The organism is Legionella sheltonii (assembly GCF_026191355.1).
Classification (GTDB): domain Bacteria; phylum Pseudomonadota; class Gammaproteobacteria; order Legionellales; family Legionellaceae; genus Legionella; species Legionella sheltonii.
This window is the reverse complement of record NZ_JAPHOQ010000002.1, coordinates 346,029-403,573: the sequence shown is the minus strand read 5'-3', so window position 1 is coordinate 403,573 and position 57,545 is coordinate 346,029. Positions and strand designations below refer to the sequence as shown.

Sequence of the window (57,545 nt, the reverse complement as noted above, 5' to 3'; positions counted from 1 at the left end):
TTATTACAATCTAGAATTTTATTTAAATGAAAGTGCTTCACTTTGCAGATGCAACATGAGTTGGCATCGAGTTGCATCCTATGTAGACCTCATTAAGTATCTTTAAAAAACAATGAAGAAAGTGTACTCACACGATTTTTATAGACGAGTTTTGAAAGATCATAAGGAGATACCTCAATGAAGACTATTAAGCGAAGCGAAAAACGCTGTTGATAATATTGAATCAGCCATATTACGGATTAATACGGCTGAATTAAAACTCAATCAAAGTGTATTTCCAAATCACATTGGTTGTGGCGCAGAACTCTTTTCCTCAATTTGTGCCAGAATACCATGAAGCACTTCATCTTGTTCTATGATTGAAACATAATCAGGGTATTTATACCTTAACCCGTCAACATCACTTTTATTATTTAGAACATCGAGTAATAGTTTTGCAGCTAAAATTTGCTTATTGCAGTATTTCAGGTTTGATTTCATTTCCTCTTGTTCATTATTATACAATTGCTGCACAAAGAAACTGAATTTCGTAAGCATGCTGGTAGGTTCTGCCGAGAGGGCATCAAGTGCTTGCACCATGGCTTCCGACTTTTGACGTTTTTCCTGAATGTATTGTTTTAATTCCTGAATCAGGAAAAACCGGCTCGTAAAGTAGATGCATTGAGGGTGATCAGCCCAGATTCCAATTCCTTGATTGTAATAATCATGTTCCAAACCCATTAATTCAGCCCAGCTGTCACGTTCTTCCTGGGATGTAAAAGCAATAGCCAGCTCATGTCCGTCATTGGCTAGATAAACACCCTGATCGCCAATACCTTTGGAGTTTTTTATGACGATTTGATGATTTTCGGGATCAAACTTCGCCATGTAGTGGAAAGACTGCAGGCTCGATTGATAAAATTTATCAAGCAGTGTTGGATCATTGGGACAAGAAATACTGATGCTTGGTGTATTGTTCCATCTTCCTGTGCAAATCAATTGTGGGGCAATACTGGCAGTATAGATATTCTTAACAGATTCATTTACTTTGTTGATGTAAGTGCTAACCTGTTCTGGTTTTTTATCAACAGAGTCTGCAAAAATTCTATGGATTAGATCCGCAGGTAATTTGGATAAATTAGATTCTGACTGCAAGGAACCTTGTATTAACATCATTGCCAGATTGCTAGGATCAGAGTTCCAGTCTAATTCCAAGGGGAAATGATAATCCAGTCCGAAATCCTTGGGAATATGACCTGCAGATGCCATCACATTGTATATTTCCATGGTAAGGGTCATAGCCAACTCTCCATGTTTTCCATCACATAGATCTATCCATTGAGGTGTACGAGCGGGCAATCTTGATGCATACCGATCTAAAAATTTATAGATGTATCGTTCAAAAGATTGCTCAAATATATTAGGTAAAATATGATCTTGATCTTCTCCAGGGATGCGATAAAACCAGGTGCCATTTTCTTTGAAAAGACAAATTTCATGTCGCTCCAAATTTTTACTTGTTTTGTCAAGACAAACAATTAAATGACGCTCTAATCCCAATACATCGAGTACCATTCGGTTTATCTGGGCGGATTGAATTTGCCATCCTTGGGGTAATTCAAATGCGTTTTCATAAATTGAACGTTCTTTTTTCGGTGCACTGTTCACGGTTGATGATGGAAGCTGAACCTCAACTATATAAGTTGCAAGGTACGTATCCAAAGATACAGAACTGACTTCCTGACCACAGGTACCGGTACGTTCCATTTTTTTAGTAAATAAAACTTCCCTGGTTTTGGAATGTTCATTAATCTCTTTTTCAATAGCCTCATAAGGATTTTTATTAAATTCATCGATAGAAACATAAATATCAATAGGAGTGTCATTATACTGTACCATGTATTTGTAAACATCATTAGTTACCACGCGAATGGTGATCCAAACACTACTCATTCCTTCGACAGTAGAGGATGGTTTTATCGATTCATGTTTCATTATTGCCATGGTCAATACTCCTTAGAAAAAATTAAAATTACTGCTTCACGAGCAGCGGAATTTGTTTTAACAGGAGATAAAGCAAGACTTGATGGATTAAAACGAGTCGTTTTATCACTGAATTAAAATCTTAAGGAGTAAACAAACCTGAATTTATTTATTCCTGACCTTTATCTCAGCGACAAACCCGTTTATTCATTAAAACTAGAATAATCAGTTCTCCAGCAATCCTTAGGGGAGAAGATAAGTCGTTGTATTCCAAGTTTCGATTCAGGTTGAATCCAGAAGCTAACTCGAAATTGATTTAATTGTATCAAATATAATCCTTTTGAGCAATATTAAATTAAAAAAGGGCCTGTCTCCTTTATGTTAATGTCTTTTAGTTGATGTTTGTTGTGTTTAAAAAAATGGGTCAAATGACCCAACACTTACCGATAATTACTTAAGCTTTTCAACAACAAGGCAATTCTTTATCAATGTTTAACTAATCGTACAACATGAATGTGAAGTGATTCTTGCATCCTCTACATCAACTATATCGTCTCCCTCAACTAACATGTTTAATTCATTCTGTAACTCGTTTGGAAGATTCTCTGTAGGCAATCTATTGGCTTTCACAGCAAATAAAGATTGACTCAATAAAGAAGAGGAATAACTTGTGTTAAAACTCAAAAATTGGTTTTGGTTCCATTTATGAAATGTATTCCCAGTAGGTAAAGCAGGAGGAATAAAATCTTTATTAAGCTGCATGCAATATTCGAAAAATAGATTTAAAGTGTGGGGGAAGCAGGGGGTAATGTACAAGCACCCCTTAGCAGCTCGCTCAATGACGGGGATTGCTAATTTCAAAGCGTCCTCATCGGATAATTCCTTGAAATTTTTTAAAGCCCTGTTGTACCCCATAAACCAATAATTGCTTTCACGAACGTAATTATTATAAAGATTCTCCCCTATGTTTTCCGGAGCAATAGAGCCATATTTGGAAATTTGCAGAACTATTGCCATATTCAGGGTTCCTATCATGATTTGCTCTAAGCTGAGGCCTGTATATTTTCCAGGTTCTCTCAATAAAAAAATGGCTACACTTAAAACTTGATGATTAACTTGTTCACTGTAGTCACTTGTTTTTATATCACGTTGAAGTGCTTCAATGAATTTGGGGTAATATGCGTTTTCTAATTCATATAAGGTAATTAACGGCATTTTTTAAGTCTATTGAATAAAAATAGGGAAATAATCATATTGTTTTAAAAGCAGATGGTCAATTAATTGTTCTTTTTGATTTTTTGGTGACTAACGCGATTATCACGCTGAAAGCACCAGTTAGCCACCGTAGGTGGCCAGATGGTTTGTGTTGCACGAATTCCCTGTTCAGCAAGTGAGGTAAATAGAAACTAGAAAGATGATGTAGATAAAGACAGCCTGAATTTTAATCCTTGATTGGATAAATTAATATTTTTTATAAGTTGCCATTCGTGCCTTAAATTTCCGGGAATAACCTGATTTTGTATTAAAAATACACCAACAGATCGATTTGTGTTTAATTGGCTATAATTAAATACACAATCTTCATTGGAACGATTATTATGAGGCGATTAAGTTTTCTTACCGGGAATTACAGTTCGGGTGCTCACCATCATAAACAGGGCTTTTCCTCAACAGTATTAAATTTTATTAAAACTAAAAACAGTTCTGTTTTAGATGATTTTAGAAAAATCTATAAAATAAATTCTGAAACAAGTACATTCCAGAGTTTTGCTCTCCATTTGGAAAAAAATAATAAAGGGCGTTTCTCGCTTTTTAGAGGTATGAGTATTGCTGAGGTAACTGATATTTTAAGAAAAGAAAAGTTTGTATGTCCGCACTCAGGCAAAAAAGAACATCACTATAACATCCCCGAACACGTAATTCGTAATAACTCTTCTATTTTTGCTTCATTTACTCCTTCATTAGTAACGGGGGGGACTTATGCGAGCAGCAGTACCGTAGTCCCTAGCACAGGGGCGATAACTGAAACCAATTTGCCTCCTTTCTTTATTAATCCTAAAGAACTGGTAGCAACTCATGAAGAACTGTACAGACGATATAGCAAACGTTTTGAACTTGAAGAAAAGGAGCACGCAGGAGAATTTCAAGGCTTGACTAACGTCATGGATACTGCAGCAACAAATTCGGAAATTACGATGATTCGAAATTTTGGTAAAACCTATGTCGGTTTACAAATGCAAGATGTGAGAGCGGTTCATGTATTAACCGTTCCTGGTGAAGTATTGTGTAAATGGACCTCGATAAATAATCCTTTATATGAAGTAACGATTGAAAATCCTGGATACAAACAAAGAGTATGTTCGATTAAAGTCGGTTTTGCTGAGCATGATACTTATCTTAAAGAAGAATATGAACAAGTGAACAAAAGAAATCAACTCATGGGGCTTACTCCCGAAGGATCTCGAGTCATTACGATGCATGAGGCAAAATACTTAGCAAAATCGGGTTTGTTGGAAATGCTAAACAGCATGTATGAAATTGATGGCGAAACACACGTATTTTCTCATGTTCCAAGTGACATTCGAATTAATGATGTGGAGTCTCTTTGTAAACATATAACGGAAACAATTGAATCGTTACCCAATGTGAAGAAAAAAGGTCCTAAAATAGAAGAAATTACTGATGAACAATCGAAAGAAGGACCTACTCTTAAGTAAATTTAAGTCTTTAGGAGCCTAGCCGTCCTAAATGGTTCACCACTGTAGTCTGAAGTGTGCCCGGCAATAAAATATTCCCATTATTAGGGTCAAAGGTTGGTGCTGTATTCTGAGTAATAGTAATCTGGGTTGAATAATATCTACTATCCACTATAACGGGATAGAGTGGTGTTTCATACACAGTCCCTAAGCCATTTGAATTGGCAATTGGGGTAAGAGTAATGCTCGTTATCGGCGCTTGGCAAGTTTGCCCTGTGCCAGCCCGTATGGATGTTGCTGCCTGATAGGCAAGTGTCGTCGTATAACAGGGTAATGCGCCACCATTTAAGAACGCGACATTCACCGCTGTTTCAGTAGCGCCGCCTGAACCACCAACACTATTGGCCAGCAAATTTGCAATATCAATTTGTTGGATTGGGGCATTTGCCGCCTGCAAATTTGTCGAAAAAATCTGCATTAGCAAACTTAAAGCGGATATCAATACTTTTTTCATAATCCGTCTCCGATAATGCCTGGTGATGGGACTTTTTGGGGAATACCAAAGCAATTATTAAGATTAAATGAATTTGTTTGATCCAAATTAGTAAAATTAATGGTACTACTAGAAGGGCTATTAAATGTTCCATTAATAACCACCAAATTCCGTCCTACCTGTAATTGATCCTGCATAACATAATTGCCATTCAGGCTGTATGAGGTAATCGTGCTTGTTGAGTCAGCCAGAGAACTACCCAATAAAATGTATTGAAAAGGATTTTGAGTATCAATATAACAAACTACATTATAGTTCACTCCGGGTATCAGCCCGTTGAGGGAGAGGGTCAAACTTGTTGCGGGAGCAACATTGCCTCCACCACTCAATGTAACAATAGAACTAATTGGCGCAGCTATTAGTGTTGCAGTGAGCATAGTACCTAAAGTAATCAAAAAAAACCGTCTATCCATGGAACTCCCTCCTTAAAAGCAATTACCTAAACTTCGCAAGTAATAGGTACTAATTAACACAATTACTTACATACTGGCAATTCATTTGTTTCAGTTATAATCCAGTTTTTAAATGACACTTGATATATCAATCTTCCCGTAGGCTGTACTTACTTTAAACATGACTCCAGGTGTTATGGATTAGAGCCCCACATATGCATGTTTCGTTCCTTGGATGTGATTGACACCCGATGGAACCTGCAATTAAACTTGATTTTCGTTAGAAATAGAGCCACAAGAAAGATTATGAGTATAAAACACGGTGAGATTTCCGTAAAAAAAATTTCTGCTGCAGCAGATGTTCAAATTTGCCTTACTATCCGATATCAAGTATTTGTCGAAGGGCAGAAAATCCCCGTTAATGAAGAAGTCGACGGACTGGATTCTAGTAGCGATCATTATCTTTTGCTTTTCAATCAGTTGCCTGTGGGCACTGCACGTGTGCGTTACATAGACGATTTTGCTAAAATTGAGCGCGTGGCTATTTTGGAGACCCACCAAAAAAAAGGACTGGGTCATCTGCTGATGAACTTTATAATAGAGGACCTGCGCCAAAATCATCAGGTTAAGAAAGCAAAGCTTGGAGCTCAAGTCTATGCCATTCCATTTTATGAAAAATTGGGCTTTGTGGTTTGTAGTAATGAATACCAAGATGCTGGCATTCCTCACAAAGACATGCAACTTGGTTTTAAATAAAAGCGATTAAAACTTTTTCAAATCGATTAAGGGCTCTTTGGATTAGGGTTATTGAACATAGAAAAATGATTACCATTTAAAGAAATGGATCACTAAAAATATGTTTAGAAGGAACGCCTGTTAGAAAGATACTGGTTTTAAGCTTATTGGTTGTTTCTTTAGGACCGCAAACATATACTCTAGTATTATGAGCATTATTAATGTGTGTTAAGGCTCTGCCCTCAATCAATCCCTCAGGATAACGTCCTTGGCTTTGTACGACACAAGGGTCATAAATGAAAGAATTAAATGCTATTGATAAAGTTTCCAACTCATCTTGGTAATAAATGTCCTCATCAGTAAGACCCCCATGGACTAAAGTGATGCGTCCTTGATGGTTTTGACTGAGCGCGCTTTTGGTAATGGCAATAAGCGGTGCTAGTCCTGTTCCAGTTCCTGCCAATAACATATCGAATACTAAATGGTCGGGATTATGGTAAAAACAACGGCCAAAAGGTCCTCTAAGTTTAACTTCTGTATGCTTTGTTGCCTTATTCACAAGCCATTGTCCCATTTCTCCACCTGGATAGATTTTAATCTGTAACTCAATAAATCCTTCTTGTATGGGGATGTTGGCGATTGAATAGCTACGCATAGTGCCTTCGGGATTAATCAAATTAAGATATTGTCCGGGTATCCAATAGTTTAAATCATCCACCCCAAGTTTAACCTGCATCACATTGTAGTTAAGTGGTTTAAGTTCAATTAATCGCGCAGTTACCTCGCATTCAGCATTCTCAGGCGCAACGATCTGAAGTGCGGTTTCTGGCTGAGCCAGACAGGCGAGAAAATAACCTTGCGATTTAAGCGTTTCCGGTAATCCTTCTTGCCAAGATGGATGTACCACACCGTCTTTAGCTTTAATCAGGCAGGACTGGCAAATACCCGCCTGACATGAGTTAGGATAATCCACACCATGTCGCAGAAGACATTGTAATACATTTTCCTTAGGTTCTAAGGTATAAGATTGATTGTTAAAGTCTATAATACTCATGGGCGCCCCAATACTTCATTGCGAACACTATTGGCAATGGCTGCCACTTGTTCAATATCTTTTTCTGCTGCGCCTAATTCCTTGAGGGTTGCACCCAAATGTTCAATAACAATATCCACGTGTGTATCATTTAATCCACGTTTGATTAAATGTGCATGTCCTTCGCGCATGCTTTTCCCGCTGTAGTGATTGGGGCCTCCAAACACCATGGTTAAAAATCCTTTTTGTTTTAAGATTTGTTGTTCCATATCAATGTCATCAAAAAAATGACTCACACGCTCATCCCGTAACATTTTACGATAGAAAATATCAACAGCAGTATTTACTGCGTTTTGGCCTCCCAAACGCTCAAATAACGACTCAGTCATGGTATACTCCTTAAAGATGTATTGCAAATACATCTTATAAAAAGAAATAATCAGAGTCAACTAACAATTAGGAATTAATGATGCAACTGACGCAATTTACGGATTACTCATTACGAGCCTTAATTTATATCGCTCTTAGAAAAGATTCGTGCACGATTAAAGACATTACAGAGGCCTATGGCATTTCGAACAATCATCTGATTAAAATCATTCACAATTTAGCCAAACTTGGATTGATTAAAACCATTCGCGGTAAGAATGGTGGCATTTTACTGGCTGCCCAGCCTGAGGCGATTAATTTAGGTCAACTCGTTTTTCAATTAGAGCCCCATTTTGATTTGGTCCCTTGTTTTAATAAAGAAAAAGCCAACTGTTGTATCGCTCCTGCATGTAAATTAAAGGGAATCTTGCATGAAGCACAAGCTGCGTTCATGAAGATTTTAGAACGTTATACTTTGGCTGATGTTTTGCACAACCCCAGTGAACTGTCTGCTTTCTTGAATATTAAATAAATTATTATATGATTTTTTGTGCGAGCAAAAGAGCAAACAAACCGCATAATGGCCTTCCCAGTTCATCTTGTTTATGCAAATGACCTACCGATTCTTTGTATTCAAGTATTGACCAGCCACTGTCTTGATATACATGATAGAGTGCCTCTTTTTGCGGCAAAAAGGTGAAAAACTCTGGCATTGAATAAAGTTCTGAGTGAACAGGGAATACTAAAAAATGATACCCTTTCTTCTTCGTGGTTTTTTGGAGTTCGTTGAGTAATTCAGGGATGCGCTGGGTATTTAAAAATTGCAGAGTGACTGTGGAGAGTACTAAATCATAATGTTCTGGTTCAAGATTCATCGGTAGATTTAAATCATGGAGTCGCGTATTGACTCCGGACAATGCTTCTTTATGGGCGATATCCTTAAGGCTTTCCAAAGCTGAGGGACTATAATCAATCCCAGTGACCCTATGTCCCAGATTTGCTAAGTACAATAAATTTCTTCCTGAGCCACAGCCTACATCAAGAATTGATGCGGCGTGCAAATGACGTAAATAAGTTTGATAGACATACACTAAATCACTGTGTGCTGCTGCTAAACTGTATTTTTTATTGAAATATCGTTGGGGCATACAATAAAACTCAAGATTTGCCTTAAAAGGTTCGCTGACAGGGATAATTTTATGCCATGCAGCAGGGGGGATGAGTAACTGGGGATGTTCTTTATTGATTCGAGTGCGTGAAAGTTCTTGTCCCTGGCCGTTTAAGAATAAAAAATCAATTGCCCCTTCGTGTAGGGTGAGCTGACCCCAGGTTCCTTCCTTAGTGCTGTGTTTTTCTAAGAAAAATTTCAACTTTCCATGGCTATCAATTTCGATTTGTTTGTAACACATTAAGTCGCTGTATTCTGCTCTCATGATGCACCTCATATTTTTTCTTTTCCAGAAGTCTCTTATGGGTTGCTACTCTTAGTATCTGTAAGCTCTGAATTTAGCTTGGTCAAAAGAGTACGCTCGTTGGCCAATTTATCCGCTAACTGATGGTTTACATCTCGATGCGCTTCTTCATCGAAACGTACGGCTAATAGCACATCACGTAATCGCGCATCAGCAGCTAATTTCCAGTACTTTTTAGCAATATCAGGAGCGGGGCAATTTTCAATGCGACCTTCATCTAATTCTTGCAAATAATGGGTATAGCTCACAACAGCCTCTTCTTCAAGATAACCCACGAAGCGATGGGCTGTTTTTGAAGAAACAATATACATCAACAAATATAAAACGACGAAAATAGCTTGTGCTATGAAAATAATAACTCGTTCAAACCAATTAGGTTTGGCTATATACATAAACGTAATCAAATGCATTCGCTCATTTTCTGCTTCATCCAACAACGTTTTAATCCACCCTTCATCATTTTTGATTTTTCTTAAGCAGCGCAAATGCAGCAATGCAGCGCCAACCATGCCCGGTACCGCGGCAACTGTTTCAAGGACTATTGCTCGATTGCCATATCGTTTTTGAAAAAAAGTATCAGCAAAAAATCGGAAAAATTTCACAAGTCCAAAGGCAACTTTATCACTGAAGGTTTTCGCAGGTTTATGAGTTGCTGGCATGATGGGCTCCTTTGATTAGGTTGTTCATGATGATTATAATAAAGATGTATTTAAAATACAACTTTATAAGAAAGCTCCCTTTGTTTCAAGACTTATGCACTTCGCTTGACTGAGACATCTTTGATGTGCTGCTTTAAAATTTCAATGAGTTACCCGCGTTGACGTGATTTTTTTCACTGAGAGCAAATGACTTTACTGGAAAAATTGGTTAATCCATAGCTTCAAGATCAGTGATATAATTTCACGATGATTTTTTATTTATCTTGGACATTTTGAATGAGTAACGTTAGGACAAATAAGGCTCGCTTTTGTTTTAAACCAGTGGATAAATCACAACATGGGCTTGTTCTAAATTGGATTCATCAACCACATATTAATCAATGGCTTCATGGAGAGGGGTTAAACAATACCATCAAAGATATTGATCAATTCTTAAATCATGGTGAACCCTGGGCTACTCATTGGATAGCCTATGATAAAGAAATTCCCTTTGCTTATTTAATTACGTCTGAAGTGGAGCAATCGGAAGAATATCCTGATGGTGCAATGACACTCGATTTATTCATTTGCAGATTGGATTATATCGGTAAGGGATTGTCAGTGCAGATGATTCATGAATTTATTTTGAGCCAGCTTTCTGATGCGAAAATAGTCCTTATTGATCCGGAAATCTCTAATGAGCGAGCGGTGCATGTCTATAAAAAAGCTGGTTTTGAAATCATTGGGGAATTTATAGCATCATGGCATCCAGTACCACACTATAAAATGCAGTTGAGTATTGAAGTGCTAAAGAACAAATTAAACATTTAGATCAATTATGCTACACTAAATATACAGTACTGGCGTTATCGTTAATAGGGCGGTTGTAGTTCTGAACGATACAGAAATGCTTCTGGAAATCTAAATATTATGGAGAGCATAATGAAAAAAAAGGGATTTTTTATATCTATACTTTTGTCCACCTTAATTGCAACATCCTCATTTGCTCATTCTGCAGAAAGCGCGATGGATAGTAAATTAAATACAGTTATTACTCCTAAAATTTTTGAAATGGCAAAAAAGAATGAAAACTGGAAGTTAGCACTTGTAACAGGTAAGGATGCTCAAGTTGTTTTTATGAATATCACACCTAAAACAAACCCCAAAAATGAGATTGGGATGGAAACCCATAAATTTGATCAGGTCATCTTTGTTGTAGAAGGTCGGGCTAAATCTGTGCTCAATGGCAAAAATTCAACAGTTACAGCAGGGGATATGATCTTTATCCCTCAAGGGATACCTCATAATTTTATTAATCTTAATGCAAACAAACCATTCAAAATCATTAGCGTTTATTCCGCTACCGATATTCCTGAACATGCAACCTATAAATACAAATCAGATATGCCAGGAGAATAACTTACTGGCATATTAAGCAAGACATTTTCATAGAGGAGCTTTGCAGTATATGCAACATAGAGAATATCATCGAATTGAACGAATTGGTTGGCTACGGGCTGCCGTATTAGGTGCCAACGACGGTATTATATCTACTGCAAGCTTATTGATTGGCGTTGCTGCTGCTCACACGCCATATCATGGAATTCTTATAGCGGGGTTTGCAGGATTAATTGCTGGTGCGATGTCAATGGCTGCAGGTGAGTATATATCTGTAAGCTCTCAGGCAGATACAGAAAAATCTGCTTTAAAGCGCGAAAGGAAAGAGCTTGAGACGAGTTTAGCAAGTGAAATAGAAGAGCTCACTGCTATATACATTAATCGAGGACTAGAACCTGATCTTGCAAAAGAAGTTGTAAAACAATTGATGGTTAAGGATGCTTTAGGCACCCATGCTCGCGATGAGCTTGGTATTACCGAAGTTACGAGTGCACGTCCTCTTCAAGCAGCATTGTTTTCCGCCTGCAGTTTTACTGTTGGTTCATTATTACCCTTATTAATGATTTTTATTGCTCCCCAAGCTCATCTTATTCTAATCATATCCGTGATGGCAGTTCTTTTTTTAGCATTACTCGGGGCAGTGGCTGCAAAGGTTGGCGAAGCGTCCATAGTATCAGGAGCAGTGCGTGTGGTGGTTTGGGGGACGCTCGCGATGATTGTGAGTGCTGGTATTGGTTCCCTATTGGGCATCGCAGTGTAGGATTAATGACAGTGACAAATTGTCATGACCCATGGATGTAGCTTCTAGCAGCGCCTTTTCAAATTCATTATTAGGGCATACGTTCTTTTGTGGTATAAGCAATTTTAAAAAAATTGAGGAACTGCATTCCCAGCTCCTCATTAGATTTGCACTGTTACTTGATGTGTGACTTGCTCCCTAAGTCATTTACATGGTTTACAAAATAGAACAATTATTCGCTTTATATCGGTCAAATTCTGATGACTCATATTCTTCTAATCGGGAGCCGTTAAAGAAATACAGGTGTTTGCCGGTTGGATCAGCTTCTGTTTTAGTCAAATTAAGGTTTAATTTATCGATAGCTTCATTTTCAGAGTCTGAGAAAGATGATCTGATTTCCAATAAATATTGATTAGCTTTTCCAAAATCGAAATGACTCATTTTACTGTCTAGGTAACCATATCGTAATCCTGTGATGCGACTCGCTACTGATTGGGTTTCCTGTTGAATGCGAACCAGATTTTTCTTAGTATCGTCTACGACTACGATATCTCTTGGCAAAGAAGCACGTTTTAAATATTCTCTCAAAACAATTCCTTTATTCATACCATCACAATAAATGATACCATTCTGATACATTGCAACCTGATGTTCTGATGCGAATAAAGTGTAAGATTTCTCTGATTCGCCATGTTTTGAAAAGTTAATTTTTATTTCGCGCATTTGTTTTTCTGTTGTATCAATAATGCTAGGACCTCGTGAGGTTAACGCTATGACTGGGATGTGAAATTTTTGCAGTAAGTGAATAATTGCAATTGTATCCGATTCAACAGCCCCAACTTTAATATTTTTATGGATGGCGTTACGTAGCGTCAATGCCAGTTCAAATGCTTCATGGTCATTTGGAAATACTTTTTGTATATGTTCTATTAATTTTTCGAACCATTGGTCGCTGCCTAAATCTTTCGAGCGTATTGGTCTTATGATCGTATTATCAAGATCAAAAACAAATAAAATCTTTTCTCTAAAGCAATATTTTAGAACATCTTGAATGTTAGGACATTCATAGATGTCTTTATTGAAACTCCAGTTTAGGCGGCTTAATTTTGTAGTATCTTGAGATAGAACTTCTTGATTGCAATTTCTTTTTAAATGCACCTGATAAGCATATTCCGCTGCTTTTTTATAAGTAGATGATAAAATCGATGCATCGAGTGGCAAATTTATATCAATGCCCTGTGCAGCAATAATATTTTGAATGCTCGGATCATGTAAAATCTCTACCATTTCCGCAAAACTATGAAATCCTCTTTTCCAGGTGAATGCAATAAATGCTTTGATGAGATTATCGACATCGGATTGAAGTAGCGTTTTGGGGTCTGATTGATGCTTAATTAAATACCGTTCTAATACAATAATAAAAATAATAGTATGACCTGACAAGGAATTGACAAAAGGAACATGAGGATGCGATTTTGAATAACCATGTTCCACATTTTCATTAATAAGCGCTAAATCCGCAAGTCGATTCGCTGTGGCAGGAATCACTTCATCGAGAGGATTATACGCTAAGGACTTCATAATTCCCGGATTACTACTATATACTTTTTCTGCTTTGGTATCGAATCGGTTTTTTCCTCGATCTTTAACTTTATATAACGTAGAATGGTTCTTAATTGATTTATCTTTTTCAGCTATTTCTGCCACATGTTCGCATTTTTCCATACGATCAACGACGAGTTCAGCGTCATCAAGTGATTGTACCATTTTAGGTATATCAATTGTTGGATCAATCTCATTAATTAGTGCAGAGAGTTTTGTTATGGTTTCAAATTCCACTTCATTAAGGCTGTTCCATAACTCTAAAGCGAATCTGGTTTCGAAATAGCGTCTACTATCAAGAGCAAGTGGATTATCGGTCAATGTTGAAACTTGGGATTGGATCAAAGAGCGTTCATCATCAGATATTTCTTTGTGATCTCGGCAAATTTGTAATATCAATTGTATTGCGTCGGTCTTTTGATTTTTTAAGTACATCACTTGAATAGCATGCAATTCATTTTTTATTATATCGCCGATCTTTTCCTCTAAGAACATCGTGCTCAATAGGATAAAATCAGACCAATCCAATTTTGACGACAGCATGGAATGTAGTGCTTTTAATTTTTTAGATTGGACAGATGAGATATGGATATTTTTGTCATGACGATTAAAAAACATGGTAAAGGGCTCCTCAAAACATAAGAATACTTATGAAGTAGTTTTATAAAAAAAATATTGAGGAGCCTTCAGCAAAATCTTTCGAAAACGATGTAACTCAGGAAGACTCAGAGATTAGCTACATCAGCCGATTTCTTGCGCCAAATTTTATCAATAGCCCTTAAATTAGTCAAGTGTTATTTAATTTGCGCAGAACGAAAAATGCTTTGGAGGTAAATGAGTACCATTTTTATAAGTGGAATGGATTTATTTGTGCTAGCCTTTATAGTAATCACTAAAAAATGAAGCGGAATTACTTAATAATAGTTTTTTTTCTTCCTATTGGTTTGGAGGCAGGGATTATGGAGTATAAAAGACCAATTCTAGATGATTTCGAACAGATTGTGACGCTACAAAATAAAAATCTGGTTGATGCTTTAACCCCATCAGAAAAAAGCGATGGTTATCTTTCCGGTAGTTTTTCCATTGAACAATTAAAATCCATGGATGATGATATTTGTGTCTTTATTTGCAAAGATAAAAATAGGGTTTGTGCTTATATTTGTGTCAGCTCGGTTGAATACAATAAACATATACCCTTAGTCGCTTCAATGCTGGATTGTTTCCCTGATATTTCTTATCGAGGAAAGCCTTTATCCACTTATGATATTGCAATTTCTGGCCCAGTTTGCATTGATAAGGACTATAGAGGGCAAGGTGTTTTTTTTAAGCTTTATGAAAAGCTTTCTGAATTTTTAATGAAGGAACGTCCAGAGTTAGATTTATATGCCGTGTTGATCTCTACCCAGAATTTACGCTCTATAAATGCTCATAAAAAAGTGGGGATGGAACAAGTTGGAACGTTTTCTTTTGATAATAATGAGTTCTTAATCTTGGTAGCCCCTATCAAATAAAATTGTGTGAACAGGTTTAATCGTTTTTTGAAGAACAAGTTGATGCCAAAAGCTCGTTCATTGGTTAGAGCCCCATAAATAGCTTGATTGTAAATCGTATCTTTATGCGGTAAATCTTTTCTTTTTGTGGGAATGTATTTACGTAAAAAAATCGTAAAACCCTGTAGCTAATACACAGATAAATTAAATTTTTACATACAATTGTTCCATTATTGATAAATTTGAATTGGGTATTCCTCATGAAAAAAGACGAGCATCAGCACGCCTCTGGCCCAAAAGGCGAACCCCAAACCTCTTCCACAGGATTCGCTTTGCAACAATTAAATAAAGAAGCAGAAAAGAAAGAGGCTGCTGCTGAATCAGCAAAGATACGTTGTCGGATTTGTTTTAAAGAAACTGCTCCAACCCCTCGTTGTTTCGGACATGGCGGCGGTGGCGGTGGTGCCGGTGACGGAGGTGGTTCTGATAATACATCAGAAAAAAAAGCCGGCTATGGTGATGATAAATCTTTGATTAAGGCTGACTTAGTTGATAATACTGAAGAATTAATAGGTGAGTTCAGTTTCATGGAAGATAGTGAAGAGCTTGATCCAGAGTCCCACTCAGATGAAAAAAGTTTTGATCCGGGCGTCATTGCAGAGTTAGTTGCTAAAGGGTTATTGGTTATTGATAATGACCGAAAATCGATGACTCTGACCATTAATTTACAGTGTAATCCTAACTCATTATCTGAAGAACAAAGAGAAGAGTTAAAAAAATTCATGAAGGCTATTCTAAAAGAATTCAATGCATTTAAAGAAAAACATCATTTATCTGATGATTGCCTTAACATGACTCAAGATGAAGAAGGAAATATAGTTTCACTTTGCATGAATTTGCCTACATTAAAGTTATATGATGAATTTATCCAGCAGTTGGCTAATAATTTACTGCCCACACCAAGCCCGAAATTCCAAACGAAGGGTGTGCACAAGGAAACTAAAAATTTTGCTCCAACCCCTTTGTCGATGGAGCCAAAACCAACTGATAAAAATAAGCATCTTATGCACGATGTAGCCAATCAAGACAAAGATATTTCTGATACGGACGTTGAACCTGAAGAGAAGCAAGGAATCTTTGAGTTATCTCCTTTGCTAATGAAGATGAAACCATGGTAAAAATGAATGTCAGTAAACAATGTAACTTTTTTATTTGTATTCATTAAAAACACTTGTTTAGAAAATGTAAATTACTATGAGCCTCAGGCACCGATGCATCGGTGCCTTGCTAAAACACCATACTCCTTCTCATTTTCGGGGGCTAATCAAGATTGCACAACCTAATTCTTAAAAAAATTATGGGGTATAAACACCATTACTTGTTTGAGCATGCTGAAAGCTAGAAGGGGCTGTTTCTTCAATTTGTTGCTCAAAAAAACCACTTTGTCTGCGTTGTTTTATTGAGGTTAAAGTGAAGGTTTCTAGCTTTTTTTGTTCCAGCAAAAGATGAACAACCTGTTCGAGGCGCGAAACCATTTTATGAATATCAGTAAACTGGGTATATCCATAATGTGCTGTAACGCGAATATTGTTCGGAGGGCGGACGTCGATTTCGAACGTTCCCAAGTCACTTGCCTTTTTTAATAAAGCTTCTATTTGTTTAACATCACTAATTTCCTTAACACGAAAAACCAGCATGGCCCCTCGTTTTTTAGGATCGTCAGGGGTAATCCACTCAATTTTATCGCCTAAATGTTGTTGTATTAGAGCTTGCATATAACGAGTAAGACATTCAGATTTGGCATTTAATTTATGCCAACCTACCTGACTCATTGTTTTGATATAGGTTTTTACTGGTGCAAGGGCAACAGGGGAGGGATTGCTGCATCTGAAAGCCCATGCTCCTTTTTGCATCATGATCCTAGAGTCGTAACCATCAATTAAGTCAAAAACTTTCTCGGAAGCTGCTGCTTTCCATCCTTGAATGGGTGGATATTTTTCCAAGTCTGTATTCTTGTTAACATAAATGCCAAAGCCACTGCCTGCTGAACCACAAATATGCTTATAACCACAACCCACCGCGTAAGTGACGGGTAATTCGCGTAGATTTAAAGTTCTATTTCCTATTGTATGAGCTAAATCCAAGCCAACAATAATAGGGTATTGCTCTATCGTATCCTTTAGTTCGGTTAAAATATGTGTGATATCAAGACGTTGTCCCGTACTAAATACTATGTCCGATAAGTGTAGGATTTGGATTTGCGCGGCATGGTTTTTGACAAAATGAATAACGGCCTCTTCACTATAGAGTCCTTGTTCATCAGGAAGGATTTTTAGGGTAAGGGATGTGGGACTGGGAACCTGTTTCGGATCACGAAACACACCAAAATTCTTAGCCGTTTGTATCCCTCTTTTTAAGACCGATTCAATGACTGCTTGATCGGAAAAAAATTCTTTTCCCAAATGACAGATCCCGGTTTTTCCTGATTGCCAATCAAACAATGTGGGTCGGTAAAATGTATCCACCAATCGTCCTAGATTAGAAGATAAGCCTTCCTGAGTATAGAGAAATTCGCAAGGCTCAGAAAAGCCTAAAATTTCCTGCATTGCATTGATTGCTTCCTCATCAATATCACAATCAAACCAATTACCGCCATGTTTGTGAGTTTCGGGAAAGTGTCCTTCATGTAACTGAGTTGCTTGCAACTTATTAATGCGCTCTATTTCTTTCACAGCCGGTTTGAATACAGGTCCTAAAGAATGGCCCGCAAAAGGTCTCAAACCCTCAAACTCAAATAATTCATGTACACTGTTTAAAGGGTCAATAGAATCTAAATAAGTAGCATACTCTAGGGAAAAGCCACCCGGTTTTTCTGAAATTAAGCGGATAAATTCATCCGGGTTAGATACCATAGCCTCAATTAGTTCTTTCATCATTCCCTCGAAAATCAATGTATAAATTTCTATATTAAGCTTTTCCTTGATGTGATTCTATGATTCGTGTAAAAGACTTTTTCAAGAAAAAATAAAGGTAAACTTGGTTGCTTAAGGACGTTCATAACATTCTTTTATTAAACCAGGAAGATCATAAAATTCGGCTCACAAATACAATAAATAGTACCGAATAATCAAATGGTTAATTAATAAAATGGACTAAAAAAGGCCATTATGTTACAATGTAACACATTGTTTGTTTTTGTATACAGTATTGAGTGAAATAAACCATGGCTAATCCTATTCATTACCTTAATCCCACTTTACCTGAAAATATTCCTGTTGTTCTGGCACTTATGAATTCAGTACATGGAGCCAATCCAGGCTTATTAGAAGCTTATAATGTCTATTCTTTACCTACATCAGCTGGAGAAGAATCACGTTATGTGCTCACGCTACCTGTTCTTCAATTTATTGCCGATCCATTAGTGCGCTCTGATGCACCACCAAGACGTTTAGATGTTTTTGAACCGAGTTCTGACGATAAGGGATGTTTCGGCAATGTTTTCCCGGTGATCAAGTCCATCATTCCCCAAGGAGATGGCGGTGTTTTTGATGAGTCAGGCTCTTATGTAATAAAACAGATGCGTGCTCATCAAAATGGATTGAGTGATAAACCCAACAAACCTAATATGTATGTTCGCGTAGCAAATAGAGAACAATATTTAGGAAGCCAGCATCCAACTTTAGGAATACACTATAGCTTATTCAAAACGGAACAATTTTCTTATTTGCATATGAATCGAGCTCCTGGACGCACTCTTGATTTTTATATCGATCAACTTTCTGGTGAGGAGTTTCTAAGTCTTGCTTGTACTTTAATCCAAGAAGTTCCGAAACAAATTCATCGAATAGTTTCTTCGGGCAAACACGAAGGCCGAACGATGATTCATTGTGATCTAAAACCAGACAACATTATGGCTCAACTCAAGAAAAATGAAGAGAATGGGCATAGTGAATGGACAATTACGGTAATTGACCTGGGTTTAGCCAAAACAATAAAAAACGATGAGCCATACTCTACCTTACGGAACCATGGTAATCGAATGGCATGGGATACAGACATGTTTCTTGCGAGTTTGCATGGAACGCTTAAGAGCTATGATATTCAAAGTGATTTATATGCACTATTTGTTTGCATCAGTGAGCTAGCAGGCGCGCTAAGTCGAGATGGAACTGAAATAACTGAGGAATCAACTGAAGAATCGATTGAAAAGTTGACTGCAGAGGAGCATAAAAAGAGGGCGCTGGAAAGAGGTCTTGAAATGACTCAAGACCCTGATTTTATAGGCATCTTTGGTAATATGGGCTTTGATCCCAAAATTGCTGCGAAATTAACAGATACACTCAGAAGCACGCTCCATCCTGATAAAAAGCAAAGAATGAAACCGGAACAAGCCTTAGCCGTTTTTCAAGAGGCTTTAAACACTGTTCGAGAAAATGCAGAAGAAACTCTCTTTGTTACACCAGCCAAAAAGAGAAAAACGGACCAAGTAACTGCTGAAGACTTAAAACAATGTATAGAGCTACCACTTGAAGAGATAGCTAAGGAAAAGGAACTAGCAGTAGAGGAATATAATAGACAGCCAAGAAAAATAACTCTAAAAAAATGGCTGAATCAGTTTAATGAATTACGTTCTGCCGCAAGCCCCGAAGAATTCGAACGATTCAAAACGATGCTGCCTATGGTTAGAAAAGATATTAAAAGTTCATTTATTGTCAATCTGTTGCGTTTTAATTTGTTTGAAGAGTACGATGTTGATGCCTGTATTCGTCTCATCTTACGTCATGAAGAGCTCACTGCTCCTTTAAATAAGGATTACCCAACCTTACCTGTCCTTTGGCAAAACCGCTTCCAAATGCTGGCTCGAGTAATTCCACTACAATTGACGCAGAGACAGGCTTTTGCATGTATACAAACAGGACTTTTCAAACAAAATATTACTGCGTTACTCGCATTGGAAAGCAAGGAGTCTGATCCTGAAATAATCAAAGTAATGCGTCAGGAATTAGAAAAGCAATTGCGGTTGGAGCCTAAAGTTTGGTGCCTACAATTACCCCAATTTGTGGAACTTTTTAATCATCAATATGAATGTGTCACTCAGTTAAATGAATTGGCGAATCAATTGATTCCACATTGCGCTTGGAAAAAGGATTTTCAACAGCAGTTTATCAATTGGGCTAATGATATCTTTAATAACGCCATACATGGAAAATTTCCTGAAATTCAGGGGTATTTTTCCCATTACCACTCCATGATTGCGCTACTCAATCGGTGTGCGCAGGAAGGGGAAACTTTAACTGGTCTATTTAATGCGCTTCCTGAGTTATCACAGTCAATTTTAGGTGTGGAGGCAATTGATATGGCAATTCGACAACTTAAATTGAGTGATACCCAAACTGTTATTAATCTGACTCAAAAATTAGTATTACTTTTTTTAATACATGATGTGTTTTATCAATTAATAGATCAGGATAAAAAAGAATACGATTCGATTATGCAGACGAATAGTGCCCAATTTATCGCAATTATCTTCCAACTTAATCAACAAGATCCGCCAAAAGGGGAGTTGGTAATACAATTAGGAAATATTTCCAATTCTTTAAAGGCGCTTAATCAATTGCGACTTTTCATGGATAAGTGTTCTCCATACCCGAACATTCAGAAAGCCATCGAAATTTTATTAAAACATAATTTTAAAATCGAAGCACTGGCCAACATTGTGAACGATAATTATATGAAAGTCAGTGACGCGAAACGACTTGATAGAGGTTTAGATATCATTCTGTCAGAAGAAGCAAATCAATCATTGCAAGAATCCTCAGCACAAAATGAGAAGCTTTTTGTCGAAATCACTAGGTATTTTGCTATGCCTGGGAGATACTTTCCACCTGAGCCCAAAATTCATACTCAACAGAATTTTACTCAAATGTTATTCCAGCCAAGGCCTCAAGAGGCAAAGAACTCCGATGAAATTAGTGCTCTTGAAATAACTCCTCCACAATTATCTCATTAGTCAATGTTGGGTCAGATAAGGGGTAAATTTCCCTCGACCCCCTCTCTCAAGGGAGCTGTTGAAAAATTTTATGTCATTCCTGCGCAGGAATGACATACATATAGTTTGGCAATGATCTTCTTCCTCTTCTTCTTCGCTCTTTATTCAACAGAGTCCCCAATTCTAAGGGATCAACGTCAATAATAGTGGGCAATAATCAAATGGTTAGTCAATAAAATGGACTAAAAGAGACCATTATGTTATAATATAACACATTGTTTGTTTTTATATACAGTATTGAGTGAAATAAACCATGGCTAATCCTATTCATTACCTTAATCCCACTTTACCTGAAAATATTCCTGTTGTTGTAGCACTTATGAATTCAGTACATGGAGCCAATCCAGGGTTATTAGAAGCTTATAACGTCTATTCTTTACCCACATCAGCTGGAGAAAAATCACGCTTTGTGCTCACGCTACCTGTTCTTCAATTCGTTGCCGACCCATTAGTCTCTAATGCACCATCAAGACGTTTAGATGTTTTTGAACCGAGTTCTGAAGATCAAGGCAGTTTTGGCAATGTTTTCCCGGTGATCAAGTCCATCATTCCTCAAGGAGACGGAGGTGTTTTTGATGAATCAGGCTCTTATGTAATAAAACAGATGCATGCGGATCAAAACGAGTTGAGTGATAAACCCAATAAACCGAACTGGTATGTTCGTGTAGCGAATAGAGAACAATATCTAGGAAGTCAGCATCCAACTTTAGGAATACACTATAGCTTAGTCAAAACGGAACAATATTCTTACCTGCATATGAATCGTGCTCCTGGACGTACTCTTGATTTTTATATGGATCAACTCTCTGGCGAGGAGTTTTTAAGTCTTGCTTGTACTTTAATCGAAGAGGTTCCAAAACAAATTCATCGAACAGTGACTGCCGGAAAACACAAGGGTCGAACGATAATTCATTGTGATCTAAAAACAGAAAACATTATGGCTCAACTCAATAAAGATGAAGAGAATGGGCATAGTGAATGGACAATCACGGTCATTGACATGGGCTTAGCCAAAACAATAAAAAACGATGAGCCATACTCTACCTTACAAAGTTATGGCAATCGAATGGCATGGGATACTGATATGTGGCTTGCTAATCGAGATGGAAAGCCTATGAACTATGACATTCAAAGTGACTTATATGCATTATTTGTCTGTATCACCGAGTTAGCAGGTGCCCCCAAGCGAGATAGTATCAATGCACTTGAAGAAACAAAAAATCCTGATTTTTCAGGTATCTTCAGCGAGATGGATTTTGATCCAAGGCTAGAGGAACAATTAACGGAGGCACTTAGAAGTGCACTTCATCCTAATAAAACACAAAGAATGAGGCCGGAACAAGTCTTAACGGTTTTTCAAGAGGCTTTAAGCGCAGTTCGAGAAGATACAGATGAAACGGTTCTTGCAACCCCAGCTAAAAAGAAAAAGACGGAACAGATAACTGCGGAAGACCTAAAAGAATGGATAGAGCAACCGCTTGATGATCTCGTTAAGCAAAAGGAACAAGCAACAGAAGTAGAAAATAGACAATCAAGAAAAGCAACGTTGAAGATATGGCTGAATCAGTTTAATGAATTACGTTCTGCCGCAAGCGCCGAAGAATATGAACGATTCAAAACAATGCTTCCTACACTTGTAAAAAATATTAAAAGTTCATTTATTTTCGATTTGTTACGTTTTAATTTATATGAAGAATACGATGCTGATGCCTGCATTCGTCTGATCTTACGTCATGAACAGCTCACTGCTCCTTTTAGAAAGCATTATCCTTCCTTGCCTGCTCTTTGGCAAAGACGCTTTCAAATGCTGGCTCAGGTAACTCCGCTACAATTGACGCAGAGTCAGGCTTTAGCATGTACACAAATAGGACTTTTCAAACAAAATATTACTGCATTACTGGCATTGGAAAGCAAAGAATCTGATCCTGCTCTCCTTAAGGTAATGCGTCAGGAATTAGACAAACAATTGAAGTTGGATCCTAAAGCATGGTGCTCTCAATTGTCTCAATTTGTGCAATTGTTTAATGGTCAATATTTCTGTATTACTCAGTTCAATGCGTTGGCTAAACAATTGGCTCCCCATTACTCTTGGCACAATGCGCTTCAACAGCAGTTTATCAATTGGACTGATGAGATCTTAAGTCATGCCATAGAAGGGAAATTCCCTGAAAATCAGCAGGAGTATTTTGCTCATTATTGTACGATGATTGAATTACTCAATCGATACGTGAAGGATATGAAGACTTTAGCTGTTCTATTTAACGCGCTTCCTGCATTATCACAGTCCCGTTTAGGTAAAGAGGCAATTGATACCACAATTCGACAACTGCAGTTGAGTGATCCTCAAACAGTTAGTAATTTGACTCAAAAATTAGCATTACTTTTTTTAATACATGACGTACTTTGTCAATTAATGGATCCAGATAAAAAGCAATATCCTGCGATTCTTCAGGCAAATAAAAATAATTTTAATACACTGATTTTGCACCTTGCAAATCAACAGGATTTGCAACTAGAGGAGTTGAAAAGACAATTAGGTAATGTATCAGATTCTTTGAAAGCGCTTAATCAATTGCGTCTTTTTATGGATAAATGTTCTGCACATCCGAATATTCAAAAAGCCATCGAAATTTTATTGAAAAATAATTTCAAAATTGAGGCGCTTGCCAACATGGTGAACGATAATTATATCGATATTATTCCCGCGAAACGGCTCGATAGAGGTTTAAATATCGTTTTATCTGAAGAGGAAAATCAATCATTAAATGAGAAGATTTTTACGGAAATAACTCGGTATTTTGCTAATCCTGGGAATTATTTACCTCCTGATCCTAAAATGTATACTCAGGCAAACTCAAGTCAATTGTTATTCCAGCCTATTCCAGCAGAGAGAGAGGATGCAGATAAAATCACGGTCCCTGAAATCACTCTTTAATCTAATCCATCATTTTAGGTGGCGTAATAAGATTGGTCCAAGACTTAGAGCTGTAGAGCAAACGTGGTTATTCCTGCGTAAGCAGGAATCCATCGATTTCTTTGAATCATTTTAATGAATTAAAACCGATAGGGTTGGAATACAAGGTTAATAGTTTGCAGGTAATTAAATTGTCAGTAAAGTCAAACTATTTACAAGAATGGAGAATAATTGTATTTTCCGTTGGATTCTTTCGATACTCGAATTGAATTGTCTTATACGTTTATGGAAAAGTTGACCACAAAGCGTATCCCTTTATTTATATTCAAGAGGTTTTAATATGAAATTGTTTCGAATGATGTTACTGGGCTTTTTATTTTCCGCCTCCTTAATCACTCAAGTTTCTGCTGCTCCAGTAGATGATCCTGCTTTGGCTGCTCCGGTTGAAGATTATGATTTTCAGCAAGAGCGAATGAAACTGACTCCTGATTCTGTGATAGTTATTTCAACATTTGATAGCGAAGATCATGTTACTGCCTATACCTATGCTGGAGTACGTTTATGGAATGCTCCATTTCATGCAAAGATATTATCATGGCAAATTGCAGGTGATTACGTTTTTATTTTTTCTAAAGATCGTAAAGGAACTAAAACTTATATTACTTGTCTGAACAGACATACTGGCGCTCTTATTTGGCAAAAACCTTAAGTTTGTCGAGGTCTTTTGCGGTCAATGGCTGTTGATCACCCCTCTATGTCCCAAGAGATCTCGGAGTGCTGTAAATAGCCACTGTCTTGAACGCTTAGTTCAAGAAAGTGGCTATGTCATTTCTGCTGAACTGATTTGACTCCAAAAATGTAAAAATAATATACAATTAAGGGAGGGCACACAGGAAAGGATACGCTTATGATTGGTTTAGGAGGTAGTTTTAGACTTTTAGGTAGAGTGTTCCGAGTATTTTATCAAAATATTAAGGCTTCCTATCAAATTACCAAAATGCCAACCCCCATAGTTGCAATATTGGGTTCATCTAAAGCAAAACAAGAAGGCAGTTATGCGCAGAATGCACGATTACTCTCGAGAAAATTGGTTGAACAAAAGATATCAATCCTAACTGGAGCTGGAACTGGAATTATGGAAGCTGCCAATCGAGGTGCATCTGAAGCGAACAGTTTGGAGAAGCGATCTTTTGGTATTGCTGTAGGAGCATTCAAAGTACAAAATAACCCGTTTTTAGCCGGCACTATCAATGTGGATTATTATTTAATTCGCAAAATTCTTTTACTCAATTATGCTTCCGGATTTATTTTTTTTCCAGGAAGTTTCGGTACCCTCGATGAACTTTTTGAAATCATCACCATGCTAAGACACAAGCAAGTGGAGTTATACAGGATAAACAAAAACAAATTACCGAAAACAGTACCCATTATTTTGCTAGGAAAAGAATTTTGGCAGCCATTGTTGGATTGGGTCATTAATTTTCCCTTAAAAAATAATTTACTTTATCATGATGATATGAAAATGATTCATATTACGGATGATCTCGAGGAAGTAGTACAAATCATTAAAGAATGTTGTTGTAGCGTGGAAATGAAACACCAAAAAATTCACACTGTTATTCATTAAGCTACGAATTCTGATTGGCCTCTCAGGTTACATCCCTAACTGCTATGGTTTCCCATCCCAAGAGTATTTTTTTAAATCAACCTTACCATTGGTAATGACAATTTCTTCTTGTTCTAACAGTTCTTGCTGCTGAAAATAGAGGGGATTATTAGCAGGAAATGAAAGGCTTCCTCCAGATTTCAGCACGCGTTGCCAGGGAAGGCTATGACTTTTAGTACAGGAATGAAGAAGCCATCCAACACCACGTGCTCCTTGTGGGTGACCTGCTAGTCTAGCAATATCTCCATAGGTCACAACCTTACCTCGCGGTATTGACTTAATTAACTTAAGCACTTCCTTAGAAAACTCCGTTTGTGTGTTCATTCTGTAAAAAGTAAGTTTGGCTGTTTTTCTATTATAGGACTTTTACTTAATGTCTCAATTTTCTTAAAATAACTAATAGGATTAATTAGTAGTGAAACGATGCAGAACTCTCAAACCTTTATCTTAATTCACGGTGCCTGGCATGCTTCTTGGTGCTGGAAACGTATTGCAGAAGAGCTTTCCCTGAAAGGGCATAAAGTGTTTACACCTGATTTGCCTGGGCATGGCAGTTTAAAAAATCAAATAAGCAGTTCAATAGGCCTCGCTGATTATGTGAATCGTGTTGTTCAATTAATTCAACATCAACAAGAGCAGGTTATACTTGTTGGCCATAGTATGGCGGGTTTAGTTATTTCAGAGGTTGCCGAAGTTATTCCAAATGCTATTCGCGAACTCATTTTTGTCGCAGGTTATGTCCCACAAAACCAGAAATCGCTGTTTTCACTAGCGCAAGAATCCGAATCAAATAACCTTACCCCTTTTTTAATTATTGATGAAACATTACAAGAAATTCGCCTGCAGTTTTCACCCGCTTTAATCAATGTTCTTTTTAACTGTTGTAGTGAAGAGGACACGCAAAAAGCATTATCCAAATTACAGGCACAACCTTTACGACCATTTACTGAACCAGTTCATATCGGCGAACAGTTTACTCGTATTTCTAAGCGCTCTTTGGTTTGCCGTTATGATCACGCGCTACTCTTAAGTGATCAATTACGCATGAGTAGAGAAGTTACCGATAATATTGTATATTTAGACGCCGATCATGCTGCCTATTATTCAGGCATGAAGCAGATTATAGATGAATTATTAAAATAAGAGAGTTGCTTTTATGCATGAAAAAATTTTAAAAGACCATAATGTTGCTACCACCTCCTTGTTAGCGAATTATTGGAAGAATGAGGCTAAATCTAAAAAAAATTGGCCAACATTGACACAAAAGCAAGGCGCAAGAGAAGACGATTTATTTAAAGATCCTCTGATGCAGAATTTTGTTAATGAACAAGTTAAAGAGGAAGCAGAGCAAAGACTCGACAAAAGAATGTGGTTGCCATTGGCTACGAGAACACGTTTTTTTAGAAAAACCGTATCAGATGCTGTGAAAAACAAAGAAGTAAAGCAGGTTATTATTTTAGGTAGTGGCTTTGATACCTTACCTGTACGCAAACTGAAATATACGCAACAACTTGGTGTACGCTTTTTTGAAATTGATCAGCCACAAATTTTAAAATGTAAAGAACAGATATATGCTGAGCAATACGTTAACAAAAATGCTACTTATATTGGTCTGGATTATGTTAAAGGTGATTTAATTGCAGAGTTAGCAAAAAATGATGTCGATTTCACAAAGCCGACTTTAATTTTATGGGAAGGTAATACATTCTATCTCGAAAAAGAAGACGTAATCAGAATCTTACGTGATTTATCCAGTAAGTTTAGTCACTTAGTTATCACCTTTGACTATATGCATGCTTTGATGCAAACAGGAGCACAGCAATTAGACTCATCCGCCAAAGAAAAGTGTTTAGAAAAAACATTAGATGAGTTTGCCAGTAAAAAATCTCCTTTTAAAACTTTTTTTGAACCAAGTGAAATTGTTTCTCTATGCAGTGAGCTGGGAATACAATGTGTTGATCATAAAACGGCCGCAGAGTTAGCCAAAGAATATGAAGTGGACCAAGAGCCCTACTATACAGCTGAAACTTATTCTATGGTTACGTTTGAGCATAAGTAACCTGTTCAACAAAACCACATATTAGGGATGAGCATCATCCCTGATTTCTTTTAAAATTCTCATCTGATTGTTTCGTTGTAGGCTATGTTTATTCATTGCTTTTTTCCTTTACCTCAAAGACAATGCATTGCTAAATTTCAATATCAAACAGTGGAGGTGTGTTGTGAAAGAAGTAATTCTTAAACAGTTACAGGGAATTCAGGAATTAAAGAATAAAGTAGCTCAAAGAGTATGGTCCAAAGCTCTTCCTATCAGGGAAATTGATGAAGATAAATTTGATGGAAAAGGGGAGGCGCTTACACAGAGTGCCATTAAACAACGCACGAAACTCCTGGCAGAGCGAATGATTAAAGAATATCCTGATGCTGATCCGAGGTATTTTACTATGTGGATTTCAATACCAAAACCTTCAATTGGCATACGCTTAATAAGCACTACTTCTCAGTAACTCAAATCCCCCCATAAATAACAAAAGAATATCGGCATTTTTTTCATAAGTACCTTGTTTATCTTTATTTAAATCAAGGACCTTTATTATTTTTCATACTTTGTAATTCTTCTTTTAGGCTCGTTTGTTGCTCAAATCGTCGAAGTTCTTTCAGCTCATTATCATTATACATACGAAATCCAATAAAGGGGGCGCGGAGCAGTCGTAGTATCACATGCAGGATATGCTGAGGAGGATTTACTTTTAATACATTTTTATTCACTTTTTCCACAAAATAACCGACTGCTTGCTGATATGCGTCAAGCAGGGCGTTTTTCTTTTCTATTTCAGAAACCTGGCTTAGATGCTCGGGAATGTCTTTCGCTTTTTCTAATTGAACTATTAAATTTTGTACCGCCAAACATGCCTTTTGTAGTTTTGGGGGAAGTTTGGCAAGAGGTGGGCGTTTTTTAAGATATTTCTCAATGTGTTGCATTAATTCGCTTAAGCCAGTTTTCGCCATTTGACAAAAATTTTCAATGTTCAGTAGGACATCGTTTAAAGTGAGCATTGTTTCAGGTTCTGCCTGCTCACCACGTAACTTCCTTTTGAGCGCAAGGGTGAGCGCACGCAATTCCTTAATGCCCTCTTCGCCTTGGGCTGCACTCGTGCCAATCGTGTCGTTTGTAATTCCATAAAAAAGCTTAAATCTTTGAATTTCTCCATCGGATACCCTCCATGGCAAGTTTTTATCCAGTTGCGTTAAGGCAATCACGATGGGGGCTTTCGTATCTACTTTGCGGATCTCTCGAGCATAGTACCAAGCCTCTTTAAATGAATCCCTCTCGGAGGGATCTATGCAGATGATGTTAATGTCTGAATTCTTTACGGTATTAGGTATTAACCCTTGTATAAATCCACTAAATTTATACCTCAGAGCTCCAGGAAGCGTGCAAACCTCATAATCAAATATACTATTAAATCTTGAAAACTCCATTCCCATCGAAGGGAAAAAATCGGGATGATATTCTTTACCTTCTAAGGCAATACGGAGTTGTGTTTTACCAGAACCTGAGCTTCCCATAAGGGAAATTTTAATCGGTCGATTATTATTTTTCTCAATATTAAGTCTGGTCATAGCAAGTAAATTGGTCATTTATGATTTAATCAACCATAATAATTTGATTAAAAAAAATTCACAATGATTTTTATGTATCAATCCAACCTGAATTGATTTTGCAAATCATCGAAGGAGATAAATGAATCAACAACATTCAATCATGAGATTATGAAGGGGGCCTAGGATCCTTTATATGTTCAAGTGATAAACCGAGAAGCAGTGGCTGAAATTACAATGGCATTTACCTATAAAGTACTCTGCCTCGACTGGCTCTGAATTGGATATTTTATACAATTCATTATCGATTGATAAGTTATCTTTTATCTTATCTTATGGTACGATTACCAATTTTTTACAGCCTGAGAAAAATAATGCCATCGAGCCAATTGTCTTCATTATGTGAACTGATTGAAAATCAAAAGACTGATAATTTCGCTAAATTTTACATGTATGTCAGTTTACTGAATACTGTGACAGTAAAAAATAAAACTTTTGTTGGCAGTTTACCACAATATAGTCGATTTTTTGGTGGCACCACTGATTTGGATATTGGAGGGCCCTTACCCATCCAATTTACCAAACAGCTGACCTTGTATGCCCGAGAGTTTAATAATACCCAACCGCATTGGTCGAAAACACTTCAAAATGTGGTAATGACCTATATTCGCAAAGGGAAGATTTCCGATCTAGCCCATATTATTGATATGATGTTATACCATCTTGCTGCGATACAAGGAAGACAAAGTCGTAATCACGGTATTTACAGCGATATTTACTTTGCTGACAAGAAGGAAGGTTTAACTCAATTTATTGAAAAGATTTCGGCACTTAATCATCAATTATTATCTACCGCTGATAGTTGTTTTAATTCGGCATTGTCTGCATTCGCTGTGGTCACAGGATTCGTATTGGTTTTAGCTTCTATTGGGTCTGTTGTCCCATTGATTATTGGGTTACCACTCTTATTGGGTGGCGCATATGCTACGTATCATTATGCAACTAAAGCGAAGGACCAGGCAGACCAACTGGTAAAACAAATACAGCAGACACAAGACACGGTGCAAGGGCTAAATAATTCGCTTTTTAAAGGTAGTGATAATAACCAAATGGTCTTTTTGGCGACAGCGGTCAAACCTTTACCTTATGCACTAGTAACCGCGGTTGAGCAAATAGTGATTGATGAGTCTCAACAGAAACAAGTAAGCAAGTATCGTGAGGAGTTGGATTCATCTTTTAGTCTACTTCCCATTTAACGCTTCTTCATTGTAGTTCATGACTTTTTGGGGCACGCAGTTTGCTTATAATTAGTTTTGTGTGCTCAAATAACCTCAGCTAAAAGCAATAAAATTAGCTTCTTCAGGTATTTGAGCTCCTTGAGTACTTCTATATTGTCCTGCTTGCCTATATTTTGTTGTATGAATTAGGTATGATTACCTTGCCAATAAAAAATAAATACATGGGGCAATGATGAAAAAATTAGTTCTTATTATGGCATTATTTTCATTCAACGCGTTTGCTGCAGATGAAGTAAATCCAAACTCTTATGCAAACAATAATTGTGAGCGCATAAAAGATCCAGCAGAGAGAAAGGATTGTTTTAATATCGAAAAGAAAAATGAAGCGGAACAAAACTTTAGAAATTTCGAAGAAAACAGCCCTGCGGCTTATGAGCAAACTTTCTAAATAGAATGAGGCAGTAGCCGAAATCGATAAGTTAATTTGCTAGGCAGTATCACTAAAGTGTTCATTGTAAAAACTCTCATAGATATTGCCTATTTTTTATAGATGCATCCTGATTACCGTATACATGCTAAGAATTCAAATCCCTAATTTTCCTCAAACAAACCAACAGAAATATTTCTGAAAATCCCTAACAAACACCCTGTTTATCAACTATATATACTTATAATGATCAATATGTGTATTGCGTGGTCATTATGTGTCAGAGTCAAGGAGTGAACTATGAAACGAATAATAATCTCATCAACTATGCTCATGTCTTTAAGCTTGGTTGGTTGTAATACAATGAATAATGTAAGCCAATACAGCAATTCAACCGTAGGAGCCGGTGTAGGTTACACCGCGCACGTTGTAGGTACTGGGGTAGGTTATGTCGCTGATACAGGTGCATTTATAGGTAACGGGGTTGGAAGGGTAGTTGATACAGGGGTTGGCGTTGTAACCGGCCATCCAGCGAGTTACCATAATAAGCACGTTGTTTATCATAATGGCCATCACTATGTACTGGAAAACGGTCGCTATGTTCTTGTTCGTTAATCCAAAATGGCTCTTCTTTAATTCATTTAAGAAGAGCCATTATCAATATGACAATCCATTTGAGGATGAAAAAGTAATCTAATTTCAGTTTAGATTATAAAAATAGTACCATCTCTTAGGGGGAGCTTTTTTCTTTAAGAGGGAAAGCAGAAACCCCTCCCTGGTAAAGATTGGAAGAAAAATATGCCAGAATTGAATCAGCTTTCAGTTAAGACATTAGCAAAATTAATTCGCCGTCGTGAATTGACGGTTTCGGAGCTACTTGAGTCTTTTGTTCGGGAAATAGAAAGAGTAAATCCAATAATAAATGCTTTAGTACAAACTGATTTCTCTGTTGCCCGTCAAGCTGCTTTTGAGGCGGATCAAAAGCTCAAAGACACTCACTTTATACCCGATGAATTATTTGGTATCCCTTTTACAGCGAAAGATTTATATGCTGTTCCAAACCATATTGTTACGTTTGGCACACAAGGCTTAATGAATACTTTATGCCATCAGGAAACCACAGTTATTTCTCGTTTAATGCGAAAGGGAAGTATTTTTTTAGGTTTGACCAATACGCCAGAATTAGGCCTCTCATTAGAAATCGATAATTTAGTTTATGGACGTACGAATTATCCGCTGAAACCTGATTACTCAAGTGGAGGGAGTAGTGGAGGGAGGCTGTGCTCATTGCAAGTCATGCTTCGCCGATGGGGATAGCAGGCGATCATGGAGGTGGGGCCAGATATCCGGCTCAATGGGAGAGGGATGAATTACCCTGATCCGCCTTATCGGAGCCCTTCTCTCCTCGAGGAGAAGGGCGTTTTGATTATAAATCAACTCATATAGTGTGTGAGCTGTCTGTTCCCGGCAGTTCCTCTAATTTTGTTCAGTCCTAATTTCTTCGGTTATGAACTTAATAAGACTGGCTTTATAGCTAATTTAGATGAAGGCTAAATCAATATTTATAAAGTATATGGGCAATCTCTGTGTTCAATTTCTTCTAATTTTTTACTTCTAATTTCAGCTACTATGTACTCAAGTAGTGATTCTTTGTGTCCTAAAGGAATGTCTTTATGAACTTTTAATACACGATGAGTCTCAGTTGTACGATAGTTCGCGTTAAGATTATATAACTCCTCAGAGTCGACCACGCTACTTGCATCATCGAGTGTAAGCAACCGTTCATCGCTCGTTATTAATCCGAGCTCTCGAGCTCTGAAATTCATTTTATCAAAATATTTCGCGCTAACTCCTTCCGAGAATACTACTTCAAGAGACCATACTCTTTTTTTGAACTCAGGATTCGTCCAGTCTTGGACATGTACAATTTCATCTGAAGACATAAATTTACTTAATAAACGACCTGGTCCTCTAACTTGAATTATTTTCGCTACATCTTCAGAAACTTTGAATGCCCAATTATCCTCTTTACGAGCACCAACGATCACTGTTATTTCATTATTATTCGCTGCTGTATCCTTAATGGGATGATATTTTTCGTCTTTTTCTAATTGTTGAATTTGTCTTCTTGAATAACTATCAAACATTTCTTCATTTAAGAACAAATGTTTTTGTGGGATTGTGTACACTTTGGGCAATCCCAATACCCATATATAACCTTTACACGGGATAATCGATATTCCTGCCGCATAAGGTCTTACCGTGTATTTACAGGGAGAGGTAGAAAAAAAGTATCTACTGTTATTGCTTACGAGGTAATCGACCAGATCGTGGCTTGGTGCTTTTTTTCTTTGTATGGAAGACATGCCCAGATAATCAGTAGTCATTGCCTCATGAACTTCTTGAGTTCCTTCGGTTCCTCTAAAAATAAAGTTCTTATCTGATGAAAGACTGTCATGCAATTGAGCAATACCTTCATTTATTTCAGTTGGCGATAATCTTGGATAAGTTGTATCCAACTTATTAGACAAAGGCGAAAATAGGGAACCCTGTGTTTTGTTCAGAGAGGACAATACACTTTTATTAAAAGTCGCTAGTGTTCTTAGTGCAGATTGTGCTAATCGTGATTGCATAGTAGAAATACCCAGATGTTATTTAAACAAGTTAAATAAAAGAAAGACCGATATATGATCTTGGTGTTTTAAAAAGGATCATACCAAATAAATTTTGTTTTGTTGAATGAAAAATGGATATTCTTTCGTTCATTTTGATGATTTTTGGGTTATGGTGTTTTTTAAAGATTCATTAAGTGTTTGGTTAGTGGTTGTTTTTTTGCAAAAAAAGTTTGGTCGTCCCTTTAATTAAAGAGCGGAGCAGATAATGAACTGCATCTTTGTCATTCCCTTGCATGCGGAAATCCATCTTTAGGCTCAATGAATAGATTCGCGCGTGCATGGAATAGCCTATGATTTGTTCTACCAAACCAATTAAAAAGGCGAATAGCTAGGGTGATGGAGTCTTAGAGGTTTCTTCCTGAGGTGTAGTTTTCTTATCTCTTGAGGCATAAAGACTATAGGTATTAAGCAACGCCTGCGCCACGCCCTTTAAACTTGATTTGTTTGCTAAATGTCCAAGCTCTAGACCATCTAAATGTTTTTTAAATATTTGGAAGTTTGCATCATGTTCTGTTCCGATTATGGGGAATACAATGTGTTGAAAATGTTCCGCTCGCTTTGTAATTTCTTCACGATATATCTGGGCAACAATTTCAGGATTATTTCTAAAACTTCCACATCCCCATGCGCCTAAGACTGCATTAGTTTTTCCTTTAAGTATCAAAGTATCCAGTTGAGCTCCTATTCGACGGCTTAAATCGTGTATATATTCCTTTAAAAATTCTTTATTATTAAAGTCGATTTTTTTACCTATGAGCTCAGGAGCAGCTGATCTGATTTCATAAAAAGGGAATATTTGTTCTTTTGGAAGGAATGTGTAGCTCAATTTAGTGTCAGTAGTTAATATTTTCTTTGATGTGAACTCTTCTTCGAGCACTATGGGAACTAAAATTTCTTTTCCTCGAAAACAAATCTGGGGTTGATCATCCATAAAGACTTTAAAGGCCTCAGGAGTTTTTACTCCACGTCTTATACTTAAAGATTCCAGTTCTTCAGGACTCATTTGTGCTTGTGCATTTAAAAGTTTTCTGGAGCTCTCATCATATAAAAAACATTTTTGTGCCTTATCATAATAAACTCCTTTGGCAAGTAATGAACGCGCACAAGTTGAACGATGCCACATATTTTCTTCTTGGGCACTTCCTCCTTCTAGAACAGCTCCACCAGGAAATAACGAATTGGCCATGTTGAGGACAGGATATATTTTTCCATGCTTTTTAGTTGCCTCTAGGGTTGCCTCCCCAAAATCCTGATGTACTACCTCAACTTTTTGCGGAGGATCTACTTTATCTTTTTCCCATAATTTTAAATTATTCGATGCATCAGATTGCAATTCTTCAAACTTCTTTTGATCTGTAATCTGGTCTAATGTTAAGCCCATACTGCGATGACGCCATCGGTCGCCAGAAAAAATACCGGCTATCAAACTCGGTTTATTGTCCAGATGTACTTCTTTTAATATAGAGTACTGGAGGGGGGAGTGGGGTTTACGTAACTCTCGTACTGCTCTCATGCATCGCTTCCTTAATTTTTGTCTCTTTCAGGTATTGGTGGACATGAAATCCTGTAAAATTTGATATAAATTCATCAATTTTGGCCTTTATTTTACATCATTGTTTTTTTTACGTCATTATTGTTATCTCATATGGTGATCTGTTGGGTAATAAAAAATTTTTTGTGACAAAAAAGAAGGTAAGAAACAGTACTGGAGGTACCACAAAATATTTTAGCTGGAGCAATCACATTACTGAATACTTATGAATTCAGTAATGTGATGATGTTTTTATTAAAACCTTTTATTTTTTAATATCTTACCATCTATGGTATCCATGATGATAGCCATGATGACGATAGCGGTGATGAGAACCATGATGATAACCATGGTGATGATACCTGACAGGATAATATCTATGATGATAACCATGGTAACCATGATGATATCTATGGTGATATCCGTGGTGATGCCATCCATTATAGGCCAATGCGATTGGACTTATACTCATGAATAATCCTATTAAGAGTACACTTAATATCTTAATCATAAAAAGCTCCTTTTAATTCTCCACGTGTTAAGTTTAGCCTGAATTGTTCAAAAAATACACTAAGTGGGTTTATATTATTTATTCTGCTTGGATAAACATTAACTACTTGGCGCTATCAATTTAAATTGGCCGCAGTTCAAGATGTTAATTGAAAAGTACTCTTCTAATTTGTTATCGCGACAGAGATTCATGCAAAAAGCTTTTATAAAATAAGACATTGACTCATATATAAGATAAGGATTATATGATACTTTGAATTAACTCTAAATTTTGTGCGTTATTGGAAAAATAGCTTGCCAGGCGCGTGAGATATACTAATTTTATAGATCATTCCCGCTTTCGCGGTAATAATAACCGATGATTGTTTTCAACAAAGCCAATTTTGTTACGATATGATGGTGAATACTCATTCATAAAGAAGTACTTATTTAAGGAAATATGATTTGAAAAAAATCCATAGGTGCCTTCAGCACGCTCTATTGTTGTTCCTAATTATTTTTTTTGAAAAAGGGTGGACTGAGCAAAGGTTGCCGCTTTTAAGCGATTTTATGCGAATTAAGACGGTTAACGAACCCGACTTATCGAAAGATGGAAAATGGGTTGTCTACACTTTAGAAGAAAATGTTAGCAAAAAGGAGGCAATCCGTAATATCTGGTTGGTATCGTATGACGGAAGTGTGTCAAAGCAACTCACGAATAGTAAAAATGAAAGCAATTATTTACCTAAATGGAGCCCTGATGGTCTATGGATTGCCTTTTTATCAGAGCGAGGTGATTCTAAAAATCTGAGATTACTAAATAGAAAAAGCGGCGAAATAATTAAATTAACGAATAACCAGTATGATGTGAGTGATTTTACTTGGGCGCCAGATTCCCAAAATATCGCCTTTATTGGGCATAAAGTAAGCAGTGAAAACGAATCTAAAAACAAACCCATAGTCATTACTCGATTTCTCTTTAAAAAAGATAGAGAAGGATATCTTGGTGAAAAAAGAACGCATCTTTATCGTATCGCAATCCAAAGTAAACACATTGAATTATTGACTCCAGGACCCTATGATGAATGGGCTCCAGCGTGGTCTCCAGATGGAAAATATATTGCTTTTGCGTCACAAAGAGGAACCGACCCCGATAGAACTTTCAACTCGGATGTGTTTGTAATCAAGACAAAACCGGGAAGCAAAGTCAAACAGCTAACCAAATCCCCTGGAGCAGAAATGGATCCAGAATGGGAGTCTGTTCCCGCATGGAGTCCTGATAGCGCTGAAATCGCTTATTTGAGTAATAGTAACCATTCCCACATATATGCCCCTACACAAATAGCTGTTGTTGGATTGACGAGTCCACAGGAACAAATTATTGCTCCTGTGGATCGTTGGTTTACCAAACCTAAGTGGTCTGAAGATGGTAAAAATATCTTTGCATTAATTGAAATAAGTAGAAATATTCACCTAAGTGAGATTAATGTCCATACGGGTGTCGTTAAAGCACTAACTCATGGATTACGAGTTGATAGTAATTTTTCAACAGCAGATCGACGCATCGTAGTTGTCTCCTCGGATGATCAACATCCACCAGAACTCTTTGCAGTAGAAAATACATTAAGGCCGCTAACTCACCATAATCAAAAACTTTTAGAGCAAGTAAAATTTTTACCAGCAGATGATATTGAATTTAAAAGTTCTGATGGAACAGTGATTGAAGGTTTATTGGTAAAACCAGCAAACTACAAAACAGGTCATCAGTATCCTGCTGTTTTAAATTTACATGGTGGGCCAGTTTATCAATTCAGCCATGAATTTAATTTTGACTGGCAATGGCTCGCTGCCCAGGGATATGCAATTATAGCCCCCAACCCACGAGGAAGTTCTGGAAGGGGATATGATTTTTCCAGAGCAATTCATGCAGACTGGGGTAACTTAGATGTCAAAGATGTTTTAGCTGCTGTTGATTACGTCATTAAGAAAGGTATTGTGGATCCTAATAAATTGGCGGTGGGTGGCTGGAGTTACGGTGGCATGCTTACTGATTATGTTATTGCCAGCACTCAACGCTTTAAAGCCGCGATTAGTGGGGCAGGGACAGGGAATATCCTGGGGAATTATGGTGTGGATCAATATACATTAGAATATGAAGCCGAATTGGGTAAACCTTGGCTCAATGTGCAAACTTATTTGAAATTAAGTTATCCATTAATGAAAGCGGATAAAATTAAAACGCCTACTTTATTCATGTGTGCTAGTTTGGATTTTAATATGCCATGTGTTGGTTCTGAACAATTATATCAAGCCTTAAGATCACAAAATATACCGACACAATTAATCATATACCCTGATCAATATCATTCTCTTGATAGACCGGATTTTCAATTGGATCGTTTAAAACGATTTAAAGATTGGATCGATTTACATCTGTAAGAGTACCGCAGAGGTACTCATTACATTCCTGGCCTGTATGGCTCGAGCTCTTGCAGGCTTGTCACTATATCTTCCGCCTGTTCTTCACTAATAAGTCCTTTCTTTTGTATTTGTCGAATAAATTCTATGGCTTGTTCTGGAGTTTCAAATACCAAGACAATTACATCTTTTCCTTCATATTGTTCAAGATTCTCTTTTTCTTCTTCGGACAGGTCTTGATAATGTTGACTGTTTTTAAATTCAGCTAAAGAAGTGTAAGATTGATCCTCGGCATTTTGTTGATTCATAAATTGTCTATAGTGCGCAAGGATCTTCTGCCTCTTTTCGTCATCGTCTACGCTAAAAACCACGGATTTAGTCATAATAGAAAGCCTCTAAATTCTCTTTAGTATTATATTTTTACCTAAATTTGCGTCAGATATGGACCTGTTGGGCAAATTTTACCCTTTCTTTACGAAGGCGTCTCATAAGCAATATAAAAGGTTAGTTAAGACTTCGTTTACCTCACCTCTCGAAAACTGGCCAAAGTGAGTCCCTATAGACTATAAATATCTATAGGGTTTTAATTTGCTTCTAGAAAAGAGCGCTTATGGATAAACAAAAGTGTAATATCCTTTATGTTGATGATGAAGCGAATAATCTGACCGCCTTTGTCGCTACTTTTCGCCGCCATTTCAACGTGTATACTGCGACCTCTGGACGCGAGGGGATGGAGATTATGCGTCACAAGAACATTCAAATTGTGATTACTGACCAAAGAATGCCAGAAATGACAGGGGTGCAATTTTTAGAGTCAATTATTCCTGAATATCCCAATACGATTCGAATGATTTTAACCGGTTTTACTGACATTGAAGCAATTATTAAAGCGATTAATACTGGTCGGGTATTTCGTTATATTACCAAGCCATGGGATCCAGTTGAGTTAAAGATTAATATTGATACTGGATTGAAAATGTTAAACCTTGAGGAAGAGCGGTTGTCTTTGATTGAAAAACTGAATCATGAAGTATTATATCAAAAACGAATTATGGAGTTATTTCAAAAATATGTTCCTAAAAATATAGTCGATGAAATTTTAAATGATCAGGGGGAGGATTCGCTGATTCGGGGTGAATACCGCATCATTTCAGTCATGTTTGCTGACATACGCCAATTTACCTCATTATCGGATAAATTGGGTTCTGTTAAAACTGTAGAACTTCTTAATGCTTATTTTGAGTTAATGACTCAAAGAATACGAGAGAATCATGGTTGCATTAATAAATTGATTGGTGATGGAATCTTGGCTTTATTTGGCGCGCCTGTGTCACATATCGATAATCAGTTAAATGCTGTATCTGCAGGATTAATGATGATCGAGGCCTTAAAAGAGTTCAACGACACGTATCGTAAGGAAATAGGCCGTGATATTACTATTGGAATTGGTATCAATACGGGGGAGGTCATAACTGGAAATATAGGGACCAGTGACCACATGGAATATACCGCGATTGGTGATACCGTAAATACTGCATCCCGCATTGAAGAGCTTACGAAAGATAAACCCAATACCTTGTTGATTAGTGAAACAACTTATAAGCCTATTTCTAATGAAATTCTAGTTGAAGAGTTAGAGCCACAAATGATTCGAGGCAAGGGTGAGAAGATCAAGCTTTATCGAGTACTTGGAAAGAAGACATGAGCCTCAATCCAATAAAAACTTGGCGGTTCTGCTATCAGAATCTAGTCACAGGCGTTCTTTATACATTGGGCGGTTTTGCAAGTAATATTTGGGTCATCCCAAACACATTGGTGACACCACTTTGGCTTCCGTCGGGTATCGCTTTAGCGATGGTATTATGGTATGGAAATAATGTCGTTTTTGGAATAGTAGTTTCCGAAACGGTTGTGACTGCCGTATTGGGCAATCTCATGTCATGGCAAAACTGGATTGCATCCACAATAATTGGTGTTGGTGCCGGACTACAGGCAGTTTGGGCTGGAAAATTCATTCAATACTATACTCATACCAAAACGCCGTTCTATACCGTTCGCGATATTCTGTTGTTTACATTCGGTGGCGATTTCCTTCTATCCCTTACGAGTTGTACTTTAGGAATAATGGCACTTTTTATGTTTGGTTTTATTGAGCCCAAGTTAGTTTTAAACAATTGGTTCGTTTGGTGGATAGGTGATGCTGTAGGTATTATTGTGATGACACCGCTTATCATGACTTGGTACCAAAAAAAATTCACGTTTCATTTAGCTCAATTTTTTGAGTTCATTATTTTGATCGTTTTATTAGGTTTGACGATTAGCTTAATCTATATGTTGCATTATCCTTTAGCCTACATCTTGCTTCCTTTTGGAGTTTGGTCAGCTGTACGTTTCAGTACTCGCTTTGCGACACTCATCGCCTTTTTCATATCAATTTCTGTCATTTGGCTTGAAATACATGGTTATAAAGAATTTTATATGGCTAATATTTCAACCAGCTTATTATTTTTGCAAGCGTTTGTGGCAGTGATATTTTTTACTACTTTAGTTTTATCAGCTGTGATTACTGAACGTAGAAGGGCACAAAGTGAACTACTGCAAGCTAATATTGAGCTGGAATCGCGTGTCGAACAGCGCACGCAAGATTTAAATGAAAAAAATATTCAGCTTAATCATGCGTTAGACACGTTGAAACAGGCGGAGACTCAATTAATTCAAGCAGAAAAAATGTCTTCCTTGGGCGTGTTAACTGCTGGAATCGCACATGAAATTAACAATCCAGTTAATTTTATTTCTGCCAATATTGGCCCCCTGAAAAATGATATTGCAGAAATTATGCAATTATTAAATAAATATGCAGAAATTACCCCTGACACATCAATAAAAGATAAATTAATGGAAATTTCAAAATATAAAAAAGAAATCGATCTGCCTTTTACTTTGCAAGAAACTCATAATTTACTTAACGGCATTGAAGAGGGGGCAAGGCGCACAGCAAATATTGTGAAAGACTTACGTACTTTTTCTCGGCTTGATGAAGGAGCATTGAAACGGATTAATATTCACGCAAATATCGATTCCACCTTAACCTTGTTAAATAATTCATTTCGTGATCGTATTACCATTAAGAAAAATTATGGTGATATTCCTCAAATAGAATGTTTCCCTGGGAAAATCAATCAAGTGTTTATGAATATTCTTATCAATGCAGCGCATGCAATTCCTGATCAGGGGGAAATTACGATTACTACAAGCAAGGAAAATGAGCACGTTTTGATTCGTATTCGTGACACAGGTACTGGTATGAGTAAAGAAACAATGGCTAGGATTTTTGAGCCTTTTTTTACTACGAAACCGGTTGGTCAGGGGACTGGTTTAGGTCTATCCATTTCCTATAGCATTGTTCAAGAACATCATGGAGCAATTTCAATTCATAGTGACCCAGGAAAGGGCAGTGAATTTTTCATCACTTTGCCAATAAAGCATCTCCTTTAATTGTTATTCTGGTCCTATTGATCCAGGCGAATTTGGTAACTTAGCAGTTATCGCGCAAGGGGATGCTTGATCTCGATGCCTGGTTAACTTGAGCGCAGGACTGGGGCGGGTACATGACCTACATCAGAATGTGAGATTTCGGAAGTATAATTGTTGCGTAAGATGCGCCAAATACAGAGGTTAGTGAATTGGGCAGGATCGCTTACCTCAGTCAGGTAATTTCTCTTTAATATGACTACCAAAATATTTACGATAAAGAGTTAAATAGGTTCCATCGGCTTCTATTTCTAATAAGGCCTCATTAATTTTCGCAATTATTGCGGCATTTTTTTTAAGTGCAATAATTCCATATCCGTTTCCTACAGTGATAGGTTTTCCTACCAGTTGAAAACCTTTTAGGATATTGTTGAGTAGGTATTTGGCAACATTTGCATTCATTAATGCGGCGTCAATGTCATGTTTATTGAGTGCAGAGATTAATACCGTAATTTTGGGATACACTTTAATATTTTCTTCAGTAGTATATTGAGGTAGAACACTGTATTGAAGCAAGGTTGCTTGCAGCACGCCAATTTTTTTATTTTTAATATCATCTATTGAATGAATGTCTGAGCTTTTTAGTGATACAAATTGTCCCTTACTGGTTATATAAGGCATACTGAATTGATAATGCTCTGACTCTGTATCGCTTAATGGACTTACTAAAAAGGTAACGTCAATAACCCCTGCCTGCAGATCATTTAATTGGCTATCAAAATCGGTTGCCTTGTAGATACATGATGCATCAATGCGTTTGCATATCTCTCTCATGAGATCAACAGCAAATCCAAAATAATGATTATGAGTGTCTACTGATGAGAAAGGTGGAGCAAATTTTAAAATGCCAATAGTGATTGGATTACTGTGAGCAAGAAGGCTACTCATTAGCAGCGTTATAAAAACAAGATACCTAATAAGCTTCATGCTGTATCTCCATCCCTTATGTATTTAAACTCTAGATGGTTGGAAAGGGGTTGTCAATCAAGCAGTTAATGCATGCCCTATTTATTTGCCGCATAATTTTCTGATTGAAAAATGTACTATACTTGACTTAGGTTTATCAGAGTTATGGGTAGTACTATGCAAGAAAAATTGCAAAAACTTAGGCGAATAAATCCCATTAAAAACGGGGCTCCAAAGAATGATGGAAATTGTCAATGGTGCGCTCTAGAAGGGGCTAGATTGTTGCTTGAAAATGCTGACCCTAGAGAAATCCCCAGTTTTCGAGAAGGTGCAGATGATCCACTAGAGGACTATATTGAGGATGATTATCAAACAGTTTATAAGGGCACCCGCCAGGAATTTCTTTCTTCTTTGAAAGATCGGCTGCAATCAGGCGAATTGATGTTAGTTAATTTGGACAATGAGTTCGATCATGCCTATATCATCTACAGAGAAGAAGATAACTATCACCTTATTGATCCCGATAGGCAGATTTTTGTTGAATTAAAAAGTGGTGATGATTTTATCCAAAAAGTAACAGGTTGGAAAAATGTTGATACTATTGATTATGCATCTGGGGCGAAAAATCCTGATGGTTCGATGGACTATGTCAATATGAGCGTAACTATATTAAATCAGGATAAAGTAAATGAAAAACCGTTACCTGTCTATGGGGTTGAAGATAATGAGAAGCCCAAGAAAAACTCCGAATGTAGAATCCTTTAGTTAATAATGTGTTCGTGGATGCCTCTGTACCTGAGGATTTATTAGTTGCAGAGGCAGTCTCCTAAAAACCCAAGGCCGAACCTAGATATCAATATAGCCTAATAAAACCAATGCTTAGAAAAGTCTTGATTTTTGTCGTCACACTCATCATAGTGCAAAAGATAAAACTTGGGCTGATGGCAATTCCCCATCGCGCCGTGTTCGCGTGATCGAGCATAGAGCCCGTAGGTTGGGCCTTGGCCCAACAAAACAGCTATCATAGGATTTGGTGTGTTGGATCTAGGTCCAACCTGCATGTTTGAAATAATAATCATCACCAGATGGCAGCGTTCGTTAGATAATTAATACATTCTTACAAGGAGTACAAATCAAATGGGTTATAAATTTCGCCTAAGCTGTTTCTTGCTATTGAGTGCACCGTCGATCTTATTCGCTGATGATACACTTGTTTTTGCTGTTGATATTATTCGGCATGGGGATAGAACACCAATTATTCCTCTCCCTGCAGTAAATTATCAATGGCGAGAAGGCCCTGGTCAGTTAACAGCCGAAGGCATGCGGCAAGAATATAAGCTGGGGGTCGAGTTTCGTAGAAGATATGTGGAACAAGCCCATTTATTACCAGATCACTATGAGCAAGGAACCATGTATATTCGGTCCACTAGTTATGAACGTACGCTTATGAGCGTTCAGTCTTTATTAATGGGATTATACCCCCCAGGAACCGGCCCGCATACGGACTCTTCTATTCCTGCTTTACCTTATGGTGTTCAGCCTATACCTATTTTTAGTGCACCCGCTAAATATGACGAGGTAATTCTCCAGCAAGTAAGTCCTGAGGAACGGGCAAAGTTAATGGAGCAGTATGTATACTCAACAAAAGAATGGCAACAAAAAAATGATGAGCTCAAAGATAAATATCCACTTTGGAGTGCCTTTATAGGTGCACAAATTGGTAGCTTGAATGATCTTCAATTACTGGGTGATGCCTTATATATACATCAAATACATAATGCGCCAATGCCTGTTGGACTAAGTACCCAAGACATTGAAACAATTATTGCTGCCAGTAATTGGGCTTTTATGGCTCAAGAAAAGCCACCACAAGTAGCAACTGCCTACAGCAGCAAACTCATGACCAACATTGCTAATTATCTTAACGGTGGTAGTCAGAAAAACACCAAACTTAAATATGTTTTATTATCTGCTCATGATACGACAATTGCCAGTGCATTAAGTTTTTTGGGGGCCCCTTTGGAGAATGCACCACCATATGCTTCAAATCTTAATTTCTCTCTGTATGAGCGTGATGAAAATTATTATCTTGTAAAAATTACGTATAATGGCCATCCCGTTTCTATTTCGGCTTGTGGTGGGGATGCTTGTGAGTTACAACAGTTTATAAAGCTGGTGCAGCGCACTAAAAATCATGAACTCGTTTAATGAAGCTTTTCTGGCTAAAAGCGAGTTTGTTGAACAATCGTATGTCATTCCGCCTTTGCGAGAATGACAACGACGCTATTTCTAGCGTACGTTGGTTATAGGGTCGATTTCTCATTCCGATGGAAAACTAAAATTGGCTCGCCGTCATCCCGAGTGTAGCGAGGCATCTCCATTTTGGAGCAGGATATTGCGATAGGAGATACCTCGCTATGGTCGGGATATAGGCTGTGTTTGCTGCTTTAAAATCACATCATTTTAATCACGAGAGTGGAGTTATTTTTTATAAATAGCGCTCTTTAATGTGGGCAAAATAAAAATCTGGATTTAATTCTTCGCCTGTTGCCTGACGTAAAAGTTCTTGATAAGGCAATAATCGTCCTTTTTCATGAATATGCTTTCTTAACCAAAGTAACAGCGATTTAAAATCCCCTTGTTGTAGCTGTTCTTTAATATCAGGAAGTGATTTTTTTACTGCTGAGAATAATTGAGCAGCAATTAATGCTCCGAAAGTATAGGCTGGAAAGTATCCAAAAATTCCTGAAGGCCAATGAACATCTTGCATCACTCCGTTTTTATCATCACCTTTTGTAGATAATCCTAAATATTTCTGCATGGATGAATCCCAGACCTCAGGTAAGTCTGCAATAGTAATGTCAGAGTCAAAGAGTTGTTGCTCGATTTCATATCGAAGTATCACATGTAAGGGATAAGTTACTTCATCTGCATCAACACGAATTAAGCCAGGCTGTACTTTTGTATAATGATAAAAAATATTTTCTTCAGTTATATTCGCTACATCCTTAAAATATTTTTGTGCCATTGGCACCAAGAAATGGATGTATGCCAAACTTCTGCAAATTTGCATTTCAATAAATAAGGACTGACTCTCATGAACAGCCATCCCTAAAGAATGCCCAACAGGTTGTATACTCCATTCTGTAGGTAGGCCTTGTTCGTAGAGTGCATGTCCTGTTTCATGGGTACTTGCCATTAGTGATGATAAAAACTCATGTTCTTGATAGCGGGTTGTAATGCGAACATCACTAGAGATACCACCACAAAACGGATGATGGCTCACATCCAGCCGGCCGTGATTAAAATCAAAACCCAGTCGCGTCATTATTTCCATTCCAAGCTGCTTTTGCTTTTCTACTGGAAAATCTCCGGTGATTGCTTTTATCTGCCGATCCTTTTGTTTTTCAATAATCTTAGGAATTAGCGTGGGTAACTCATTTTTCAATAAATTAAAGATAGGTGTAATAGTTTTACAATCTAAATCTGGCGAATACTCATCAATTAAAACATCCAGAGGCGATTTATTAAATGTTTGTGATTTAATTTCTGCAATTGTTTTTATTTTTTGAAATAATTTTTCCAGATAAGGCTTAAAAGATTTCCAGTCATTGTTTGCACGTAATTCGCGCCATGCTTGGCCGCAGATTAGTGATTCATTAGTAAATTCTTCGACTAAATGTACGGGGATGCAGGTGGCCTGCAGATACTCTTTTTCCATCCAATAAAGATTTTTTTGTTGCCAGGATGATAAATGATATAGGCGCGGTTTTTTGGACGAAAAAAGGTAATTTTTAAGAGCTATTCTTCTAAGTAACAGAGGAGAATAGAATGAGCAAAAAAAGAAACTATTACACGGCATCAAAAAAATCAAAGATAGCAGTTGCGGCAATTGAAGGAAAATTGACTCAGGCTCAACTGACCAGCGAATACGGTGTGCATCCTACCCAAATTAAAGCATGGAAGCAAACAGCATTGCAGGCTATTTCAGATGCTTTTTCCAATTCTCATGATAAGGATAAAAAAGAGCAAGCCGAGCTTGTTGGTGCTTTGTATGAGGAAATTGGTCGACTTCAAGCCCAATTATCATGGTTAAAAAAAAAGACTGCCACTGAGCTTGGATGAAAAGCGTAAGCTGATTGATAGCAACGCTGAAATATCAATCCGAGAACAATGCATGCTACTCGGATTGAGTATTTCCAGTTATTATTACAAAGCGTCTCCTATATCAGCAGAGGACGAGCGGCTCATGGCGCTGTTAGACGAGCATTATCTCCAGTATCCATGTGAAGGTAAAGTGAAGCGCGCACAATGGTTGTCCCTTGAAGTTGGCTATCCTGTTGGTAAACGACGCATCAAGAGACTCATGGAGGCTATGGGATTAGAAACCGTCTACCCAAAGCCAAATACAAGCGTTCCCAATAAAGAGCACACCGTGTACCCCTATCTATTACGTGACATCGATATCACTAAGCCTAATCAGGTCTGGGCTGCTGATATTACCTACGTGCGTATGAAGGGAGGCCATGTTTACTTGGTTGCCATCATGGACTGGTATAGTCGGTATGTGCTTCAATGGGCGGTGTCCCCAACATTAGAAGCAGAATTTTGTGTAGAGGCGCTAAAAAACGCGTTATTACAGGGGCGGTGTGATATTTTTAATACCGATCAGGGTGCTCAGTTCACGTCTAATGATTGGATCAATACCTTGAAGGCCCACAAAATCTCTATCAGTATGGATGGGCGCGGCCGATACCTCGATAATATTTTCATAGAACGTTTATGGCGCAGTGTTAAGCAAGAAAAACTCTATCGGTATGATTTCGAAACAATCGAAGAGATAGAGCTGGAATTAGCTGAGTATTTTGAATATTATAACAACCGAAGACTCCATCAGTCTTTTGGATATTTAACACCAGCTCAAGTGTATTTCGGACACCCTAGTACGGTTTCTAAAACATAGTTCGGTGTGTCATGGCTTACCCACAGGGTCCACAGGCCTATCCGAGACGATGAAGGCTCTACTGGCCTATGGACTTGTGGATAAGCCATTCTGTGAGAGCAGGAGTTAATAAACCAATTCGGAATAGCTCTTATTTTTCCTGAATTTTGTTCCAGATTACCAGACCTAGATTAAAATGTTCAATCTCTTTTGCTTGTTTTATTAAGTCGCCTACTTTTTTATGGGTTAGCCAATCATGTTGGACAGCACTTAATGTAGCCAAAGCTTCTGCTCGTGCTTTGCCCCCGCCAGCGGGCATCATAGACGCCTCATCCCAGGAAACAATTGCTGCCAGATTTTCAAAGTCATAATATTTTTTAAAATGCTGTTCTAATTGTTGGTATGCATTCATGAATCATCTCATTATTCTATTTTGCCGAGTTTGGCTATTTTTTGTTTTCGATTTATATTAAGTTAAATTGGATTTCCATTCCCGTCCAGGCGAGGATGATAAAATCAAAAATAGCCACCTTCGACTCTATTTTGACATGGGCTATTTTAAATATATCTCTATAATCAAAGGATTCAAATAAATTTATGACTAATAAATAAAGGGAATTATTTTTATCTTTACCTTTGACTTGTATTGTTCATATTCAGAATATTTTTTGCTTAATAAAATTTCTTCTTTTTTTGCTTTGAAATCGAAAAAAATGATTAAAATTAATGAAGTAATGAAAGAGAGTAGCGCGCCCCAGAATACAGACCAGCCAATAGCCATTGTAATTACTCCTGTATAGATTGGATGCCGAACAATGCCGTAAATTCCTGAGGTTACGAGCTGAGTGTTTTCTTTCGGGGTGACAACAGGTGTTAAAGCCGATCCTAATTGTTTTGCCGCAATGATTAGGATCAACAAACCGATAATAAAAAATACTGAACCAATGATCTGCAATATCAGACTATGAACATACATAAATGGCGTGAGCAGAAGAATTACTAGGCCTATAACCATTTGTGTGACTACATATTTATCCAGGTATTGTGTGTTCATGGTTACTCAGTTTTATTAACCAGTTCGAATTGGAACAGGTATTTATCATCCATTACATAAGCTATAGCTTAAATTGCTTGTTGGGTCAAAATAATTTTGCTCATTTATGCTACAATTTTTTGTTTTAAAATCAATTACATTCACAAAAATTGTCTATTCTAAAAAAAGAGTGTGAAAAATAAATAAAATTGGTTTATTTGGCCTACCAAAAATTGTAAATTAACTGTAAACTTGCTTCGTGAAAAGACAGACTCGTGACAAAACGAGCTTCTTTTCAAGAGGTTATGTTTATCGGAATTTTAATTATTTTAATTTTTAAGGAGCAATGATATGCCTCACACACCACCAGGCTCACCTAAAGTTGAAAAAAAGACTGACGAAGAAAAAAGTTTGCACAGCTCACAGGAAAGTATCGAAAAAGAGCAAGAGAGCTTAGATAACTCACAGGAAATTTTAGAACAAGAAAGCTCACAACAAAGACTTGAGTCTGAAGAGGCGCAACAACAAACCCCACAACAAAATGAACAACCAAGAAATGCAAATTCCTTTTTTGGTTTTGCTCCTAGAACAGTACCTGCTTTTCTTTGTCCTCAGGGCCATATTCATTATATCTGCCCAAATGGTCATTTCCATACCATACCAGCACCAGCAGAGTTAAGGTTAACACTTGCATTGGCATCCATGTTAAATGCTCTTAATAGGCTGAATTTAGATGAGGAAGAAGAACTGGAAGAGAACACTAATCCAGCGTCACCTGAACAAAACCAAGAAGTAGAGCCAACAGAGCAGCAAGAAGTGGTGAATGAGGACAAGCAAGAGGAAGAAGAAGATAAAGAAGAAGAACGCGTCCGTTGCTTTACCATGTAATTTCTAATTCCGCAGCCTCGAGCTGCGGATTTTTACTTTAGACCGTACCTATCATTTAACCAATATTCGCTCATTAAGCACGATTGATCCTTTACCTCAACCTCTTATATCATCGCACTTAAAAAATTTCTAAAATTCAAACCAAGCTGAGTTCACATGATCTTAATAATCAAGATGATTAAAAAACTGGTTCTTTTCTTTCCTTTTTTGGCGATGATGTTATTGTTCAAAGCCATAGTAGTTAATGGCGCTCCTGAATCTAATAAAATTCAAGTCGAGATCAATAAACTGGCCGAGATAAGTAAAATAGGTAGGAAAGTCAGTTCTGCTCAATTGCCCAGCCCTTACAATGAACTATTAACTCAGCCTTTAATGACACCAAGTATCGAGAAGTATTATGGTCGTCGTGCAATTATAAAAACAATTCTTGCAAATCAGGATCCGGAGAATAATACTTATCGCCGCTCGATTGTTATGCTGATTGATAGCAATAAAGAGCGGAATGAGCCCAATTTGGCACAAACAAAAAAAGAGGCCATGGTTGTCGAGCTCGCTTTTATTACTATGAACTTTAATGCATTACCAACGAGCATGATCGCAGAAGTGCTGCATACGAATACTCCTTTTGGCAAACTGTTGACCAAGTATCAAATTCAAGCACTGACCCAGAATCGAAATTATTATAAAGTCCGATGCGACGGAACATTAGCGTCGTTAATAAATTGCACTTTAAATGATTCTATTTATGGACGCACCAATACTCTTATTCGCGCAGATAATAAAAAATGGTTGGCTCATGTTGTGGAAATTTTACCCAATCCTACGGAAACCATTTCCCAAGACAAAAAGGTGGCTGGTACTAAATAACTTTTTGTTTTTAGTGTGTATTAAATGCGTATTGTGATATTATCCAGTCCAATATTATAAAGAAAGGGTAAGTATAGATTTTGCTAGCTTGAGCTGAAATAGCCAAAATAGTAGAAAGGTAAACAGACCCTAGAGCAAAAGGAACTTGGTGATTTATGTGGAATGAAAAAGCGACAAAGCCCTTCCTAATTATTTATATCGGATTCTTGTTTCTAGCAACTTTTTTCATAGTTCCTACCATTACCAGTTTTTATTATTACGCTTGGGGAAAACACCTAGCTTGGTCCTATTTTGATGGACCTCCAATGATTGCTTATTTTTTCCATATTTCTCAAGCCCTGTTTGGAAATACTTTCTTTTCTATCAACATTGTCGGTTTTTTATGCTTGATTGGGGGCGCCTATTATATTTACAAGACAGGTTGTCTCCTACATGATCAGCGGACAGGATTAATTAGCGCATTGCTCTGGGTCGCTTTGCCCACGACCACGGAAAGTATTTTTGTTCGTGTTTTATACGATGCCCCATTAAATTTTTTTACTATATTGTCCTTCTATTATTTTGCTCTCTATATTTCCCGCAAACGAATTCTTGATCTTTATCTGTGTGCCTTGTTTATTGGTGCCATGATTTTATCTAAATATACTGCTGTTGTTAGCGTAATCGGTTTGTTGCTGTATGTTGTTTTCTCAAAACAGAGACAACTCTTTAAAAGCATCCATTTTTACCTGGCGAGTTTAATCATTATTCTAATGGTTTCTCCTGTGATTTATTGGAATATCAATCATAACTGGATATCAATTACTTATTTATTAAATTTTCACAGTCAAACCCAAACCAACACGACGATTGTTCATTGTCTCTTTGAACTCATAGGGGCATTGGTGATTAATTACTCTGTTTTCCTGCTATTGGCTGCATTGGGATGGTTCAAGTATCAACAGAGTAAAAATACATCAAGGAATGAAGTTTTAGAATTGTCTTATGTGGTATTGCTTGCCGGTCTGGGTTTTTGGATTACAGCGACTTTATTGGGAGGGGATGCTCGAGTGGTTTACTTGACGCCACTGGGAATGAACCTCGCGCTGATCACTGGATATCTCATTACCCAATATCATTATCAACGGTTTTTCATGATAATTTATCCATTTTTTCTGTCCCTTAGCATTATTATGATCGTTATTAATTCATGGCCTATAGCTTACTATTTGAAAAAAGGCAGGGCTTATACAGTACTCAACAAAGCGATTCACTCACTTGAAATGATAAAGAAAGAACAACCTATAGTTACTGGTTATTATACTAATGCTGCAGCATTGAATTTCTTTATGCCCAATGAGCCTGTGTATGCCATTCCTTGTGGGGATATCAATCAATATCAATATTGGGGAGAGGCTTTTTTAAATTCACTATCCAAAGGAAAAATTAACAAAATAACCTATATCGATTTTAGAGATACAAAACAATGTGCGGAGCGATTTTTTAATCAGTGCCAATCATTGGCTACATTAGCGCATCATAAAATAATTCCAGTCATTCACAAGCAAACTAAACCGATACATTTATTTGTATATGAATGCTCTTCACCTCGTACTCAAATTTCTAATGGTTAATCAAAAAATCAGCGGAGTGAGCGAGTTATGCTAAGAGATTGTTCTCGAGCCTCTTAGGTAATTTGGGATTTATTTTCCCATTCTGTTTCTTTTCGATTGCACTTGTAATTCTATAACGTAATAATGGTTCCGAATTTAACCAGTCACAAACATGCTGTGTTTGTATTAGGCTACTCATAAGGAAAAATAATGAAACAAAAATTACTTATAGGATTTACAGTTGCTGCACTGTCTTTCGCACACATAGCCAATGCTGATTTTACTTTTAATTCGGGCTCAAATTCGTGTGACGATATTCCTGGAAATTGGTCTGGCTCAGGTAAGGCGAGTAATTGGTTAATCGGAGAATGTGTTTATAATGGAGCAGGAACAGTCAGTGCAGTCGATAAAGAGGGTAATTTAAACATAGAGGTAACTGCTGACAAACGCTCAGGAAGTCTCGTGTGCCCAGACCATAATACCACGCAACTGAAGGGGATTTGTGTTAATGGGACGGTGACCATCAAAACAGAATACGGTAACTTGAGCGGCATTTTTTCAAAAACTTCAGGCAGTGCAAAAGGAAGACTAACTGTTTCACCGGGTATGGATGTGGATGTATCCATTCAATTTAAAAGGGTAGGATAAAATAGATTTGTAGCCTGGGTGAAGCGTTTTTGATGAGGGCTGCATTCAGGCTGTATTGCGTCAATCCTATAAGGATTTTTTTAAAGCTACTATATGTTGATAGGCCTCATTTATTCGTTCTTGACTGATTTCACCTGATTGGACTTTCGCTTCAATGATGTCAATAACTCGTGCTGGATTTTGTTCTGGAACAGATAAATTGTTTCCAAATATCAGCATATCTGCACCTGCATTGATGGCTAGTACTAAAGCCTGTTCAAGACCATAATTATCGCTAATTGCTTTCATCTGCATATCATCTGTAATAATGACGCCTTTAAAACGGAGTTGATTGCGAAGAAGGTCAGTTAATATTTTATGAGATAGAGTCGCTGGCATTCCAGATGGATCAAGTTGACGATTCACAATATGAGCTGTCATGACGACACCGCATGTTTCATTGGAATTGATCAGGCGTGCAAAAGGCTCTAACTCATAAGGGTGCCAGGTTTCTGTAACATCCACAAAACCTAGGTGTGAGTCTTTAGTCGAACTCCCATGACCTGGAAAGTGTTTATAAGCACATTGAATTTTTTGATTTAGGAAATGATGTGTGTAAATACCTGCAAAGCGGGTGACTTGTTTGGGATCGCTGGAGAAGCTTCGATCTTTTTTCCCAATCACTGGATTGTCTGGATTGACGTTGACATCCAGTTCTGGGGCAAAATCTAAATTAAATTCCGCTTTTTTTAGAGTTTGACTCATAGACTCCGCAGTGGACTCAGCCTCCTTAATACTTCTTTTGCCGACTTCGGCAGCAGATAAGGTTGGAGGAAATCCATATTGCTCACCTAAGCGATTTACCTGCCCCCCTTCATAATCTATTGAAATTAAGAGAGGTAATTGCATTCGATGATGTTGCAAATTACCTTGCTCCGCAAAGTATTGCAGTTCATGATTCAGTCTTTTTACTTGTTCCGGACTTTCAATATTTTTATCAAACGTGTTTGTATGATAGTTATAGTCGAATAAAATGACACCTCCAATATTATTTTTCTCAATTGTTTTTACTATTGGCGATTTTGCATTAATTTTTTTTCCGTCAAAACCAATAAGAAGCATTTGGCCAATTTTATCGCGCAAACTCACTTCGGATATAGGCCCAGCAAGGCAACTTGCGGAAAAAAATAAAGTGAACAGCAGTGAAAAAAAGTAGTTCATATATGGCCTATGTATTTGCTAGTTGGTGCAAATTTTATCATTTAGTTCTATTTTACGCAATCTACGCCTGATATGTCTCTAATCGTTTAAGTATACCTGATAGATGAGAGTTGCTATTATTTGTTTAACAAAAGGATTAGGATCATAAGTTATGACTACTGCGAGTGAGTACTTTAATCAGAATTGGCAACGTTACCAAAGTGCTCTTAAAAATAATACCTTATATCATCGTGAGATGTTGCAGGCATTGCAAAAATTTCTCTCAGAATATATGGGAAGCCGTTCTTTCTGCTTTGTGGATGTGGGGTGTGGGGATAGTAGTACCGTTCTTCCTGTGCTTACTGCAACTTCCATCAAAAAATATATTGGTATTGATGCGGCCCAAGATGTTTTAAAAATGGCAGAAAACACATTAGCGTCCCTAAATTGTGAAAAAGAGTTTATTGCAGATAATATGATTTCCGCACTCCCGCGTTTAATCGCTCCTGTTGATCTCATCTATACCAGTTATGCGGTTCATCATTTATCGCTGGATGAAAAAGAACGATTTATTGCAGTCTGCAAACAGAAACTAAACCCTAATGGTTTTTTGTTAATGGTGGATGGGGTACGCAAACCGAATCAAACACGTGATGAATGGCTGGATGCTTTGCAATCGCGAATGTTAGAAAGTAATCCTGAAATCGATGGTGATGAGATTATCGTCCGTATGGAACATCCACGAGCTGATGATTATCCTGAAGAAATTGAAACCTTCGCCCAAATTGCACGACATCAATCTTGGCGTAATTTTCAAGTTCTGGTAGACCAGGGGATATTTGCTTTTATGGTCTTTACTAAGTAGTTTTATGGTGTCTGCTTAGATCGACACTAATTCGACGCTACAAACTTAAATAATATATAGGTTGGGCCAAAGTCCAAGCTGCATCTTATTGATTTATCTAAGTAAACAGTTGTGCTTTTGTTGCATTAATGTAGATTTTATCGATTATCCCAATAATCAATGATGCTGGCCCTGACGCACTAGAAGAAGTTGGGCCAACGCAGTCCGCGTAAAAATGTACTGCATTTTTGGCAGCCCAAAAATGATCTTGGACTACGGAATTAAAAACACTAATAATTGCTGAAAGTAAATTGCCTATCCCCGCTACTTTTTGCACCATAGCGGAATCAAAATTAAATTGATCCATATGATTGGAGTTGACAACCCAATGTCTTTTCCCACTTACGACTACAGTAAGCTTATGCTTTTTTGATAAGGACTTAGCATGCTCAATTATTGTTTTGTCTTCGATCAGGTGATTACTATCGTGGATGACGAGTGTATCAGTCAGCAAACTCGCAATTTCATTAGGGTAGCCACGAATAACGGAAATTTGATGTTTTTTAATCAAATTGATTGCAACATCAGTTCTGTATCGGGTGGCTCCCACTCCCACTGGATCTAGAATGATAGGAATATTCATTTGGTTTGCTATCTTACAGATCTGATTGCTCAGCTTTACAAAAGCATTATCTAATTTACCCAGATTGATTACCACTGCTTTCGATATTTTCAGTAATTCCTCAACTTCTTCTTCTGCACTACACATTATGGGAAAGCCACCAACACTGCGTATTCCGCTTGCTACGTAGCCCATAGGGAAATAATTGGTAATAGTTAATACAAAAGGTTTTTGTTCTTTTATTTTCCTTAAAATTTCATTTATTTCAGGTGCCATGAAAAGTCCGTTTTAAACAGTGTTTTATTAAAAATTACTTTAACTTACTTTTTCAATTACAACCACTGAATTTATGGAATAAACTTCGCGCTGGCTAACGATGCTTCGTGTTGCAGAAAAGCGACGGAGGTGTAAATTGATATAGGCGCGGTTTTTTGGACGAAAAAAGGTAATTTTTAAGAGCTATTCTTCTAAGTAACAGAGGAGAATAGAATGAGCAAAAAAAGAAACTATTACACGGCATCAAAAAAATCAAAGATAGCAGTTGCGGCAATTGAAGGAAAATTGACTCAGGCTCAACTGACCAGCGAATACGGTGTGCATCCTACCCAAATTAAAGCATGGAAGCAAACAGCATTGCAGGCTATTTCAGATGCTTTTTCCAATTCTCATGATAAGGATAAAAAAGAGCAAGCCGAGCTTGTTGGTGCTTTGTATGAGGAAATTGGTCGACTTCAAGCCCAATTATCATGGTTAAAAAAAAAGACTGCCACTGAGCTTGGATGAAAAGCGTAAGCTGATTGATAGCAACGCTGAAATATCAATCCGAGAACAATGCATGCTACTCGGATTGAGTATTTCCAGTTATTATTACAAAGCGTCTCCTATATCAGCAGAGGACGAGCGGCTCATGGCGCTGTTAGACGAGCATTATCTCCAGTATCCATGTGAAGGTAAAGTGAAGCGCGCACAATGGTTGTCCCTTGAAGTTGGCTATCCTGTTGGTAAACGACGCATCAAGAGACTCATGGAGGCTATGGGATTAGAAACCGTCTACCCAAAGCCAAATACAAGCGTTCCCAATAAAGAGCACACCGTGTACCCCTATCTATTACGTGACATCGATATCACTAAGCCTAATCAGGTCTGGGCTGCTGATATTACCTACGTGCGTATGAAGGGAGGCCATGTTTACTTGGTTGCCATCATGGACTGGTATAGTCGGTATGTGCTTCAATGGGCGGTGTCCCCAACATTAGAAGCAGAATTTTGTGTAGAGGCGCTAAAAAACGCGTTATTACAGGGGCGGTGTGATATTTTTAATACCGATCAGGGTGCTCAGTTCACGTCTAATGATTGGATCAATACCTTGAAGGCCCACAAAATCTCTATCAGTATGGATGGGCGCGGCCGATACCTCGATAATATTTTCATAGAACGTTTATGGCGCAGTGTTAAGCAAGAAAAACTCTATCGGTATGATTTCGAAACAATCGAAGAGATAGAGCTGGAATTAGCTGAGTATTTTGAATATTATAACAACCGAAGACTCCATCAGTCTTTTGGATATTTAACACCAGCTCAAGTGTATTTCGGACACCCTAGTACGGTTTCTAAAACATAGTTCGGTGTGTCATGGCTTACCCACAGGGTCCACAGGCCTATCCGAGACGATGAAGGCTCTACTGGCCTATGGACTTGTGGATAAGCCATTCTGTGAGAGCAGGAGTTAATAAACCAATTCGGAATAGCTCTTATTTTTCCTGAATTTTGTTCCAGATTACCAGACCTAGATTATCTCATCCTGATAAAATGAAACATGCTCAGGAGAAATCTAAGGTCGAATCTCATTCTAATAAAAAGAAATAAATTGTTTTCTGAGTATTGGCCTTACCTAAAATGGTAAGGCCAATCGGAGATTAGATTATCTATAGCAACGTAATTGACCCCATGCATTTCTCCAGCAGCCGCGATGATATGGAGCTGGTTTAGCATATGGTCCTGGATGATTTAATACGCATTGATTATACATATTCCTATGATATCCATGTCCGCAGCCTTGAGCTGCACTGGCAATGGATGTATAACCTACGGCGAAAAATATTGAACCGACAATAATACCTGTACGTAACACTTTTGAAATGCATGAACTTTTATTCATTACATCCTCCTTGGTTTTACTTTTTTTTTTCACTCAGCTTAAGTATAGAGTTTATTTTTTATTTTGCATAAGTTTTCACCAAAAAATGTATGCTTTAATACTAAGTGATTGAAAAAAATTCAAAAAGGACTCGTGATGGATTATTCCGCTAACATGTTTTGAAAACTTACCATTCATCTTCCCATAAATTTAATTGTTTGTTGGTTAAATCCTCTTTTTTACAAAACTTACTCAGTGTTAAATAGG

The 57,545-nt window shown here is 37.4% G+C and carries 56 protein-coding genes and 2 pseudogenes (1 of these 58 only partly in view); 34 read left to right on the top strand and 24 right to left on the bottom strand.

All coding sequences use genetic code 11. From position 1 onward, the window contains the following. Positions 1-282: 282 nt before the first annotated feature. Positions 283-1,983, bottom strand: coding sequence for a hypothetical protein (locus tag OQJ26_RS03805; RefSeq protein WP_265702619.1), 1,701 nt, complete (start codon positions 1,981-1,983; stop codon positions 283-285). Between OQJ26_RS03805 and OQJ26_RS03800 the strand changes: the two genes are divergently transcribed. Continuing rightward, positions 1,966-2,100 (top strand): hypothetical protein, encoded by a 135-nt coding sequence (locus OQJ26_RS03800; RefSeq protein WP_265702618.1) that lies wholly within the window; start codon positions 1,966-1,968, stop codon positions 2,098-2,100. The genes OQJ26_RS03805 and OQJ26_RS03800 overlap by 18 nt on opposite strands. Positions 2,101-2,454: 354 nt before the next feature. On the opposite strand, the gene OQJ26_RS03795 is transcribed toward OQJ26_RS03800, so the two are convergent. Beyond that, positions 2,455-3,177, bottom strand: a complete 723-nt coding sequence (locus OQJ26_RS03795) for a hypothetical protein (RefSeq protein ID WP_265702617.1) — start codon at positions 3,175-3,177, stop codon at positions 2,455-2,457. Positions 3,178-3,560: 383 nt separating this feature from the next. On the opposite strand from OQJ26_RS03795, the gene OQJ26_RS03790 reads away from it, so the two are divergent. Beyond that, a complete protein-coding gene (locus OQJ26_RS03790; RefSeq protein WP_265702616.1) occupies positions 3,561-4,679 on the top strand; it encodes a hypothetical protein in 1,119 nt (372 codons plus the stop codon). A 10-nt stretch (positions 4,680-4,689) separates the two neighbouring features. Here the strand turns inward: OQJ26_RS03790 and OQJ26_RS03785 are convergent, their stop codons facing one another. Beyond that, a complete protein-coding gene (locus OQJ26_RS03785) occupies positions 4,690-5,172 on the bottom strand; it encodes a hypothetical protein (protein WP_265702615.1) in 483 nt (160 codons plus the stop codon). Beyond that, positions 5,169-5,624 carry a hypothetical protein gene (locus tag OQJ26_RS03780; protein WP_265702613.1) on the bottom strand — a complete coding sequence of 152 codons (456 nt, stop codon included), beginning with the start codon at positions 5,622-5,624 and terminating at the stop codon, positions 5,169-5,171. Before OQJ26_RS03780 ends, OQJ26_RS03785 begins: the two co-directional genes overlap by 4 nt. 285 nt (positions 5,625-5,909) lie before the next feature. Here OQJ26_RS03780 and OQJ26_RS03775 point away from each other — a divergent pair, with 285 nt between their 5' ends. Beyond that, a complete protein-coding gene (locus OQJ26_RS03775; protein ID WP_265702612.1) occupies positions 5,910-6,359 on the top strand; it encodes a GNAT family N-acetyltransferase in 450 nt (149 codons plus the stop codon). A 76-nt stretch (positions 6,360-6,435) separates the two neighbouring features. Here the strand turns inward: OQJ26_RS03775 and OQJ26_RS03770 are convergent, their stop codons facing one another. After that, positions 6,436-7,392 carry an FAD-binding oxidoreductase gene (locus OQJ26_RS03770; protein ID WP_265702610.1) on the bottom strand — a complete coding sequence of 319 codons (957 nt, stop codon included), beginning with the start codon at positions 7,390-7,392 and terminating at the stop codon, positions 6,436-6,438. Continuing rightward, positions 7,389-7,760 (bottom strand): group I truncated hemoglobin, encoded by a 372-nt coding sequence (locus OQJ26_RS03765; RefSeq protein ID WP_265702609.1) that lies wholly within the window; start codon positions 7,758-7,760, stop codon positions 7,389-7,391. The genes OQJ26_RS03770 and OQJ26_RS03765 overlap by 4 nt, the downstream gene beginning before the upstream one ends. An 80-nt stretch (positions 7,761-7,840) precedes the next feature. On the opposite strand from OQJ26_RS03765, the gene OQJ26_RS03760 reads away from it, so the two are divergent. Next, positions 7,841-8,272: an Rrf2 family transcriptional regulator gene (locus tag OQJ26_RS03760; RefSeq protein ID WP_265702637.1), complete on the top strand. Its 432-nt coding sequence runs from the start codon at positions 7,841-7,843 to the stop codon at positions 8,270-8,272. 4 nt (positions 8,273-8,276) lie between these two features. Here OQJ26_RS03760 and tehB read toward each other — a convergent pair whose 3' ends face one another. Both tehB and OQJ26_RS03750 read right to left on the bottom strand, forming a co-directional pair. Further along, entirely contained in the window at positions 8,277-9,173 is an 897-nt protein-coding gene (gene tehB / locus OQJ26_RS03755) for an SAM-dependent methyltransferase TehB (protein ID WP_265702608.1), read from the bottom strand. 35 nt (positions 9,174-9,208) lie between these two features. Then, complete coding sequence (locus OQJ26_RS03750; RefSeq protein ID WP_265702607.1) at positions 9,209-9,871, bottom strand: alternative oxidase; 663 nt, start codon at positions 9,869-9,871, stop codon at positions 9,209-9,211. A 276-nt stretch (positions 9,872-10,147) separates the two neighbouring features. Here OQJ26_RS03750 and OQJ26_RS03745 point away from each other — a divergent pair, with 276 nt between their 5' ends. From OQJ26_RS03745 to OQJ26_RS03735, 3 genes are all read left to right on the top strand, one after another. Next, positions 10,148-10,681, top strand: coding sequence for a GNAT family N-acetyltransferase (locus OQJ26_RS03745; RefSeq protein ID WP_265702606.1), 534 nt, complete (start codon positions 10,148-10,150; stop codon positions 10,679-10,681). 111 nt (positions 10,682-10,792) lie between these two features. After that, positions 10,793-11,269 (top strand): cupin domain-containing protein, encoded by a 477-nt coding sequence (locus OQJ26_RS03740; RefSeq protein ID WP_265702605.1) that lies wholly within the window; start codon positions 10,793-10,795, stop codon positions 11,267-11,269. Positions 11,270-11,318: 49 nt separating this feature from the next. Beyond that, the gene (locus OQJ26_RS03735) at positions 11,319-12,008 is read left to right on the top strand and encodes a VIT1/CCC1 transporter family protein (RefSeq protein ID WP_265702604.1); all 690 of its coding nucleotides are present in this window, start codon (positions 11,319-11,321) and stop codon (positions 12,006-12,008) included. Positions 12,009-12,203: 195 nt separating this feature from the next. Here the strand turns inward: OQJ26_RS03735 and OQJ26_RS03730 are convergent, their stop codons facing one another. Then, positions 12,204-14,207 carry a DUF2608 domain-containing protein gene (locus OQJ26_RS03730; protein ID WP_265702603.1) on the bottom strand — a complete coding sequence of 668 codons (2,004 nt, stop codon included), beginning with the start codon at positions 14,205-14,207 and terminating at the stop codon, positions 12,204-12,206. 341 nt (positions 14,208-14,548) lie between these two features. Between OQJ26_RS03730 and OQJ26_RS03725 the strand changes: the two genes are divergently transcribed. Continuing rightward, positions 14,549-15,100 (top strand): GNAT family N-acetyltransferase, encoded by a 552-nt coding sequence (locus OQJ26_RS03725; RefSeq protein WP_265702602.1) that lies wholly within the window; start codon positions 14,549-14,551, stop codon positions 15,098-15,100. Between the two features lie 239 nt (positions 15,101-15,339). Continuing rightward, the gene (locus OQJ26_RS03720) at positions 15,340-16,257 is read left to right on the top strand and encodes a hypothetical protein (RefSeq protein ID WP_265702601.1); all 918 of its coding nucleotides are present in this window, start codon (positions 15,340-15,342) and stop codon (positions 16,255-16,257) included. 177 nt (positions 16,258-16,434) lie between these two features. Here the strand turns inward: OQJ26_RS03720 and OQJ26_RS03715 are convergent, their stop codons facing one another. Further along, on the bottom strand, positions 16,435-18,015 hold the full coding sequence (locus OQJ26_RS03715; protein WP_265702599.1) for an aminotransferase class V-fold PLP-dependent enzyme: 1,581 nt from the start codon (positions 18,013-18,015) through the stop codon (positions 16,435-16,437). 287 nt (positions 18,016-18,302) lie between these two features. On the opposite strand from OQJ26_RS03715, the gene OQJ26_RS03710 reads away from it, so the two are divergent. From OQJ26_RS03710 to OQJ26_RS03695, 4 genes are all read left to right on the top strand, one after another. Beyond that, a complete protein-coding gene (locus OQJ26_RS03710; protein ID WP_265702596.1) occupies positions 18,303-21,089 on the top strand; it encodes a protein kinase domain-containing protein in 2,787 nt (928 codons plus the stop codon). A gap of 292 nt (positions 21,090-21,381) precedes the next feature. Continuing rightward, positions 21,382-24,063, top strand: a complete 2,682-nt coding sequence (locus OQJ26_RS03705; RefSeq protein WP_265702594.1) for a protein kinase domain-containing protein — start codon at positions 21,382-21,384, stop codon at positions 24,061-24,063. A gap of 319 nt (positions 24,064-24,382) precedes the next feature. Continuing rightward, complete coding sequence (locus tag OQJ26_RS03700; protein WP_265702592.1) at positions 24,383-24,751, top strand: hypothetical protein; 369 nt, start codon at positions 24,383-24,385, stop codon at positions 24,749-24,751. A 198-nt stretch (positions 24,752-24,949) separates the two neighbouring features. After that, a complete protein-coding gene (locus tag OQJ26_RS03695) occupies positions 24,950-25,669 on the top strand; it encodes an LOG family protein (RefSeq protein ID WP_265702590.1) in 720 nt (239 codons plus the stop codon). A gap of 42 nt (positions 25,670-25,711) precedes the next feature. Here the strand turns inward: OQJ26_RS03695 and OQJ26_RS03690 are convergent, their stop codons facing one another. After that, on the bottom strand, positions 25,712-26,032 hold the full coding sequence (locus tag OQJ26_RS03690) for an MGMT family protein (RefSeq protein ID WP_265702588.1): 321 nt from the start codon (positions 26,030-26,032) through the stop codon (positions 25,712-25,714). Positions 26,033-26,131: 99 nt separating this feature from the next. On the opposite strand from OQJ26_RS03690, the gene OQJ26_RS03685 reads away from it, so the two are divergent. The 3 genes from OQJ26_RS03685 (at position 26,132) to OQJ26_RS03675 (ending at position 28,215) form a co-directional block, all read left to right on the top strand. Further along, positions 26,132-26,851 (top strand): alpha/beta hydrolase, encoded by a 720-nt coding sequence (locus tag OQJ26_RS03685; protein ID WP_265702587.1) that lies wholly within the window; start codon positions 26,132-26,134, stop codon positions 26,849-26,851. Between the two features lie 13 nt (positions 26,852-26,864). Continuing rightward, positions 26,865-27,767, top strand: a complete 903-nt coding sequence (locus tag OQJ26_RS03680; RefSeq protein ID WP_265702585.1) for a class I SAM-dependent methyltransferase — start codon at positions 26,865-26,867, stop codon at positions 27,765-27,767. Positions 27,768-27,930: 163 nt separating this feature from the next. Next, positions 27,931-28,215 (top strand): hypothetical protein, encoded by a 285-nt coding sequence (locus OQJ26_RS03675; protein WP_265702584.1) that lies wholly within the window; start codon positions 27,931-27,933, stop codon positions 28,213-28,215. Between the two features lie 73 nt (positions 28,216-28,288). On the opposite strand, the gene OQJ26_RS03670 is transcribed toward OQJ26_RS03675, so the two are convergent. After that, complete coding sequence (locus tag OQJ26_RS03670) at positions 28,289-29,350, bottom strand: GTPase domain-containing protein (protein WP_265702583.1); 1,062 nt, start codon at positions 29,348-29,350, stop codon at positions 28,289-28,291. 335 nt (positions 29,351-29,685) lie between these two features. Here OQJ26_RS03670 and OQJ26_RS03665 point away from each other — a divergent pair, with 335 nt between their 5' ends. The 4 genes from OQJ26_RS03665 to OQJ26_RS03650 all read left to right on the top strand — a co-directional run bounded on the left by OQJ26_RS03665 (position 29,686) and on the right by OQJ26_RS03650 (position 32,293). Next, the gene (locus tag OQJ26_RS03665; RefSeq protein WP_265702581.1) at positions 29,686-30,567 is read left to right on the top strand and encodes a hypothetical protein; all 882 of its coding nucleotides are present in this window, start codon (positions 29,686-29,688) and stop codon (positions 30,565-30,567) included. Positions 30,568-30,778: 211 nt separating this feature from the next. Further along, positions 30,779-30,997, top strand: coding sequence for a hypothetical protein (locus OQJ26_RS03660; RefSeq protein ID WP_237761258.1), 219 nt, complete (start codon positions 30,779-30,781; stop codon positions 30,995-30,997). A 279-nt stretch (positions 30,998-31,276) separates the two neighbouring features. Further along, positions 31,277-31,591, top strand: a complete 315-nt coding sequence (locus OQJ26_RS03655; RefSeq protein ID WP_265702578.1) for a hypothetical protein — start codon at positions 31,277-31,279, stop codon at positions 31,589-31,591. A 183-nt stretch (positions 31,592-31,774) separates the two neighbouring features. Then, positions 31,775-32,293, top strand: coding sequence for an amidase family protein (locus tag OQJ26_RS03650; RefSeq protein WP_265702577.1), 519 nt, complete (start codon positions 31,775-31,777; stop codon positions 32,291-32,293). Between the two features lie 245 nt (positions 32,294-32,538). On the opposite strand, the gene OQJ26_RS03645 is transcribed toward OQJ26_RS03650, so the two are convergent. From OQJ26_RS03645 to OQJ26_RS03635, 3 genes are all read right to left on the bottom strand, one after another. Then, positions 32,539-33,609 (bottom strand): hypothetical protein, encoded by a 1,071-nt coding sequence (locus tag OQJ26_RS03645; protein ID WP_265702576.1) that lies wholly within the window; start codon positions 33,607-33,609, stop codon positions 32,539-32,541. Between the two features lie 370 nt (positions 33,610-33,979). Further along, complete coding sequence (locus OQJ26_RS03640) at positions 33,980-35,164, bottom strand: poly(ADP-ribose) glycohydrolase domain-containing protein (protein WP_265702575.1); 1,185 nt, start codon at positions 35,162-35,164, stop codon at positions 33,980-33,982. A 298-nt stretch (positions 35,165-35,462) separates the two neighbouring features. Continuing rightward, the gene (locus OQJ26_RS03635; RefSeq protein WP_265702574.1) at positions 35,463-35,693 is read right to left on the bottom strand and encodes a hypothetical protein; all 231 of its coding nucleotides are present in this window, start codon (positions 35,691-35,693) and stop codon (positions 35,463-35,465) included. A gap of 548 nt (positions 35,694-36,241) precedes the next feature. Between OQJ26_RS03635 and OQJ26_RS03630 the strand changes: the two genes are divergently transcribed. Beyond that, a complete protein-coding gene (locus tag OQJ26_RS03630) occupies positions 36,242-38,110 on the top strand; it encodes a S9 family peptidase (protein WP_265702573.1) in 1,869 nt (622 codons plus the stop codon). A gap of 20 nt (positions 38,111-38,130) precedes the next feature. On the opposite strand, the gene OQJ26_RS03625 is transcribed toward OQJ26_RS03630, so the two are convergent. Then, complete coding sequence (locus tag OQJ26_RS03625) at positions 38,131-38,472, bottom strand: hypothetical protein (protein WP_265702572.1); 342 nt, start codon at positions 38,470-38,472, stop codon at positions 38,131-38,133. A gap of 227 nt (positions 38,473-38,699) precedes the next feature. Here OQJ26_RS03625 and OQJ26_RS03620 point away from each other — a divergent pair, with 227 nt between their 5' ends. Together OQJ26_RS03620 and OQJ26_RS03615 are read left to right on the top strand one after the other, a co-directional pair. Continuing rightward, entirely contained in the window at positions 38,700-39,794 is a 1,095-nt protein-coding gene (locus OQJ26_RS03620) for an adenylate/guanylate cyclase domain-containing protein (protein ID WP_265702571.1), read from the top strand. Next, positions 39,791-41,584, top strand: a complete 1,794-nt coding sequence (locus OQJ26_RS03615) for an MASE1 domain-containing protein (RefSeq protein ID WP_265702570.1) — start codon at positions 39,791-39,793, stop codon at positions 41,582-41,584. Before OQJ26_RS03620 ends, OQJ26_RS03615 begins: the two co-directional genes overlap by 4 nt. 207 nt (positions 41,585-41,791) lie before the next feature. Here the strand turns inward: OQJ26_RS03615 and OQJ26_RS03610 are convergent, their stop codons facing one another. Next, positions 41,792-42,547, bottom strand: coding sequence for a transporter substrate-binding domain-containing protein (locus OQJ26_RS03610; protein ID WP_265702569.1), 756 nt, complete (start codon positions 42,545-42,547; stop codon positions 41,792-41,794). 258 nt (positions 42,548-42,805) lie between these two features. Between OQJ26_RS03610 and OQJ26_RS03605 the strand changes: the two genes are divergently transcribed. Both OQJ26_RS03605 and OQJ26_RS03600 read left to right on the top strand, forming a co-directional pair. Next, positions 42,806-43,291, top strand: coding sequence for a hypothetical protein (locus OQJ26_RS03605; protein ID WP_265702568.1), 486 nt, complete (start codon positions 42,806-42,808; stop codon positions 43,289-43,291). 372 nt (positions 43,292-43,663) lie between these two features. After that, positions 43,664-44,734 carry a histidine phosphatase family protein gene (locus OQJ26_RS03600; protein WP_265702567.1) on the top strand — a complete coding sequence of 357 codons (1,071 nt, stop codon included), beginning with the start codon at positions 43,664-43,666 and terminating at the stop codon, positions 44,732-44,734. 280 nt (positions 44,735-45,014) lie between these two features. Here the strand turns inward: OQJ26_RS03600 and OQJ26_RS03595 are convergent. Further along, positions 45,015-46,280 (bottom strand): annotated as a pseudogene (locus OQJ26_RS03595) (carboxypeptidase M32); the annotation flags it as partial. A 77-nt stretch (positions 46,281-46,357) separates the two neighbouring features. Between OQJ26_RS03595 and OQJ26_RS03590 the strand changes: the two are divergent. Both OQJ26_RS03590 and OQJ26_RS03585 read left to right on the top strand, forming a co-directional pair. Next, positions 46,358-46,651: a hypothetical protein gene (locus OQJ26_RS03590; protein WP_065235619.1), complete on the top strand. Its 294-nt coding sequence runs from the start codon at positions 46,358-46,360 to the stop codon at positions 46,649-46,651. After that, complete coding sequence (locus OQJ26_RS03585) at positions 46,644-47,489, top strand: IS3 family transposase (RefSeq protein WP_082650874.1); 846 nt, start codon at positions 46,644-46,646, stop codon at positions 47,487-47,489. The genes OQJ26_RS03590 and OQJ26_RS03585 overlap by 8 nt, the downstream gene beginning before the upstream one ends. 145 nt (positions 47,490-47,634) lie before the next feature. On the opposite strand, the pseudogene OQJ26_RS03580 reads toward OQJ26_RS03585, so the two are convergent. Both OQJ26_RS03580 and OQJ26_RS03575 read right to left on the bottom strand, forming a co-directional pair. Continuing rightward, positions 47,635-47,880 (bottom strand): annotated as a pseudogene (locus OQJ26_RS03580) (carboxypeptidase M32); the annotation flags it as partial. A 189-nt stretch (positions 47,881-48,069) separates the two neighbouring features. Next, positions 48,070-48,522, bottom strand: a complete 453-nt coding sequence (locus OQJ26_RS03575; protein ID WP_265702563.1) for a methyltransferase family protein — start codon at positions 48,520-48,522, stop codon at positions 48,070-48,072. Between the two features lie 330 nt (positions 48,523-48,852). Here OQJ26_RS03575 and OQJ26_RS03570 point away from each other — a divergent pair, with 330 nt between their 5' ends. The 4 genes from OQJ26_RS03570 to OQJ26_RS03555 all read left to right on the top strand — a co-directional run bounded on the left by OQJ26_RS03570 (position 48,853) and on the right by OQJ26_RS03555 (position 52,496). Next, positions 48,853-49,389 (top strand): hypothetical protein, encoded by a 537-nt coding sequence (locus OQJ26_RS03570; protein ID WP_265702562.1) that lies wholly within the window; start codon positions 48,853-48,855, stop codon positions 49,387-49,389. A gap of 156 nt (positions 49,390-49,545) precedes the next feature. Next, on the top strand, positions 49,546-50,256 hold the full coding sequence (locus OQJ26_RS03565; protein WP_265702561.1) for a hypothetical protein: 711 nt from the start codon (positions 49,546-49,548) through the stop codon (positions 50,254-50,256). A 155-nt stretch (positions 50,257-50,411) separates the two neighbouring features. Beyond that, positions 50,412-51,869, top strand: coding sequence for a glycosyltransferase family 39 protein (locus OQJ26_RS03560; RefSeq protein WP_265702560.1), 1,458 nt, complete (start codon positions 50,412-50,414; stop codon positions 51,867-51,869). Between the two features lie 189 nt (positions 51,870-52,058). Further along, entirely contained in the window at positions 52,059-52,496 is a 438-nt protein-coding gene (locus OQJ26_RS03555; RefSeq protein ID WP_265702559.1) for a hypothetical protein, read from the top strand. Positions 52,497-52,562: 66 nt separating this feature from the next. Here the strand turns inward: OQJ26_RS03555 and OQJ26_RS03550 are convergent, their stop codons facing one another. Then, positions 52,563-53,696 (bottom strand): glycoside hydrolase family 3 protein, encoded by a 1,134-nt coding sequence (locus OQJ26_RS03550; protein ID WP_265702558.1) that lies wholly within the window; start codon positions 53,694-53,696, stop codon positions 52,563-52,565. 151 nt (positions 53,697-53,847) lie between these two features. Here OQJ26_RS03550 and OQJ26_RS03545 point away from each other — a divergent pair, with 151 nt between their 5' ends. Further along, entirely contained in the window at positions 53,848-54,540 is a 693-nt protein-coding gene (locus OQJ26_RS03545) for a class I SAM-dependent methyltransferase (RefSeq protein ID WP_265702557.1), read from the top strand. A gap of 97 nt (positions 54,541-54,637) precedes the next feature. On the opposite strand, the gene thiM is transcribed toward OQJ26_RS03545, so the two are convergent. Next, on the bottom strand, positions 54,638-55,417 hold the full coding sequence (thiM, locus tag OQJ26_RS03540; RefSeq protein ID WP_265702556.1) for a hydroxyethylthiazole kinase: 780 nt from the start codon (positions 55,415-55,417) through the stop codon (positions 54,638-54,640). A 213-nt stretch (positions 55,418-55,630) separates the two neighbouring features. Here thiM and OQJ26_RS03535 point away from each other — a divergent pair, with 213 nt between their 5' ends. Together OQJ26_RS03535 and OQJ26_RS03530 are read left to right on the top strand one after the other, a co-directional pair. Continuing rightward, the gene (locus OQJ26_RS03535) at positions 55,631-55,924 is read left to right on the top strand and encodes a hypothetical protein (protein ID WP_065235619.1); all 294 of its coding nucleotides are present in this window, start codon (positions 55,631-55,633) and stop codon (positions 55,922-55,924) included. Further along, on the top strand, positions 55,917-56,762 hold the full coding sequence (locus OQJ26_RS03530) for an IS3 family transposase (protein WP_082650874.1): 846 nt from the start codon (positions 55,917-55,919) through the stop codon (positions 56,760-56,762). The genes OQJ26_RS03535 and OQJ26_RS03530 overlap by 8 nt, the downstream gene beginning before the upstream one ends. A gap of 300 nt (positions 56,763-57,062) precedes the next feature. Here OQJ26_RS03530 and OQJ26_RS03525 read toward each other — a convergent pair whose 3' ends face one another. Further along, positions 57,063-57,299 carry a GCG_CRPN prefix-to-repeats domain-containing protein gene (locus OQJ26_RS03525; RefSeq protein ID WP_265702554.1) on the bottom strand — a complete coding sequence of 79 codons (237 nt, stop codon included), beginning with the start codon at positions 57,297-57,299 and terminating at the stop codon, positions 57,063-57,065. Between the two features lie 166 nt (positions 57,300-57,465). After that, positions 57,466-57,545: the 3' portion of a PA0069 family radical SAM protein gene (locus tag OQJ26_RS03520; RefSeq protein ID WP_265702553.1), read on the bottom strand. 1,009 nt of this gene lie beyond the right edge of the window; 80 of the gene's 1,089 nt are visible here — the last part of the coding sequence; its start codon lies off the right edge, out of view — the gene reads right to left on this strand; the stop codon is at positions 57,466-57,468.

What these genes read in the sequence shown, in the direction of transcription:
- OQJ26_RS03800 (WP_265702618.1), top strand. Translation starts at nt 1,966, where the DNA reads ATGTTTCATTATTGCCATGGTCAATACTCCTTAGAAAAAATTAAAATT.
- OQJ26_RS03740 (WP_265702605.1), top strand. Translation starts at nt 10,793, where the DNA reads ATGAAAAAAAAGGGATTTTTTATATCTATACTTTTGTCCACCTTAATT.
- OQJ26_RS03725 (WP_265702602.1), top strand. Translation starts at nt 14,549, where the DNA reads ATGGAGTATAAAAGACCAATTCTAGATGATTTCGAACAGATTGTGACG.
- OQJ26_RS03730 (WP_265702603.1), bottom strand. Translation starts at nt 14,207, where the DNA reads ATGTTTTTTAATCGTCATGACAAAAATATCCATATCTCATCTGTCCAA.
- OQJ26_RS03745 (WP_265702606.1), top strand. Translation starts at nt 10,148, where the DNA reads ATGAGTAACGTTAGGACAAATAAGGCTCGCTTTTGTTTTAAACCAGTG.
- OQJ26_RS03655 (WP_265702578.1), top strand. Translation starts at nt 31,277, where the DNA reads ATGAAACGAATAATAATCTCATCAACTATGCTCATGTCTTTAAGCTTG.
- OQJ26_RS03720 (WP_265702601.1), top strand. Translation starts at nt 15,340, where the DNA reads ATGAAAAAAGACGAGCATCAGCACGCCTCTGGCCCAAAAGGCGAACCC.
- OQJ26_RS03645 (WP_265702576.1), bottom strand. Translation starts at nt 33,609, where the DNA reads ATGCAATCACGATTAGCACAATCTGCACTAAGAACACTAGCGACTTTT.
- OQJ26_RS03765 (WP_265702609.1), bottom strand. Translation starts at nt 7,760, where the DNA reads ATGACTGAGTCGTTATTTGAGCGTTTGGGAGGCCAAAACGCAGTAAAT.
- OQJ26_RS03545 (WP_265702557.1), top strand. Translation starts at nt 53,848, where the DNA reads ATGACTACTGCGAGTGAGTACTTTAATCAGAATTGGCAACGTTACCAA.
- thiM (WP_265702556.1), bottom strand. Translation starts at nt 55,417, where the DNA reads ATGGCACCTGAAATAAATGAAATTTTAAGGAAAATAAAAGAACAAAAA.
- OQJ26_RS03700 (WP_265702592.1), top strand. Translation starts at nt 24,383, where the DNA reads ATGAAATTGTTTCGAATGATGTTACTGGGCTTTTTATTTTCCGCCTCC.
- OQJ26_RS03790 (WP_265702616.1), top strand. Translation starts at nt 3,561, where the DNA reads ATGAGGCGATTAAGTTTTCTTACCGGGAATTACAGTTCGGGTGCTCAC.
- OQJ26_RS03695 (WP_265702590.1), top strand. Translation starts at nt 24,950, where the DNA reads ATGATTGGTTTAGGAGGTAGTTTTAGACTTTTAGGTAGAGTGTTCCGA.
- OQJ26_RS03780 (WP_265702613.1), bottom strand. Translation starts at nt 5,624, where the DNA reads ATGGATAGACGGTTTTTTTTGATTACTTTAGGTACTATGCTCACTGCA.
- OQJ26_RS03775 (WP_265702612.1), top strand. Translation starts at nt 5,910, where the DNA reads ATGAGTATAAAACACGGTGAGATTTCCGTAAAAAAAATTTCTGCTGCA.
- OQJ26_RS03590 (WP_065235619.1), top strand. Translation starts at nt 46,358, where the DNA reads ATGAGCAAAAAAAGAAACTATTACACGGCATCAAAAAAATCAAAGATA.
- OQJ26_RS03665 (WP_265702581.1), top strand. Translation starts at nt 29,686, where the DNA reads ATGCCATCGAGCCAATTGTCTTCATTATGTGAACTGATTGAAAATCAA.
- OQJ26_RS03575 (WP_265702563.1), bottom strand. Translation starts at nt 48,522, where the DNA reads ATGAACACACAATACCTGGATAAATATGTAGTCACACAAATGGTTATA.
- OQJ26_RS03625 (WP_265702572.1), bottom strand. Translation starts at nt 38,472, where the DNA reads ATGACTAAATCCGTGGTTTTTAGCGTAGACGATGACGAAAAGAGGCAG.
- OQJ26_RS03610 (WP_265702569.1), bottom strand. Translation starts at nt 42,547, where the DNA reads ATGAAGCTTATTAGGTATCTTGTTTTTATAACGCTGCTAATGAGTAGC.
- OQJ26_RS03770 (WP_265702610.1), bottom strand. Translation starts at nt 7,392, where the DNA reads ATGAGTATTATAGACTTTAACAATCAATCTTATACCTTAGAACCTAAG.
- OQJ26_RS03795 (WP_265702617.1), bottom strand. Translation starts at nt 3,177, where the DNA reads ATGCCGTTAATTACCTTATATGAATTAGAAAACGCATATTACCCCAAA.
- OQJ26_RS03620 (WP_265702571.1), top strand. Translation starts at nt 38,700, where the DNA reads ATGGATAAACAAAAGTGTAATATCCTTTATGTTGATGATGAAGCGAAT.
- OQJ26_RS03805 (WP_265702619.1), bottom strand. Translation starts at nt 1,983, where the DNA reads ATGGCAATAATGAAACATGAATCGATAAAACCATCCTCTACTGTCGAA.
- OQJ26_RS03650 (WP_265702577.1), top strand. Translation starts at nt 31,775, where the DNA reads ATGCCAGAATTGAATCAGCTTTCAGTTAAGACATTAGCAAAATTAATT.
- OQJ26_RS03525 (WP_265702554.1), bottom strand. Translation starts at nt 57,299, where the DNA reads ATGAATAAAAGTTCATGCATTTCAAAAGTGTTACGTACAGGTATTATT.
- OQJ26_RS03560 (WP_265702560.1), top strand. Translation starts at nt 50,412, where the DNA reads ATGTGGAATGAAAAAGCGACAAAGCCCTTCCTAATTATTTATATCGGA.
- OQJ26_RS03570 (WP_265702562.1), top strand. Translation starts at nt 48,853, where the DNA reads ATGCCTCACACACCACCAGGCTCACCTAAAGTTGAAAAAAAGACTGAC.
- OQJ26_RS03660 (WP_237761258.1), top strand. Translation starts at nt 30,779, where the DNA reads ATGATGAAAAAATTAGTTCTTATTATGGCATTATTTTCATTCAACGCG.
- OQJ26_RS03535 (WP_065235619.1), top strand. Translation starts at nt 55,631, where the DNA reads ATGAGCAAAAAAAGAAACTATTACACGGCATCAAAAAAATCAAAGATA.
- OQJ26_RS03715 (WP_265702599.1), bottom strand. Translation starts at nt 18,015, where the DNA reads ATGATGAAAGAACTAATTGAGGCTATGGTATCTAACCCGGATGAATTT.
- OQJ26_RS03760 (WP_265702637.1), top strand. Translation starts at nt 7,841, where the DNA reads ATGCAACTGACGCAATTTACGGATTACTCATTACGAGCCTTAATTTAT.
- OQJ26_RS03685 (WP_265702587.1), top strand. Translation starts at nt 26,132, where the DNA reads ATGCAGAACTCTCAAACCTTTATCTTAATTCACGGTGCCTGGCATGCT.
- OQJ26_RS03630 (WP_265702573.1), top strand. Translation starts at nt 36,242, where the DNA reads ATGCGAATTAAGACGGTTAACGAACCCGACTTATCGAAAGATGGAAAA.
- OQJ26_RS03680 (WP_265702585.1), top strand. Translation starts at nt 26,865, where the DNA reads ATGCATGAAAAAATTTTAAAAGACCATAATGTTGCTACCACCTCCTTG.
- OQJ26_RS03710 (WP_265702596.1), top strand. Translation starts at nt 18,303, where the DNA reads ATGGCTAATCCTATTCATTACCTTAATCCCACTTTACCTGAAAATATT.
- OQJ26_RS03750 (WP_265702607.1), bottom strand. Translation starts at nt 9,871, where the DNA reads ATGCCAGCAACTCATAAACCTGCGAAAACCTTCAGTGATAAAGTTGCC.
- OQJ26_RS03735 (WP_265702604.1), top strand. Translation starts at nt 11,319, where the DNA reads ATGCAACATAGAGAATATCATCGAATTGAACGAATTGGTTGGCTACGG.
- OQJ26_RS03640 (WP_265702575.1), bottom strand. Translation starts at nt 35,164, where the DNA reads ATGAGAGCAGTACGAGAGTTACGTAAACCCCACTCCCCCCTCCAGTAC.
- OQJ26_RS03785 (WP_265702615.1), bottom strand. Translation starts at nt 5,172, where the DNA reads ATGAAAAAAGTATTGATATCCGCTTTAAGTTTGCTAATGCAGATTTTT.
- OQJ26_RS03635 (WP_265702574.1), bottom strand. Translation starts at nt 35,693, where the DNA reads ATGATTAAGATATTAAGTGTACTCTTAATAGGATTATTCATGAGTATA.
- OQJ26_RS03615 (WP_265702570.1), top strand. Translation starts at nt 39,791, where the DNA reads ATGAGCCTCAATCCAATAAAAACTTGGCGGTTCTGCTATCAGAATCTA.
- OQJ26_RS03705 (WP_265702594.1), top strand. Translation starts at nt 21,382, where the DNA reads ATGGCTAATCCTATTCATTACCTTAATCCCACTTTACCTGAAAATATT.
- OQJ26_RS03690 (WP_265702588.1), bottom strand. Translation starts at nt 26,032, where the DNA reads ATGAACACACAAACGGAGTTTTCTAAGGAAGTGCTTAAGTTAATTAAG.
- OQJ26_RS03555 (WP_265702559.1), top strand. Translation starts at nt 52,059, where the DNA reads ATGAAACAAAAATTACTTATAGGATTTACAGTTGCTGCACTGTCTTTC.
- tehB (WP_265702608.1), bottom strand. Translation starts at nt 9,173, where the DNA reads ATGAGAGCAGAATACAGCGACTTAATGTGTTACAAACAAATCGAAATT.
- OQJ26_RS03565 (WP_265702561.1), top strand. Translation starts at nt 49,546, where the DNA reads ATGATCTTAATAATCAAGATGATTAAAAAACTGGTTCTTTTCTTTCCT.
- OQJ26_RS03550 (WP_265702558.1), bottom strand. Translation starts at nt 53,696, where the DNA reads ATGAACTACTTTTTTTCACTGCTGTTCACTTTATTTTTTTCCGCAAGT.
- OQJ26_RS03600 (WP_265702567.1), top strand. Translation starts at nt 43,664, where the DNA reads ATGGGTTATAAATTTCGCCTAAGCTGTTTCTTGCTATTGAGTGCACCG.
- OQJ26_RS03670 (WP_265702583.1), bottom strand. Translation starts at nt 29,350, where the DNA reads ATGACCAATTTACTTGCTATGACCAGACTTAATATTGAGAAAAATAAT.